45 protein-coding genes (2 of these 45 only partly in view) are annotated in these 57,671 nt (G+C 49.0%); 25 read left to right on the top strand and 20 right to left on the bottom strand.

The genetic code is table 11. The features are described from left to right. The 7 genes from LG219_RS10865 to sstT all read left to right on the top strand — a co-directional run. Positions 1-3,675, top strand: the 3' portion of a protein-coding gene (locus LG219_RS10865; protein WP_226764513.1) for an AAA family ATPase. The gene continues 60 nt to the left of window position 1, outside the view; the window shows 3,675 of its 3,735 coding nt (coding positions 61-3,735); its start codon lies beyond the left edge, outside the window; it ends in the stop codon at positions 3,673-3,675. 434 nt (positions 3,676-4,109) lie between these two features. Continuing rightward, on the top strand, positions 4,110-5,906 hold the full coding sequence (locus LG219_RS10860; RefSeq protein WP_226764512.1) for a DUF7380 domain-containing protein: 1,797 nt from the start codon (positions 4,110-4,112) through the stop codon (positions 5,904-5,906). Positions 5,907-6,395: 489 nt separating this feature from the next. Next, positions 6,396-6,533 carry a DUF2695 domain-containing protein gene (locus LG219_RS15595; protein WP_226764511.1) on the top strand — a complete coding sequence of 46 codons (138 nt, stop codon included), beginning with the start codon at positions 6,396-6,398 and terminating at the stop codon, positions 6,531-6,533. Positions 6,534-6,666: 133 nt separating this feature from the next. Then, a complete protein-coding gene (locus tag LG219_RS10850) occupies positions 6,667-7,074 on the top strand; it encodes a PH domain-containing protein (protein ID WP_226764510.1) in 408 nt (135 codons plus the stop codon). 94 nt (positions 7,075-7,168) lie between these two features. After that, a complete protein-coding gene (locus tag LG219_RS10845) occupies positions 7,169-7,546 on the top strand; it encodes a DUF2513 domain-containing protein (protein ID WP_226764509.1) in 378 nt (125 codons plus the stop codon). 455 nt (positions 7,547-8,001) lie between these two features. Beyond that, positions 8,002-8,733: a DNA-3-methyladenine glycosylase I gene (locus LG219_RS10840; protein WP_226764508.1), complete on the top strand. Its 732-nt coding sequence runs from the start codon at positions 8,002-8,004 to the stop codon at positions 8,731-8,733. A 221-nt stretch (positions 8,734-8,954) separates the two neighbouring features. Further along, positions 8,955-10,163 (top strand): serine/threonine transporter SstT, encoded by a 1,209-nt coding sequence (gene sstT / locus LG219_RS10835; protein WP_226764507.1) that lies wholly within the window; start codon positions 8,955-8,957, stop codon positions 10,161-10,163. A 127-nt stretch (positions 10,164-10,290) separates the two neighbouring features. Here the strand turns inward: sstT and LG219_RS10830 are convergent, their stop codons facing one another. From LG219_RS10830 to LG219_RS10820, 3 genes are all read right to left on the bottom strand, one after another. Next, positions 10,291-11,037, bottom strand: a complete 747-nt coding sequence (locus LG219_RS10830) for an alpha/beta fold hydrolase (protein WP_226764506.1) — start codon at positions 11,035-11,037, stop codon at positions 10,291-10,293. Continuing rightward, positions 11,034-12,080: a DUF2817 domain-containing protein gene (locus LG219_RS10825; RefSeq protein ID WP_226764505.1), complete on the bottom strand. Its 1,047-nt coding sequence runs from the start codon at positions 12,078-12,080 to the stop codon at positions 11,034-11,036. Before LG219_RS10825 ends, LG219_RS10830 begins: the two co-directional genes overlap by 4 nt. 237 nt (positions 12,081-12,317) lie before the next feature. Next, a complete protein-coding gene (locus LG219_RS10820; protein ID WP_226764504.1) occupies positions 12,318-12,965 on the bottom strand; it encodes a DsbA family protein in 648 nt (215 codons plus the stop codon). A gap of 477 nt (positions 12,966-13,442) precedes the next feature. Here LG219_RS10820 and LG219_RS10815 point away from each other — a divergent pair, with 477 nt between their 5' ends. The 7 genes from LG219_RS10815 (at position 13,443) to LG219_RS10785 (ending at position 23,698) form a co-directional block, all read left to right on the top strand. Continuing rightward, entirely contained in the window at positions 13,443-14,846 is a 1,404-nt protein-coding gene (locus LG219_RS10815) for an MFS transporter (protein WP_226764503.1), read from the top strand. A 107-nt stretch (positions 14,847-14,953) separates the two neighbouring features. Next, entirely contained in the window at positions 14,954-18,643 is a 3,690-nt protein-coding gene (locus tag LG219_RS10810; RefSeq protein WP_226764502.1) for a nitrate reductase subunit alpha, read from the top strand. 10 nt (positions 18,644-18,653) lie between these two features. Then, entirely contained in the window at positions 18,654-20,207 is a 1,554-nt protein-coding gene (gene narH, locus LG219_RS10805) for a nitrate reductase subunit beta (RefSeq protein ID WP_226764501.1), read from the top strand. Positions 20,208-20,216: 9 nt separating this feature from the next. Continuing rightward, complete coding sequence (narJ, locus tag LG219_RS10800; protein ID WP_226764500.1) at positions 20,217-20,894, top strand: nitrate reductase molybdenum cofactor assembly chaperone; 678 nt, start codon at positions 20,217-20,219, stop codon at positions 20,892-20,894. Positions 20,895-20,896: 2 nt separating this feature from the next. Continuing rightward, on the top strand, positions 20,897-21,583 hold the full coding sequence (gene narI, locus LG219_RS10795) for a respiratory nitrate reductase subunit gamma (RefSeq protein WP_226764499.1): 687 nt from the start codon (positions 20,897-20,899) through the stop codon (positions 21,581-21,583). A gap of 70 nt (positions 21,584-21,653) precedes the next feature. Next, positions 21,654-22,394, top strand: a complete 741-nt coding sequence (locus LG219_RS10790) for a peptidylprolyl isomerase (protein WP_226764498.1) — start codon at positions 21,654-21,656, stop codon at positions 22,392-22,394. Between the two features lie 695 nt (positions 22,395-23,089). Beyond that, positions 23,090-23,698, top strand: coding sequence for a histidine phosphatase family protein (locus LG219_RS10785; protein WP_226764497.1), 609 nt, complete (start codon positions 23,090-23,092; stop codon positions 23,696-23,698). Positions 23,699-23,775: 77 nt separating this feature from the next. Here LG219_RS10785 and LG219_RS10780 read toward each other — a convergent pair whose 3' ends face one another. Further along, complete coding sequence (locus LG219_RS10780) at positions 23,776-25,194, bottom strand: DUF2252 domain-containing protein (RefSeq protein ID WP_226764496.1); 1,419 nt, start codon at positions 25,192-25,194, stop codon at positions 23,776-23,778. 41 nt (positions 25,195-25,235) lie between these two features. Next, positions 25,236-25,610, bottom strand: coding sequence for an ArsR/SmtB family transcription factor (locus LG219_RS10775; RefSeq protein ID WP_226764495.1), 375 nt, complete (start codon positions 25,608-25,610; stop codon positions 25,236-25,238). 215 nt (positions 25,611-25,825) lie between these two features. Between LG219_RS10775 and LG219_RS10770 the strand changes: the two genes are divergently transcribed. The 3 genes from LG219_RS10770 to arsJ all read left to right on the top strand — a co-directional run bounded on the left by LG219_RS10770 (position 25,826) and on the right by arsJ (position 29,329). Further along, entirely contained in the window at positions 25,826-26,848 is a 1,023-nt protein-coding gene (locus LG219_RS10770; protein ID WP_226764494.1) for an ArsJ-associated glyceraldehyde-3-phosphate dehydrogenase, read from the top strand. Between the two features lie 70 nt (positions 26,849-26,918). Further along, on the top strand, positions 26,919-27,941 hold the full coding sequence (locus LG219_RS10765; RefSeq protein WP_226764493.1) for a hypothetical protein: 1,023 nt from the start codon (positions 26,919-26,921) through the stop codon (positions 27,939-27,941). Between the two features lie 74 nt (positions 27,942-28,015). Then, positions 28,016-29,329, top strand: coding sequence for an organoarsenical effux MFS transporter ArsJ (arsJ, locus tag LG219_RS10760; RefSeq protein ID WP_226764492.1), 1,314 nt, complete (start codon positions 28,016-28,018; stop codon positions 29,327-29,329). 285 nt (positions 29,330-29,614) lie between these two features. Here arsJ and glmS read toward each other — a convergent pair whose 3' ends face one another. Then, on the bottom strand, positions 29,615-31,438 hold the full coding sequence (gene glmS, locus LG219_RS10755; RefSeq protein WP_226764491.1) for a glutamine--fructose-6-phosphate transaminase (isomerizing): 1,824 nt from the start codon (positions 31,436-31,438) through the stop codon (positions 29,615-29,617). Positions 31,439-31,897: 459 nt separating this feature from the next. Between glmS and LG219_RS10750 the strand changes: the two genes are divergently transcribed. Together LG219_RS10750 and LG219_RS10745 are read left to right on the top strand one after the other, a co-directional pair. Next, positions 31,898-32,197: a hypothetical protein gene (locus LG219_RS10750; RefSeq protein WP_226764490.1), complete on the top strand. Its 300-nt coding sequence runs from the start codon at positions 31,898-31,900 to the stop codon at positions 32,195-32,197. 126 nt (positions 32,198-32,323) lie between these two features. After that, positions 32,324-33,421 (top strand): AI-2E family transporter, encoded by a 1,098-nt coding sequence (locus LG219_RS10745; protein WP_226764489.1) that lies wholly within the window; start codon positions 32,324-32,326, stop codon positions 33,419-33,421. A gap of 71 nt (positions 33,422-33,492) precedes the next feature. Here LG219_RS10745 and LG219_RS10740 read toward each other — a convergent pair whose 3' ends face one another. The 3 genes from LG219_RS10740 to LG219_RS10730 form a co-directional block, all read right to left on the bottom strand. After that, on the bottom strand, positions 33,493-34,170 hold the full coding sequence (locus LG219_RS10740; RefSeq protein ID WP_226764488.1) for an outer membrane lipoprotein: 678 nt from the start codon (positions 34,168-34,170) through the stop codon (positions 33,493-33,495). 119 nt (positions 34,171-34,289) lie between these two features. After that, positions 34,290-35,909, bottom strand: coding sequence for a methyl-accepting chemotaxis protein (locus LG219_RS10735; RefSeq protein WP_226764487.1), 1,620 nt, complete (start codon positions 35,907-35,909; stop codon positions 34,290-34,292). A gap of 60 nt (positions 35,910-35,969) precedes the next feature. After that, positions 35,970-36,812, bottom strand: a complete 843-nt coding sequence (locus tag LG219_RS10730) for a PhzF family phenazine biosynthesis protein (RefSeq protein WP_226764486.1) — start codon at positions 36,810-36,812, stop codon at positions 35,970-35,972. A 111-nt stretch (positions 36,813-36,923) separates the two neighbouring features. Between LG219_RS10730 and ppc the strand changes: the two genes are divergently transcribed. From ppc to murB, 3 genes are all read left to right on the top strand, one after another. Further along, entirely contained in the window at positions 36,924-39,686 is a 2,763-nt protein-coding gene (ppc, locus tag LG219_RS10725; RefSeq protein ID WP_226764485.1) for a phosphoenolpyruvate carboxylase, read from the top strand. A 28-nt stretch (positions 39,687-39,714) separates the two neighbouring features. Then, positions 39,715-40,191, top strand: coding sequence for a hypothetical protein (locus tag LG219_RS10720; RefSeq protein WP_226764484.1), 477 nt, complete (start codon positions 39,715-39,717; stop codon positions 40,189-40,191). Between the two features lie 750 nt (positions 40,192-40,941). After that, entirely contained in the window at positions 40,942-41,958 is a 1,017-nt protein-coding gene (murB, locus tag LG219_RS10715) for a UDP-N-acetylmuramate dehydrogenase (RefSeq protein ID WP_250647297.1), read from the top strand. A gap of 95 nt (positions 41,959-42,053) precedes the next feature. Here the strand turns inward: murB and mpl are convergent, their stop codons facing one another. Beyond that, positions 42,054-43,427 (bottom strand): UDP-N-acetylmuramate:L-alanyl-gamma-D-glutamyl-meso-diaminopimelate ligase, encoded by a 1,374-nt coding sequence (gene mpl / locus LG219_RS10710; RefSeq protein WP_226764528.1) that lies wholly within the window; start codon positions 43,425-43,427, stop codon positions 42,054-42,056. Positions 43,428-43,555: 128 nt separating this feature from the next. Between mpl and LG219_RS10705 the strand changes: the two genes are divergently transcribed. Beyond that, complete coding sequence (locus tag LG219_RS10705) at positions 43,556-44,527, top strand: GGDEF domain-containing protein (RefSeq protein ID WP_226764483.1); 972 nt, start codon at positions 43,556-43,558, stop codon at positions 44,525-44,527. Between the two features lie 157 nt (positions 44,528-44,684). Here the strand turns inward: LG219_RS10705 and LG219_RS10700 are convergent, their stop codons facing one another. From LG219_RS10700 to def, 10 genes are all read right to left on the bottom strand, one after another. After that, positions 44,685-45,320, bottom strand: coding sequence for a LysE family translocator (locus LG219_RS10700; RefSeq protein WP_226764482.1), 636 nt, complete (start codon positions 45,318-45,320; stop codon positions 44,685-44,687). Between the two features lie 59 nt (positions 45,321-45,379). Continuing rightward, positions 45,380-46,849 (bottom strand): TrkH family potassium uptake protein, encoded by a 1,470-nt coding sequence (locus tag LG219_RS10695; protein ID WP_226764481.1) that lies wholly within the window; start codon positions 46,847-46,849, stop codon positions 45,380-45,382. After that, the gene (gene trkA / locus LG219_RS10690; RefSeq protein ID WP_226764480.1) at positions 46,850-48,226 is read right to left on the bottom strand and encodes a Trk system potassium transporter TrkA; all 1,377 of its coding nucleotides are present in this window, start codon (positions 48,224-48,226) and stop codon (positions 46,850-46,852) included. An 82-nt stretch (positions 48,227-48,308) separates the two neighbouring features. Continuing rightward, on the bottom strand, positions 48,309-49,610 hold the full coding sequence (locus tag LG219_RS15435) for a sigma-54-dependent transcriptional regulator (RefSeq protein ID WP_226764479.1): 1,302 nt from the start codon (positions 49,608-49,610) through the stop codon (positions 48,309-48,311). Continuing rightward, the gene (locus LG219_RS10680; RefSeq protein ID WP_226764478.1) at positions 49,603-51,729 is read right to left on the bottom strand and encodes a sensor histidine kinase; all 2,127 of its coding nucleotides are present in this window, start codon (positions 51,727-51,729) and stop codon (positions 49,603-49,605) included. The genes LG219_RS15435 and LG219_RS10680 overlap by 8 nt, the downstream gene beginning before the upstream one ends. Then, positions 51,726-52,280: a DUF4390 domain-containing protein gene (locus tag LG219_RS10675; protein WP_226764477.1), complete on the bottom strand. Its 555-nt coding sequence runs from the start codon at positions 52,278-52,280 to the stop codon at positions 51,726-51,728. The genes LG219_RS10680 and LG219_RS10675 overlap by 4 nt, the downstream gene beginning before the upstream one ends. A gap of 22 nt (positions 52,281-52,302) precedes the next feature. Then, complete coding sequence (gene rsmB / locus LG219_RS10670) at positions 52,303-53,589, bottom strand: 16S rRNA (cytosine(967)-C(5))-methyltransferase RsmB (protein WP_226764476.1); 1,287 nt, start codon at positions 53,587-53,589, stop codon at positions 52,303-52,305. 90 nt (positions 53,590-53,679) lie between these two features. After that, positions 53,680-54,543, bottom strand: coding sequence for a zinc metalloprotease HtpX (gene htpX, locus LG219_RS10665; RefSeq protein WP_226764475.1), 864 nt, complete (start codon positions 54,541-54,543; stop codon positions 53,680-53,682). Between the two features lie 29 nt (positions 54,544-54,572). Next, positions 54,573-55,493: a methionyl-tRNA formyltransferase gene (fmt, locus tag LG219_RS10660; protein WP_226764474.1), complete on the bottom strand. Its 921-nt coding sequence runs from the start codon at positions 55,491-55,493 to the stop codon at positions 54,573-54,575. 86 nt (positions 55,494-55,579) lie between these two features. Then, positions 55,580-56,083, bottom strand: a complete 504-nt coding sequence (def, locus tag LG219_RS10655) for a peptide deformylase (RefSeq protein WP_226764473.1) — start codon at positions 56,081-56,083, stop codon at positions 55,580-55,582. A 170-nt stretch (positions 56,084-56,253) separates the two neighbouring features. On the opposite strand from def, the gene LG219_RS10650 reads away from it, so the two are divergent. Together LG219_RS10650 and dprA are read left to right on the top strand one after the other, a co-directional pair. Next, on the top strand, positions 56,254-57,321 hold the full coding sequence (locus LG219_RS10650) for a LysM peptidoglycan-binding domain-containing protein (RefSeq protein WP_226764472.1): 1,068 nt from the start codon (positions 56,254-56,256) through the stop codon (positions 57,319-57,321). Between the two features lie 2 nt (positions 57,322-57,323). Continuing rightward, on the top strand, positions 57,324-57,671 hold the 5' portion of the coding sequence (gene dprA / locus LG219_RS10645; protein WP_226764471.1) for a DNA-processing protein DprA. 762 nt of this gene lie beyond the right edge of the window; only the first 348 of its 1,110 coding nucleotides appear in the window; its start codon is at positions 57,324-57,326; the stop codon falls past the right edge of the window.

Genomic DNA, 57,671 nt, shown 5'->3' with positions numbered 1-57,671 from the left:
GATTTTGAGCAAGAGCCACTTAAATCTGCCGGTTTATTTGCCATTAGCGGCCCAACGGGCGCTGGCAAAAGCACATTGCTCGACGCGCTGTGCATGGCGCTGTATGAGAGCACGCCGCGCTTACTTAAAGCCGGTAGCGGTAAAACCTTGCCTGACGGCACGGATTTAATCACCCATCAAGACGCCGCCAATTTGCTGCGCCGTGGCTGTGCTGATGGCTATGCCGAAGTGGATTTTGTCGGCAACGATGGCGCGAGCTATCGCGCGCGCTGGAGCGTGCGCCGGGCGCGCGGCAGCGTTAAAGGCAGCTTGCAAGCCAGTACGATGTCGCTGCTGCAATTGCCGCACATGCAGCCGATTGGCGGCAAAAAAAATGAAGTCAAAGCCGAGATCATCCAGCGCATTGGTTTGAATTTTGAGCAATTCACTCGGGCGGTATTGCTGGCGCAAAATGAGTTTTCCAGCTTTTTAAAAGCCGATGATAACGAGCGCGGCGAGCTATTAGAAACGCTCACCGGCAGCACCATTTATAGCCAGCTCTCGCAAGGCGCTTTTGTTCGCGCCAAAGCTGAATTACAAGCGCTGCAGCGGATTAACGATCGACTCGCTGATCAAAAACCACTCAGTGCAGAGGCGCGTAGCGAGCTGGATGTGGCTGCCACTACTGCCGCGCAAGCTTTAAGCACCCTCGATACCACGGCGCAGTCATTGAATAACGCACTACGCTGGTACACCGAGGCCGACAAACTCGCCCTTGGCGTGAACGCCGCGCAAGTTGCCGTGGATGAACAACAGACTGCCCACGCGGCGGCGGCCTCACGCCGCGAAATGCTGCAACAGCTCGATTTGGTGCAAGCCGCCCGCCCTTTATTGCTTGACGTGGATCGCCTTGCCACGAGTTTGGCGCAAACCAGCGCGGCCATCACCGTGGGGCAGCAGCAATTGAGCGCGGCCAATCAGGCCAGTGACACAGCCAATGCCGCATTGAACCAAGCGCAAAGCCAGCAACTGGCGGCCGAACAAGCGCAAAGCGCTGCGGCACCACAACTGGATGCCGCCAAAAAGCTCGACACCAGCATCGACATTCGCCAATCCGCACAAGCGGCATTGCACAGTACGGTGGCGCAAGCCAATCACGCCGCGCAGCAAGCATGGGCGCAGCACGAGCAGCAACAAAAAGAGCTTGAGCATGGGTATATACAGCTAGCCAATGCTGAAAAATGGCTGCATGCACATACCCAGTATCAAGATTTGGCGCAGAATTGGGCTGTGTATGCGGTGCAGCTACAACAAGCGGCAGCGGCGCGTACCGCCGCCCAAGGCGCGGCCAGCCAATGCGCCCAATTGACGCAAGCGCACGCTACGCAAACGGCGCAGCTCAGTGCCGCGAATGAACAATTAGCAACAGCACAAATCGCGCTGCAGCAGGCCGAGCAGCAGCGGCAAGTCGCCATAGCCCAGCAGGCGCAAATTGACATTGGCAGCTTGCCGGCGCAAAAACTGCAATGGACGCAGCGGCGCGATGATTTAGCCAGCGCCCAGCAACTGGTGCAGCGCATTAGCGAATACACGGCACAGCTGGATAAATTGCTGCATCAGCAAGCCATGCAGCAAGCGGCGCAGGCGCAAACCGAGCACGCCTTGGTCGCGCTAACGCAGCAGCAACCGCTGATTGCCGCCAGCTTGGCGCAAGCTGAGCGCTCGCTCAAATTGGCCGAAGCGGCGTGTAACAGCAACGTTGAGTCGCTACGCGATGCGCTGCAAGAGGATGCGCCTTGCCCAGTCTGTGGTGCGCTCGATCATCCTTACGTCAGTGCAAATCCGCAGTTGCAAGCGATGTTGGCCAGCTTACAAGCCGAAGTCGCCACGCAGCGGCAGCAGCAGCAACAGCAATTAAGCTTACACAGCCAATTGAATGCCGAGCTTGCCAATATCCAGCGCGCTTTGGCCGAGATTCACCCCGAAATCATCCGCATCACCGCTGAGCGCGATGCCTTAAATTCACAATGGCAAAACCATGCTTTACTGGCCGAAATCAGCACAATGAGTCCGGCTGAGCAGCCTGCATGGCTTGCCAAGCAACACACCGCATTACAAACACATGCCAGCGTCATGGCCACGCAAGAAGCCGCATGGCAACACGCGCAGCAGGCCAAAGACAGCGCACAAGCAGCATTTGAGCAAGCCAACCAAGCGCAGCAAAGTCAGAAAGACGCGGTGCAACAATGCCAAAGCGTATTGCAGCAGATCGCCACGCAACGGGCTGCCGCGCAACTTGCCGAGCAAGAGCACGCCGCGCGCTGCGCCGCCAGCTTGGCGCAATTGGCACCGGCTTTACAGTTTGACGCTGCTTGGCAAACGCGCTGGCAGGCCGATCCGGCGGCGGAGCAAGCGCATTGGCAACAGCAAGCTCAGCTTTGGTTGGCGCAGCACAGCGCACACGCGAGCGGTCTACAAAGCACCGCCTTACTGGCGCAAGCGGTGGCTGGATTACTCGCCGCCGCGCAACAAGCCAGCGCTGAGCAGCAGCGCTTGCAAGCGCAATGGAATGCCGAGCAAGCCGCGCTAAGCGCATTGCAATCGGAACGACAGGCGCTGTTTGCCGGACACAGCGTAGCGAGTGTTGAGGCGCAGTTGGCGCAAGCCTTGGCCAGCGCCAAAGCGCTGCAAAACCAAGCCCTGCTCGCCGCACAATCGGCCGCGCAGCAAGTGGTTCGCGAGCAAGCGGCGTTGGTGCAAGCCCAAGCGCAGCAAAGCCAGTGGCAACAGCAAGCGCACCGCGCGCAGCAGCAACTTGATCAATGGTTGGCCGAGCAGGGCATTGAACTGGCGGTGTTACGACAACATTTGGCATTAGATGCAGCAGGGTTAGCCAGCGAGCGCGCCGCGCTATTGGCGCTGGATACGGCGCTATTGCACGCGCAGACGGTATTGCAAGAACGCTGTTTGCAACAGCAACAACACCAAGCGCAACAGCCCGAGCTCGTCAACGCTGAGGACGGCGCCGCGCTGGCGCAATTGCAAGCGCAGGCTGCAGACATCAGCCGCGAACAAGCCGCCGCGCAGGCGAAAGTTGCCACCTTGCAATTACAACTCGCCCAAGACGAAGCGCGCCGCAATGCCGCCGCCGATCTGCTGCTAGAAATCGCCGCGCAAGAAACCATCCAGCGCCGCTGGGCGCAACTGGGCGATTTAATTGGCTCAAGCGACGGTAAAAAATTCCGCAATTACGCCCAGCAATACACGCTCGATGTGTTGCTCGGCTATAGCAATCGGCACTTGCAGCAACTCTCCCGTCGCTACCGCTTGCAAAGGATTAACGACACGCTGGCGCTGATGGTGATCGACCAAGACATGGGCTTTGAGGCGCGCTCGGTGCATTCGCTCTCGGGCGGCGAATCATTCTTGGTGTCGCTGGCGCTGGCGCTCGGTTTGGCATCACTCTCATCGCAGCGCGTGCGCGTTGAATCGCTATTTATCGACGAAGGCTTTGGCAGCCTCGACGCCGACACCCTCAGCATCGCCATGGACGCGCTCGACGGCCTGCAAGCGCTAGGCCGAAAAGTCGGCGTCATCTCGCACGTACAAGAAATGACCGAACGCATCGCCAGCAAAATCAGCGTACAAAAAACCGCCGGCGGCCGAAGCGTGATTAGCGTGATGGAAGGGCGGTGATGGGGGGGTATTGGTTGCGGGGCTTTGATTATCATGGCCTGCAATCAAATACCAAAACGTAAATCCCAAGCGTAGGGCGGGTTAGCCTTCAGGCGTAACCCGCCAATCTGCCGCCGAGATCACCGGCATCCAATCAGTATCGTAGGTTGGGCTAAGCTTGCGCAGCCCAACGTTTACCGAGTGTCAATCTGTAATCGCGATTCATTTCATTACGAGATTGCTTTGAAGCGATGTCGGAATCATGAAAATGTTTTATCGAAGTACAAGCGTGCATGATTTTTCTTGTTATTTTAGCCAAGCTTTAGCATGATTTATTGGTGCTGCAGGTTGATGTTTTCGATTGAAATTATGGCCTAGGTGCGCGGTAAACGTTGGGCTGCGCAGGCTTAGCCCAACCTACAGTACTGCCCAAGCAATCTACACACGGAGGTTATATGTCAATTCAAGAAGTTGAAGTGACTTTAGAAGAGTTACAATCATTAGATCAAGAGCAAATAGCCAGTTCATGTAAAAGCCCCGTGTATTCTGAATTAGAATCGGTTTTTGGGAGTATTAAAAACTGTAATGCCTCAAAGTTACTATCAGCCACTTGCTCGATGCACCTAAAGCCTGAAAATCCGAAAGCTCCATTTTCACCTAAATTTATAATGCAAGACCATAGAGGCCTTATTGCTAATGATTTTTCTAAAGAGTCTTTGAGCGCGCTTTCTCAATTTTGCTCGTTTGTGACAATTCCTGAGTTAAAAGCACGATTAGCAGATATTTCTTGGGTTACAAAAGTTGGAAGTGTTGATCATGCATATATGGCAATAGAGTCATATCTTGAATCTGCAAAAAAATTATTAACAATAGCTGATTCATGGGTTTACCCAGCAGAGCGAATCGAACGTGCATTAAGGTTGAGCTGTATGTTCAGAAGAGACACTCAGCGGCCTGATTTGTTCGAAAAATTAGCTAATTTCATTACATCTGAGATAAATAGTAAAAAGCTAGATGATAATCCCTTTTATGCTTTACGTTTATTGAAGTTATCACATGAATGTAGCGTTGGGAGTAATGACTGGATTCTCAATACAGCAGAGGAAATTGCTCAAATTCGTTTCGAATTAGGTGATACTAGGACAGCGATAAATGCGTGGGAGTGTGCATTGAACTCTGCACTCTCGACTCGAAATAAAGGTAAACAGCAAGAAATCTGGAAAAAAATAGCTGCTTGCCATGTCAAAGATTCCGAATCTCAAGAGGGTGGGCTGATAGCTGCCGGGTGCATACTTAAAGCAATCGATGCATTGTCTAAAGTTCCCAATACAAGGCAAGAAAGACTTGAGTTATATGAAACAATGAGAGACCGCCAGATTGAATCTCTCCATCAACTCCATGAGTTTTCAACGCCAGCACAAGACGTTAGCGAAATTGTTCATCAAGCAAAAATTCAAGTTCAAGGTAAAGATTTTTTCGATATGCTTTTTAGGCTTGGTGTTTTGGTTTCAAGACCTACAGATATTAACAGACTGAAAAAGCAAGCAATCGAGCAGATGCAAAAGAGTTTTGCATGGATGTTTGGTGGAATGCATATAGATCACGAAGGTATCACAGTTGCTACGGTTCCGGCTGGTATGGGACTCAGTGAGAGTCAAGATGGCCCAGCTACTTGGGCTACGATGATGAAAAATATTGGAATTGATCATCAGTTAGCAGTCCAAGGGCAGATACGACCGGCCCTCAATGAGCTAATGATTCAGCATCATGTTTCTGAATACGCACTAGAGTCGATTTTAAAAAACAGTCCGTTTATACCCTATGGTCACGAATACTTTTATATTAAAGGACTTACTTTCGGCCTTGAAGGGGATTTCCTAAGTGCGTGTCATATTCTTATTCCACAAATTGAAAATTCACTTAGATACTTGGCTCGAAGTCAGGGTGAGGAACCAACAACATTGCACGGTGATGGCTCCCAAGAAAGAAGTGGCCTTAAGTTTCTATTAGAACACCCAGTTATTATTGAAGTTTTGGGGCAAGATATTGTCGGAAATCTTCAAGCAATTTTAATAGATAAAATATATGGAGATTTAAGAAATCAAATGTCCCATGGTTATATGCCAGCAAGTCACTTTTATGGTGTTGCACCTGTTTTTCTTTGGTGGCTAGTTTTACATATTGTAATGTTGCCTTTAGGTAGCTACTGGAAACAGAATTACAAACCAGAAAGTGCAGCAAGTAGGGCGTAATCAAGCACGCATCGCTCACCATCCTCTGAATCCCTAAGCCAATTAGCGTATTGCCGCTGCGCGTGGCATACACCCTATGTATATGGCTACAGTCCCTTATTTATTTGGATTTCTGGCTTATACATCATTAAATAACTGGTTATTGGTCGCATATAATGCCTTGATCTGCCGCGAAAATTGCGTCAGCAGCGACCGAAAACCAAACGTCAACAATCCCTAGATTTTTGCTGTTATTTTTTATCGCGATTGAATGCTCTGCGTTGATTGCGTATTGAGCCGATGGTGTGCAGCAATCTGGGGCGATAGGGGCTTTGCGGGGAATGCGGCAAGAATATGACAATGCTTTGTTTTTATGAAAGGTTTGTAAGGATGTGGTGTAGTATGCCTTTGTAATTTTTATGGGCTGTACTGGCTGCTTGGGCATGATTTGCTAAGGATTTGATTTCAGTCTTTTGGCACAAGAAGGGCTATTGGTTCAATTTTTGATTCTTGGAAATAAATAATGAAAACAACAAACGGGATACGCAACTTCAAGAACACGGTGGGTTTTGCGATTGTGAGGTTATTTACAACGTGTATGACGCAGTAACTGATTTGGTTGGGTGGTACCTTGAAACAGAAACCTAACCCTACGCTCAATCTCCCTTCCTTTGGTCGCTGGTCGCTGGACGCTGCGCGATTAAGCCTCTCGACGCCGGTTATCTTCACGTTAGGCTTTTGGTGATGCCTTTGAATCGCCTCAATAAAAAAGGAAAGTAATATGGCAAGTTATATGGAAGACGCACTAATTAAAGACGAAAAAGTAATTTACAAAGGCAATGTTAGTCTTTGGTCACTTGCTCCGCTGATAGTTCTTGGACTTCTCACAATCTCTATTGGTATTGGTCTTATTTTTTGGCTTGTTGCTTTTATTCGATATAAAACGACAGAACTTGCCTTTACAAATAAAAGAGTTATTGCAAAGTTTGGCTTCATCAGCCGTCAGACAGTTGAACTCAACATCAGTAAAGTAGAAAGTATTCAAGTAAATCAGGGCATTCTTGGTCGTATTTTTAATTTTGGTACGCTAGTTATTTCAGGCTCTGGCAACCCGCAAGCTCCGATTCCTGGTATTTCCGAACCTATGGCATTTCGCCGTGCGTTTATGGAGTCTCAAGACAAAGATTAAAAGCCTAACCCATCCATCAAGCGGGACGCGCTAAAGCACGTCCTTTATGTCAAACGTTAGCCACCAATTCCATTGACTCACGAGGCTCAGCAAAATGAAACGTAATTGGGAAACAATTCGAGAGCTTCTTACAAAGGTTGAGGAGTGCACTCTTCCTGCTGATATGGTTCGCTTAGGTAGTTTTCCACCGGATCGGGCTGCAGAAATCTCATATCACATGACCCTGCTTATCGAAGCAGGACTTGTTAATGGCCAAGTAAGCAAAACTATTGGCCCAGAGGTTAAGGACTTTTTCGCACAGCGCCTTACTTGGGAAGGGCATGAATTTCTTGATGCAATTCGCAGTGAAACCGTATGGCAGAAAACAAAGAAGACTTTCGTCGATCAAGGGGTATCCATGACATTCGATCTAGTCAAAGCAGTCGCCAAAGATGCAGCAGTCAGCCTCATGAAGGCGGCACTTGCTGGCTAACTACATTCGAGTGGGACTGATACGGCCATTCAATTTGGTAGCAGCCCTTGTGCATTTGCGAATCAAACATTCAAAGGGGTGAGCTAATTGCAGCGCAGTACGGTATGGGGCGTGATCGCTATAAATATTACGCGCCATACCGCGGTCATATAATCAACCATCGCACATCACCACGCTGAATCTCTATGTCAATAGGCGTATTGCCGCTGCGCGTCGAATACACCCTACCTAGGTATTTAATTGCCGCTCTTTATTTTTCAAGCCTTGTTATTCATACCCCCGTATTAACCTCAGCTTGTTATTCCCTCACTGGATGAATCGCTCTTGGCGATGTTGCGTTGATCGTGTTGTTTGGTCATCAGTTCGCGCTGCGCTGCGTTGGACTTGGGTATGATGTTGGGTAGCGACTCGGCGAGGTTTGGCTTGCTGCGGTGGTAGGTGATTTGGAGACGATGATGGAAAAATTTGCTGAGATTCAAGCCCGCGCGATGGCGCGTAAAGGTGGGGCGCGGGCTTTACAGGCTTTATTGCCCAAGGTGGCGAGCGAGGCGCAGTTTTTGGCGTTGCCCGATGATCGGGTGTTGGCGATGATGTGCCGCACGATTAATCAAGCGGGTTTTAATTGGACGGTGATCAATAACAAATGGCCGCAGTTTGAGGCGGCTTTTTTGGGTTTTGATGTCGATCGGTTGGCGATGCTGTCTGCCGAGCAGTGGGAGGCGTATTGCAATGATCCTCGCGTGGTACGGCATTGGCCGCGGATTAAAGCGCTGATGGAGAATGTCAGCTTTGTGCGGGCGTATAGCCATGAGTACGGTAGTTTTGCGCGGTTTTTAAATACGTTTCCTGCGTCGCGGCAGATCGATTTGATGGCGGTGCTAAAAAAACGCGGCAGCCGCTTGGGGGGCAATACCGGGCAGTGGTTTTTGCGCTATGTCGGCAAAGATGGTTTTGTATTAAGCCAAGATGTGGTGTTGGCGCTGCAGCAAGCCGGTTTGGATATTCCCGCTCAACCGAGCGCCAAACGCGATTTAGAACGCATTCAGCAGGCGTTTAATACTTGGGCGGATGAAACCGGTTTGAGTTACACCCATCTGGGCAAAATTGCGGCTTATTCGGTAGGCAATAATTACGCGCCGGAACAGATCGATCACAGCGTGAGTAAATTTAACGCGATGATGGATTGAGCTGTTTGGTGCTTGAAGAAGGGCGGGCGCTTTTTTATCGGCTGTTTTTCTTACTGAATTTAGGGGCTTTCTTTTTTTTGCCGTTTGATTTGCTTTCGTAGATTTAAATCTGATGATTTATCGCTAAATAGTTCAAAAAAATGTCATTTTTACCGCTAGACTGTTCACCCCCACTGATTTTGAGGTATTTGAGGGTGGGGATACTTTGAGAGAGGAATAGAATGAATCATTTGCTGCGCTATATAAAGCATGGAAGTTTAGTGGGCCAGATTATGCTGGGTTTGGTGGCGGGTATTCTGCTGAGTTTGATTGCGCCTGATGCGGCAAAATCGGTGGGTTTGCTGGGTAATTTATTTATTAGTGCGCTTAAAGCAGTGGCGCCGATTTTGGTGTTTGTGTTGGTGGCGGCGTCGATTGCCAATCATAAACAAGGCCAGCCAACGCATATTCGGCCGATTTTAGTGCTGTATTTATTGGGTACGTTTTCGGCGGCTTTGGTTGCGGTGATGATGAGTTTTGCTTTTCCGACGGCGCTGACTTTGGTGGCGCAAAGCGGTAAATTAGCCCCGCCCGGCGGCATTGGCGAAGTCATTAAAAGCTTGTTGTTTAATGTGGTGGACAATCCAATTAATGCTTTATTGCAAGCCAATTTTATTGGCATTTTGGCGTGGGCGATTGCGCTGGGGATTGCACTCAGACATGCTGCTGAAAGCACTAAATTAGTGGTGCACGATTTAAGCTACGGCATTACGTTTATTGTGCGTTTGATTATTCGTTTTGCGCCCTTGGGTATTTTTGGCTTGGTTGCGACGACGCTGGCCGAAACGGGCTTGAGTGTTTTATTGAGCTATGCCCAGCTGTTGGGGGTGTTATTGGGCAGTATGTTGCTGGTGGCTTTGGTACTCAATCCTTTGATTGTGTTTTGGAAAATCCGCAAAAATCCATTCCCTTTGGTGTTTACTTGCTTGCGCGAGAGCGGGATTACGGCGTTTTTTACCCGCAGTTCAGCGGCGAATATTCCAGTGAATATGGCTTTGTGTGAAAAGCTGGGCTTGCATGAAGATACGTATTCAGTGTCGATTCCTTTGGGCGCGACCATCAATATGGCCGGTGCGGCGATTACGATTACGGTGCTGACTTTGGCGGCGGTGCATACGCTGGGTATTGCGGTGGATGTGCCAACGGCCTTGCTATTGAGTTTGGTGGCCGCGATTTGTGCGTGTGGCGCTTCGGGTGTGGCTGGCGGCTCTTTGTTATTGATTCCATTGGCGTGTAGCTTGTTTGGGATTTCGAATGACGTGGCAATGCAGGTAGTGGCCGTCGGCTTTATCATTGGCGTGTTGCAAGATTCGGCGGAAACCGCGTTGAATTCATCAACCGACGTCTTGTTTACTGCTGCGGCGTGTCAGGCAGAAGAAAATAATAAATAATTTGATTTGAAGACCTGCTGTAGCAGTGATGCGGCTGGTGATTTAAGGGTATATCGATGCGGCGCTTTATCCATAAGCGCTGTGTAGATATACCCTTTTTTTGCCTAAGATCGATTGCCCATCAAAATCATGTTGGCTGGCCAAGCTGCAAATGCGCGAGCACCCAGGCGGCATCGTCCAGTGGTAAATCATGCCCTGCGCTGGGGTGGCGATACAACGGGATTTGCCAGCGCTGTGCCAGTGTTTGGCTGCATTGTGCGCTCACCAGCTGATCGCATTGGCTGGCTAGCAATTGCAGCGGAACAGCGGGGCAATTAAGGCGGCTGCGGTAGCGCAGAGCAGCAAATAATTGCCGCAAAATATTACTGCGGCGAATCGGATATTGCTGTTGGTACGCGATCCATTGCGGTAATAGCTGAGCTTGCGATCGAATGCTGGTGTTGCTGGTGAGTTGCAAAATGATTTGTTCTTGTTGCGCGGCAGTGCTGAACAGTAGGCGCAGTAGTTGCGGATAATTGCGCGGCCTTAGGCGTTGGTAAAACCGATTAAACGGGCGCAAGCTGGTGTTGATCAGCGTGGCACTGGCCAATTCATTGGGCGCTTGCTGCGCCCAGGCAATGGCCACCATCGCGCCAAGCGAGAGCGCTATTACATGGTAGGGCGCTTGATGCCCTTGCTCGATCAGCGTTTGCCTGAGGTATTGCACCATCTGTTCGATGCGGTTTGGGCTGATTTGCGCATTGAGCTGACCATTGCCCGGCCAGTCGAGCATGATGATGCGATCTTGTGGATATTGCTGCTGCAATTGCTGTGCAAAATCGCCCCAGTGCCGTGTTTCACGCATTAAGCCACGGAGTAAAACCCAGTTTTTCATGGTCGATCTTGCCGATACCATTGCTCGATGGCCGCGTGTTGGCAGTCCATGCGTTTGAGCGATTGCGGTAGCCAACTGCGGTAATCGTGGGTGGCGCGAATCAGAAATTCAAGTAACGGTAAATGGCGACGCAGTACGCGGCGCTGGCGATGCGCGACCAAGGGATTAAAGAACCCGGCGATAGAAAAAAACTGCCGTGGATTTTTTTTAATCCAAAGCCAAGAGCCTAATTCAAGGGTGAAGGGTAAAAAAATACGTGTGTGAGGAGATTGGCTGGCGCTTGGTGTGGCGGGCTTGGGAACGATGCTGTGTAATAAATAATCCCATACATCGCCATGCGTACAGTACTGCCGCGCTTGCGGCTCAATCACATAGGGGTGGTGCGGATAGCACTGGTTTAACAGCTGTTGCAGTGCGTAGACTTCGGCCAGCTGCGGCATGGGCTGGCGCGTAGCGGCGTAGGGAAACCAGATTCGATCGCGCAAGCCAAAGCCCGAATGGCAATCGAGTGCAATGCTCAGCGGGCTCGTGAGTAATTGCGCTTGGACTACCGCGCAAAGCGCTTGGTTTTCGCTTTCCATCGCCGCATCCTGTGGCCCACGAAACCAAGGTAAATGGCGGCTGATACGATGGCCGCCGACTAAAAACGCCGCTGGACCATCAGCATCCATCGGGGCGTTACGCATTAAATCGACGCCATTGCCATTGGCGCGGCGGCCCAGCGCCATGCCGATGGGATTGATAATGGGCATAAACACCATGCGTAGCGATTCAAGCTGATACTGCAGGCTGCGATCCCAGCTGAGCCGCTGCAAAAGGCTCTGCAAAAAGGCAATTAAAATCTGGCTACCAATGCGCTCTAAGCCATGCACTCCAGCAAAAAAACCAATCACCGGCGCGGCCGGATCTTGTGATCCCAATTGCAAGCTATACAGCGGAAATGAATGCTGCTGATACGTCACGCTGCCGTGCTGCTGAGTGCGGAGTTGAGCGCCGGCGCTGGCAATGATTTTTTCGAGTGCGGCAAGTTCAGCAAGGTACAAAATAAAGACTCAGTGGGCAAGAGAATAATCTGAGTGTAGTGCCTGATTAAAAAAACACACGGTATATCGCGCTAGCACTGATCTGATATGGGCTAGATTAATATACTTGTCATTTAATTTTCATATTCCAGCCGCAAGGCTAGGGTCTGTTGACGTTGGGTTTGCCGCCGCTGCTGAAGCGCTTTTCGCGGCAGATCAAGGCGTAGTCAGCGATGCATGGTGCAATAAATGGCGCACTTACGGCTTGAGTGGCCATTGCAAAATCGTGGCTTTGAGCGTGTTGGCATCCGTCATGCCGCCCATCATTTTGCTGCCGATCAATAAGCTCGGCGTGGCAAATACCCGCAATTGCTGTCCGAGCTGCACGCTCGCTTTGAGCGCTGCGGGCTCGGCCAAATTCAGTAAATGCTGAGTTTGGGTGCGCTGCGCGATGTCGTTGATGGCTTGTTGCGTGATGGGAATGGGCGATTGCATTAAGGCTTGATGAACTGGCCCATATTGCGCGCGCGCCGATTGCCAAACCTGCAGCGCGTAGTTGGCGGCACTGGCGCTGCTCTCGGCCATCATGGTTTGCCATTTTAAAACAAACCGTGCGTTGGGCCATGCTTGGGCTACTTGCTGCAGCAGTGCATCCATTTTGCGGCAGTAGGGGCAATTAAAATCAGTAAAAACCAAAACTGTTCGTGGCGCAGTGGCGCTGCCAAATACTGGATCGGCGGCGCTGAAGTAGATCGCAGGGGCTTGTTCGATGGCCATTTGGCGGACTTGCGCCAAAAAAATACCGCGACGTCGATTGGCTTCAGCTTGCAGCTCAGGCAGTGAAGATTGGGCAAAAGCGGTGCTGGGTAAACTGGCGAGTAAGGATAAAAAAGTACGGCGTTGCATAAAACCTTTGAGTGATCAAATGAGCGCTAGCGAAGTCAAGGTGATGTTTATTTTAACGCCTTGCGTGTGGCTCAATACCATTGGATCGACCCAGTTGCAGGTGTAGATGTCGTCAGCGTCTGTTGGCGAGCGGCTGTTCGTGTGTTCGGACCGCTTTCGCGGATTAGAAGATCCAGAGTCATCAGACTTTAGCAACAAAGAGGTACCCTGCATTATTTACAATACTTTTAGACAGTTTGAATTTAGTATTTGTTTTTGTGGTGTAAGTTTACGGGCGTTTTGTTTTTATTTTTTTTCATTGTTCTTACTTGTTGCTTTTGTTTTTGATGTTTTTTGGGCTTCAAGCCTTGCGCAGCGATCACCATTGGTCAAGCTAAATTACGTCGTGCGCTTGAAATGAAAGGAAATTCGAGCTACTGATGAGTCTAGGCATCATTCGCTGACGAGCTAAAATCAAATCGAAAAAAGGGGATAAAAATGGCAAAAGCAGGGCTGTTGCAACGATGGGAACCTGAAAACCCAGTTTTTTGGCAATCAGAGGGGCAATCCATCGCTAAGCGCAATCTTTGGATTTCTATTCCATGCCTGACCTTGGGTTTTATTATCTCGGTGTTATGGAGCATGGTCACACTCGATCTGCCTAACGCTGGGTTTACCTTTACCAAAGAACAACTTTTTTTATTAACGGCCTTGCCGCAATTATCTGGTGCCACACTCCGTATTTTTTATTCTTTTATGCCGTCTTTAGTGGGCGGGCGTAAATGGACCACGATTTCAACTGGACTATTGCTGATCCCCGCTTTGTGGCTCGGTTTTGCCGTTCAAGATCCCAGCACTTCCTATCCGGTCATGCTCACCATCGCCTTGCTGTGTGGTTTAGGTAGCGGCAATTTTGCCAGCTCGATGGCCAATATTGCGTATTTTTTTCCAACCGCACAAAAGGGCTCAGCCAATGGCCTGAATGCCGGCTTTGGCAATCTGGGGGTGTCTCTCGCGCAATTATTAATTCCTTTGGCGGTGACTTTGCCTTTGATGGGCGTGTTTGGCGGTGAAGCACAAACCTACTTAAAAGACGGTGTATCGCATTCCTTATGGTTACAAAATGCTGGGTTTATGTGGGTGCCGTTGATTGCGATTGCGACGATTGCCGCATGGTTTGGCATGAATGATATTGCCGATGCGCGGGCTTCATTTGCTGAGCAGGCGGTGATTTTCAAACGGCAACACAATTGGATTATGTGTGTTTTGTATCTAGGTACATTTGGTAGTTTTATTGGTTTTGCGGGTGCTTTTGCCTTGTTGACTAAGACGATGTTTCCTGAAATTAGTGTCAAAACCTATGCATTTTTGGGGCCTTTAATTGGCGCTTTGATTCGTCCTGTTGGCGGCGCTATTTCCGATAAATTAGGTGGTGCTAAAGTCACAGCGGCGGTGTTTTTTGGCATGGTCATCGCGGTTTTAGGTGTGCTGTACTTTTTACCCACACACGATGCTTCAGGCCAATTAGTCGGCGGTAATTGGACTGGATTTTTTGCGATGTTTTTGTGCTTGTTTACCTTGACCGGCATCGGCAATGGCTCAACTTACAAAATGATTCCAACTATTTTTGCCACGGTATGCCGACGTGAAGCGCAAGGCAAAGGCGATGCAGCCATTGAGCAGTCTAGATTAGATGGCTTAAAAGAGTCGGCAGCAGCGGCTGGTTTTATTAGTGCAATTGGCGCATATGGTGGCTTTTTTATTCCACAAAGCTTTGGTCTTTCGATGAAAAACACCGGGGGTCCCGAAGTCGCCATGTATTGCTTTATCGTGTTTTATGCGCTGTGTTTGTGCATTACTTGGTTTTTTTATGCCCGTAAAAATGCACCGCTACCTTGCTAAATCACGGTATTGAATTATCCGGCAAGCATTTTATGCTGACTAAGAATTAAGGTGTTCAGCTCAAGTTGCAATGCCTATCACACTGACTGCTGTATGTTGGAGGGTCCATGAGTAATTTTTTAGATCGTTTGAAATTCTTAAGTCGTACTCGAGAAACTTTTGCTGATGGCTATGGCGCAGTTGTTGTTGAAGATCGCCAGTGGGAAGATGCTTATCGTGCTCGTTGGCAGCAAGATAAAGTCGTGCGCTCGACCCATGGTGTGAATTGCACGGGTTCCTGTAGCTGGCGAGTTTATGTAAAAAATGGTTTGATTACTTGGGAGTTGCAGCAAACCGATTATCCGCGTACTCGCCCAGATCTCCCCAATCATGAACCACGTGGTTGTCCACGGGGCGCTTCGTATTCTTGGTATGTGTATTCAGCGCAGCGCCTTAAATACCCCATGATTCGGGGGCGATTAGTCAAAATGTGGCGCGAAGCGCGCAAAACCATGTCGCCAATCGCCGCTTGGGAGTACATCAGTCAAAATCCTGAACGAGCAAAAGCCTATAAATCTATTCGTGGTTTAGGTGGTTTTGTTCGTGCAACTTGGGATGAAGCCACTGAAATCATCGCGGCATCGCAAACCTATACCATCAAAGAATTTGGTCCTGACCGAGTGGTCGGTTTTTCACCGATTCCGGCGATGTCGATGGTGTCGTATGCCGCAGGTAGCCGCTATTTGAGTTTGATTGGTGGTGTTTGCCTTTCGTTTTATGATTGGTATTGCGATTTGCCGCCAGCCAGTCCGCAGGTCTGGGGCGAGCAAACCGATGTACCAGAGTCAGCCGATTGGTATAACTCAACTTACTTGATGGTATGGGGTTCTAACGTGCCAATGACGCGTACGCCCGACGCGCATTTTTATACCGAGGTTCGCTACAAGGGCACTAAAACGGTTGCTGTTTCAAGTGATTTCGGTGAAATGGCCAAATTTGGTGATATATGGTTGGCGCCGAAACAAGGCACTGATGCCGCCCTCGCAATGGCGATGGGGCATGTGATTTTGAATGAATTTCACAAAACAGGTAAAAGCGCTTACTTTAAATCTTACGGTAAGCAATACACCGATTTCCCGATGTTGGTCATGCTTAAAGATCATGGTCAAGGCTGGGTGGGTGATCATTACTTACGTGCTTCGCATTTATCTGCGCATGAAAGCACCAATAATCCAGATTGGAAAACGCTACTGATTGATGAAAACACGGGTGAGATTGTTATCCCGAATGGCTCAATTGGTTTGCGCTGGGGTGAGACAGGGGATCAAATTGGCAAATGGAATCTCGAATTAAAATCAACATCAGGCCAAGAGATTGATCCTTTACTTTCGCTTAAGGATAAGGCCGATGAAATCGTGAGTGTTGGATTTCCATATTTTGGCAGTGAGCACGGCGAAGTTTTGCAAAGGAATGTACCCGTTAAGCGTGTCACTCTAAAAGACGGCAGTAATGTCTTGGTGGCAACGGTTTATGATTTGATGCTGGCCAATTACGGGGTTGATAATGGTCATGGCGGCGAAAATGTCGCTATTTCTTACAATATGGATATTCCATATACGCCAAAATGGCAGGAAAAACACACCGGTGTTAAAGCCATTGATGTAGAGATTGTTGCGCGTGAATTTGCTGATAATGCCGATAAAACGCAAGGCAAGAGCATGGTGATTGTCGGTGCCGCGCTCAATCACTGGTATCACATGGATATGACGTATCGCGGCATTATTAATTTATTGATGATGTGTGGTTGTGTCGGTCAAAGCGGTGGCGGTTGGGCGCATTATGTTGGGCAAGAAAAGCTCCGTCCACAACAAGGCTGGGCGCCTCTGGCCTTTGCTGGCGATTGGACTCGGCCACCTCGGCAAATGAATGGCACGAGTTTCTTTTATGCTCACACCAGCCAATGGCGGCATGAAAAGCTGGCCGTCGATGAAATCGTCAGTCCTACAACGGCAAAATCTGAGTTTGAGGGGATGTCGTTAATCGATTTTAATGCCAAATCGGAACGTATGGGTTGGCTGCCTTCTGCCCCGCAATTAGAAACAAATCCTTTTGAAGTGACCCGTGCAGCCAAAGAGGCCGGTCAAGATCCTGTCGCTTATGCTGTTGAAAATATGAAGTCTGGCGCATTAAAAATGTCATGCGATGATCCAGATAATCCGCGTAATTTCCCCCGCAATATGATGGTTTGGCGCTCTAATATCTTGGGCTCATCGGGTAAGGGTCATGAGTATTTTCTCAAGTACTTACTTGGCACACAAAATGCCTTGTTTGATGATGAAGCGACCGGCATTAAACCGTCAGAAGTTAAAATTCGTCCAGCAGTTGAGGGCAAACTCGATTTATTGACAGTGCTTGATTTTAGAATGAGTACCACCTGTTTGTACGCCGATATCGTACTGCCAACGGCAACGTGGTATGAAAAAGACGATATGAATACGTCAGATATGCATCCATTTATTCATCCACTTTCAGAAGCCGTGCAGCCACTTTGGCAGGCGAAAAGCGATTGGGAAATTTACAAATTACTCGCCAAACGCTTTACCGAAATGGCAGGGCCTGAGCTGGGAATACAAAAAGATTTGGTGCTGACTCCGCTTATGCACGATACCCCGAGTGAGTTGGGGCAGGCATTTGCACCTAAAGATTGGAAGCATGGTGAATGCGATTTAATTCCGGGTAAAACTGCGCCACAAATGACCGTGGTTGAGCGCGATTACTCTCGAATTTATGAGAAATTCACCACGATTGGCCCCTTGTTGAGTCAATTAGGCAATGGTGGCAAGGGCATTGCTTGGCAAACCGGAAAAGAAGTTGAGCAACTATTGCAGCTTAATGGCAAAGCGGCCAATGGACAGCCTAAATTAGAAACGGCGATCGATGCTGCCGAGATGATTTTGAGCCTCGCACCCGAAACTAACGGCCATGTTGCAGTCAAAGCGTGGGCGGCTTTAGGTAAAATTACTGGACGAGAGCATACCCATTTGGCGTTGCCACGTGAGCACGACACCATTCGTTTCCGTGATATTCAGGCGCAACCGAGAAAAATCATTTCCAGTCCAACATGGTCAGGGATTGAATCAGAAGAGGTGAGCTACAACGCAGGCTACACCAATGTGCATGAGCTAATCCCATGGCGCACGCTGACGGGTCGTCAGCAATTTTATCAAGATCATCGCTGGATGATTGATTTTGGTGAGGGCTTTGCCGTGTATAAGCCCGCGATTGATTTAAAAACCACCGCCAGCATGTTGGGTAAAAAACCTAATGGTGAAACAGAAATCACGCTTAATTTCATCACGCCACACCAAAAATGGGGGATTCATTCATCGTATTCCGATAATTTGCGGATGCTCACTTTAAGTCGTGGTGGTCCGCATATTTGGTTGTCCGAAGGCGATGCCAAGCGAGCGGGGATTGTCGATAACGATTGGCTTGAGGTCTTTAACGTGAACGGTACATTAACCGCAAGGGCTGTCGTTAGCCAGCGGGTACCTGATGGGATGACGATGATGTATCACGCTCAGGAAAAAATCATCAATGTGCCTGGCGCTGAAATGTCGGGTAAGCGGGGCGGTATTCATAATTCGGTGACGCGAGTGGTGATGAAGCCGACGCACATGATCGGTGGCTATGCCCAATTGGCTTATGGCTTTAATTATTACGGCACAGTGGGGAGTAATCGTGACGAGTTCGTGATTATTCGTAAAATGAAAAATGTTGATTGGTTAGAACAGCCGCTCAATAAAGTTCAGGCGTGAGGAGATCGTTATGAAAATTCGTGCTCAAGTAGCGATGGTCCTTAACCTCGATAAATGCATCGGTTGCCACACCTGTTCGATCACTTGTAAGAACGTGTGGACTAGTCGCGATGGTGTTGAATATGCATGGTTTAATAATGTAGAAACCAAGCCTGGGATTGGTTATCCCAAAGAATGGGAAAACCAAAGCAAGTGGAAAGGGGGTTGGCAGCGCAATGCCAAAGGTCAGCTCGAGCCGCGTCAAGGTGGCAAACTACGGATTTTAGCCAATATTTTTGCCAATCCGAACTTGCCCGAGATTGATGATTATTACGAACCATTCACTTACGATTACGAGCATTTGCAAAATGCCCCCGAAATGCAAACACCGCCAACAGCACGCCCGATTTCGGTGTTGACGGGCAAGAAAATGGACAAAATCGAATGGGGTCCCAATTGGGAGGACGATCTAGGCGGCGAGTTTTCAAAACGCAGTAAAGATCAGCTGTTTAAAGACATCGAAAAAGAAATGTATTCGACATTTGAAAACACTTTCATTATGTATTTACCGCGTTTGTGTGAGCATTGTTTAAACCCTGCTTGTGTTGCGTCTTGTCCATCGGGATCTATTTATAAGCGCGAAGACGATGGCATTGTATTGGTTGATCAAGATAAATGCCGTGGTTGGCGGATGTGTATATCGGGCTGTCCGTATAAAAAAATCTATTACAACTGGGATTCAGGTAAAGCGGAGAAATGTACGTTTTGTTATCCCCGCATTGAAAGCGGCCAGCCAACCGTCTGCTCTGAGTCTTGTGTTGGCCGGATTCGTTATTTAGGCGTTTTACTCTACGATGCCGATCAAATCGAAGCGGCAGCCAGCGTGGCCAATGAACAAGATTTATACGAAGCACAGCTCAAAATCTTCCTCGACCCTAATTTGCCTTCGGTGATTGAAGAAGCGCGCAAGCAAGGCATTTCTGATTCGTGGCTTGACGCGGCTAAACGCTCACCCGTGTATAAAATGGCGGTGGAGTGGAAAGTGGCATTTCCATTACATCCTGAATATCGCACTTTGCCGATGGTATGGTATATCCCGCCTTTATCGCCGATTCAAGCTGCGGCTGAGCGTGGTGTTTTGGGGCGCAATGGTATTTTGCCCGATGTGAAAGAATTGCGAATTCCAGTGAAATATTTGGCCAATTTACTCACTGCGGGGGACGAGAAACCGGTGTTGTCGGCGCTGGATAAAATGCTCGCGATGCGCGCTTATATGCGTAGCAAAACGGTTGATAAAGTCGACAATTTGGAGGTGCTAAAACAAGTTGGGCTAACGCAAGCACAAGTTGATGATATGTACCAAATCATGGCGATTGCCAATTATGAAGATCGCTTTGTGATTCCATCGAGCCATAAAGAAGTGGTTGAAGATAGTTTTAATGAAAAAGGCAGTTGCGGCTTTACGTTTGGTAATGGCTGCTCGACGGGCGTTTCTTCTGGGACTTTGTTTGGCAAGAAAAAAGAAGGGTCGATTATTTTTGTCGAGATGCCAAAATCACGCAAAAAATCAACTCAAGAAGAATAGGGGGTATCTATGCGAAGCTATCAAATACTATCGGCTTTACTGCAATACCCCGAAAGCGCCTTGCTAGAGGCTTTGCCTGAGATTCATGCAGAGCTAGAGCATTGCTCGACCGAAGTGCAGACTTCGATTACGCCGCTTTTGGCTTATTTGGCGCAGCATGATTTGATTGAACTGCAAGAAAATTATGTTGCGACTTTTGATCGTAATCGAACGTGTAGTTTGCATTTATTTGAGCATGTGTATGGTGAAAGCCGAGAGCGGGGTCCGGCAATGGTGAGCTTGATGCAGGAATATACCAATCACAATTTTTTGGTGGTTGCCGATGAATTGCCGGATTTTTTGCCCATGTTTCTCGAATTTTTGGGGCAAACCGATGAAGCGACTGCCGCTGAATTTTTGGGTGAATCGATTCATGTGATCGCACGGATTGGTGACAAACTCGGTGAAGGAAATAGTCCCTATCACGGTGTATTTACGGCTTTACGTAGCTTAACAGACGTTGAGCCTTTGCCATTGGCAGAGCCACCAGTTCGAGATATGGATGAGGTGATGGAGCAATTTGGTAGTGGGGTGGACGGCATTGAACCACTGCTTAGCCCGAGTTTGAGTCATCAGGCCACAACAACGCAAACGATTCAGTTTTATCCACGTACGGCTGCCCCCGCTGGCGCCTCACAAGGAGCTTGAAGATGGACTACCTTCAATATTTTATTTTTGGTATTTATCCTTATATCGCGCTGACTATTTTTCTTTTGGGTTCTTTAGTTCGTTTTGAGCGCGAGCAATACACTTGGCGATCCGAATCAACGCAAATGATTCATCGTGGGCAATTGCGCTTAGGTTCAAACCTCTTTCATATCGGGATTATTGGCGTGTTTTTGGGGCATTTGGGCGGCCTACTCACGCCGATGGTGGTATGGCAAGCCTTGGGCGTGACCCACGAAGCAAAGCAAATCTTGGCAATGACGGCAGGGGGGATTTTAGGTGGCTTAGGGATTATTGGTTTGCTGATTTTGCTCTATCGCCGCTTTAGCAATGAGCGTTTGGCTGCGATGACACCAATGCGAGATAAAGTAGTATTGCTGTGGTTGTTGGTGACTTTAGGCTTAGGTTTATTGACAATTCCATTGTCGATGGCGCATTTAAATGGCGATATGATGGTGATGTTTATGGAATGGGCACAGCGCATTGTGACCTTTCGTGGTGATGCTGCGCCTTTTGTGATTGGCTCTCCTTTGGTGTTTCAGCTGCATATATTCTTTGGAATGACCTTTTTTATTATCTTCCCATTTACTCGTATGGTGCATGTCTGGAGTGGTTTTGCTAGTGTGACTTATCTAGGACGAGCTTGGCAGTTGGTGCGTCCTCGCGCTTAAATTGCACGACAATATGATCACGGCGAACTGAGTTCGCCGTTTTTATTGGCTAATGAATAAGGAAATAGCGATGGGAATCTCGGTCAATGGGGTGGATATTACGGATGCTTCGATTCAATTAGAGCATCAAGCTCAGCCGGAAAAAACACTCGATGAGGTGGTCAAAGAGGTGATTTTGCGGGCAGTTTTACTGCAAGAAGCTCAAAAACTCGGCATTGAAGGTCAAGATGACGATGAAGTCATTGGTAATTTATTAGAGCGCCAAGTCAAAGTGCCACAGGCGGATGCCGCCAGTTGTTTGCAATGGTATGAACAGCACCCAACGACATTTGTGCAGGGTGAATTAATGACGGCCAGTCATATTTTATTTCAAGTGAGTGAAACGGTTCCTTTGGAATTACTCCGGGACAAGGCTGAGTCTGTTCTGGCCGATATTTTGCAAAATCCGGCATTATTTGAGCAATGCGCTAGGCAGTATTCAAATTGCCCATCGGGGCAGGTGGGGGGCAGCTTAGGGCAGTTTTCCCGCGGCGAGATGGTGCCTGAATTTGATAAAGTGGTGTTTGCGCTGCAAGCGGGAGAAATCTCACCGCGCTTATTAGAAACGCGATTTGGTTTACATATCTTACGTTGTGAGCACAAGCTGCTCGGTAAAAGACTAGACTTTGCGATGGTGCAAAATAAAATCGCGCAGTATTTACACGAAGCGGCGACCCGGCAGGGAATGAATCACTATTTGCAGCAAAAAGTAAGGGCGGCAAAGATAGAAGGGTTTGATCTGATCGGCGCTGATTCGGTGCTCATGCAATAAAGGTTTGCTTGATTATGTCTGTGCTTCAGAAAAGCGGCGTAGCAGCGGGCTTGCCCACGACGGTTTTTTTATTTAGCTCGCCTTCGCGGGCGAGCCCGTGCCGACAAATATGCGGTTTTTATTGGTTTTTGCAGTAAACGCATCATCAGCTCGGTTTAAAAATTATGCCATATTGGCTGGCATGTTGAATTTCTCGGTCATTTTCGGGGTGTCGAATTTTGCGAAAAATATCAGGCTAAATAATGGGCAATGTTCAGATTACGTGTTGATGGTTTTAAGTGCCTGCGGCACGGCTGTTTACAGTCGCAGTCCGCGACGGGGACCCCATTTTCTTTGACTCGCCAAAGAAAACGAAGTTTCTGCGTAGCTAAAATGGGGGAAAAGAAAGGCGACCCGAGCGCGCCCAGCTCCGCTGTGCCCTCGATTGTCGTGAGCCAAACGATAAAACTGTTTGTCTCTCTTCGCACTCGGTGCGCTTAAACGGGATTTTAAGCCCCAGCTCGACGAGCGCGGCACAGCATCAACACCAAATCTGAACATTGCCAAATAATGATTGGTATTACGATGCAAGGCTTTAAAATTATGCTTGGCAGGTCAATACCTAATGGGCGTATTGTCAAGCACTGGTGTTATTTCCTTGGGCTTTCGAGTTAAAAGGTTTTACACTTTGTCCCTTTTGATCTGAGGGGCTTTTGATGTCACGTACCATCTATTTGCTGCGGCATGGACAAACGAAATTGAATCTCGAACGTCGCATGCAAGGGCATTGTGATTCCGCGCTGACTGACCTAGGTGTGGCGCAAGCGCGGGCGATGGGCGCGACTTTACGGGCAGAGCTTGGCTCGCTGGACAACTGGCCAGTGTTCGCCAGTCCACTGGGCAGAGCTATGCAGACTGCAGAACTGGTTTGCGCCGAGCTTGGCTTAGCCAGTCGCAGTATCCAACCAGAACCTCGTTTGATTGAAGTCGGTTTTGGTGAGTGGGAGCAGCAACAAGTTCAAACCTTGCATACGCAATACCCTCACTTGTCAGCACTACCAGATTGGTATTTTCAAGCACCCGGTTGTGAGCCCTATGCCGATGTGGTGCAACGACTGGAAAACTGGTTGGCCGATGACACCTTGCCGGACCAGTTCATTGTGGTGGCGCATGGCTTGTTAGGGCGTATTTTACGGGGGATCTATGCTCAATTGTCGCCCGCAGCACTTTGGGGGCAAGATATGCCGCAAGATGCATTTTTCCGCTTGCAAAATGGCAGTCTGACTCGCATTGAATGCCTGCCCTTGCCTGTCGCTACCGTCTAAGGTGCTTGATCGCCGCTGTAAATTAAGCCCAAGCGAGGCGCTTTCGCTTGGGTTGTTATTGGCGCTGTAATTTTGCGCTAAGTGGCTTGGCTGCTAATGCTACTGACAAAATCGGCTTCTGATTGTGCTTGTAGTCGACCACTTTTGCAGGCAGCTTGAAATAGCGCGTAATCCCGTTCGCTTTGATCGGCATAGTTGCGCGCATAGCGCATCATGGTCATGGCAAATTCATCATCTTCACCCAGATAGCCCGCAATTTCACCCGCAAAGCCACCGCTGCGCGCATGCGCTCGAGCCAGCACCCAGCCACATAACTCACCGTACAGCGTCATCATTGATGGGGTGTAGCTGTCGATAGCGGGGGAGATTTTCATATCGCGCAATTGGCGGAAGTAAAAATGATGGTTGCCGGCGCTAGACCAGCCCAAAAAAATATCGCTAAACGCTTGCATCAAGCGCTTACCAACCACCACACGCTGCCCTTCATTGCGATACGCTGAGACGCCGCTGGGTACATACGGCGCGAGCACTGAAGGACGCGCTTCTTTGATTTGTAAAAACAGGGGCTTATCTTGCTCATCGGTCATCAGTAAGGCCAAGCAACGCGTGCCGACACTGCCCACGCCGACGACTTTGCAAGCCAGATCTTGCATCGTAAAACGGGATAATAATTGGCGGTGGCTGATGCTGATGGTTTCTTGATATTCACTGAAAAGCTGCTGAGCTAATGCTTGGCGATTACCCAGTAAAATTTCCCGCTCTTGCGCACCAAAAATGCAGTTTTCCCCAAAAATATGAAATAAAGCCGGCAATTCATCGTTAATTTGCCAGCGGCCATCCACCTTGCTACTGATTTTGGGCAGTAAACGTTCGTGGGTGCGCTTTTGGGCACGCTTCATTTCTTTGCTTAGTTGCTTACGTGCGTCTTTGTCGGTTGTGTGGGCCAATAATCGTTCATAACTAATTTGGTCGTACCAAATTTGCATCGCACCTTGTTCGGCGTATTGCCCGATCCAATGTTGATAACTACGTACCAAACGGTAGATGGTTTCATCGGCCGCTGCGGCAGAAAACCCAGAACTGCGTGAAGCCAAAACAAAGCTGGCCGTCAAGCGTTTGAGATCCCATTCCCAAGGCCCCGGGTGGGTTTCATCAAAATCATTCAGATCAAATAATAGCGTGCGCTCGGGTGAAGCAAAGCCACCAAAGTTAGCTAAATGCGCATCACCACAAATTTGTTGAATGATGCCGCTGTATGGCGTCGTTGCTAAATCATGCGCTTGCAGCATGGCTGCGCCACGGAAAAAGGTAAATGGCGACACCAGCATTCGGCCATAGCGCAGTGGAACTAAGCGCTCAATTCGGCCTTGGCTACTGGCCACTAAAAGTTCGAGTGGATCGCGATCAATATTGCCTAAAGTCGCATGCGCGGCCATCGGCGCTGTTTGACGTCGTTCCTGTCCTTTGCTGAGTTGCTGTTGCAGTGCATTGAGCATAATGACAACTCCCAAATGAATTGCCGCTTAGTTTATCAGCTTCACGGCAGGGACTCTGTAGGCTTATCGCCTGCTAACGATTTATCGTCGTTGACGCAAGGCAGTGTTGACGCGGGAAAGCATTGCTTTGGCTGGCCGTCGCAACATGCTTCGGTCAGGTAAGCAATCAGATCTTGCATAATCGCCAAATCGGCCCGATAGCGCATATAACGGCCTTCTTGCTCGACAGTCAAAATTTTAGCTTGTGTCATCGCTTTAAGATGAAACGACATATTGCTCGCTGGCAAACCGAGCTCGGTCGCAATCTCTCCAGCCACCATGCCGGTATGGCCTTGGCGCACCAATAAACGGTAGGTGTCCAAGCGAATACCTGACGAAAGTGACTCAAAAATAGTCGTTGCAATTAATTTTTCCATAATTCAACTATACAATAATGTTTGAAATATTGTATTGTTATTCTTCACTGTCGCCATCCAGTTGCTGACGGTTGGCGGATGCAAAACAAAATAGTCCGTACAGCAAGCATCAAATCAATGGCGATCAAAGACTTAATCCAGTCATTAAAGTTCGATTTTTTGGAACGTCTTTTGATCGACGCGACGTTATTAAAATTATTTATATCGAGAACACGATGTCAATCAAAGTAGGCATTAACGGCTTTGGCCGTATGGGACGTTTAACATTACGTGCAGCATGGGGCTGGCCAGAAATTGAATTTGTGCAGATCAACGACCCCGCTGGCGATGCGGCAACGTTGGCGCATTTACTCAACTTCGACTCAGTACATGGACGCTGGGTATATGAAGCGGGTACCGACGGCGACGACATTGTGATTGCTGATGCGTCTAATAAAATCGCACGCATCAAAACCACACGCAACAAAGCCATCGGGGAAACTGACTGGTCGGGCTGCGATGTGGTCATCGAAGCATCGGGCAAAATGCGCACCACCGCACTACTGCAAGCTTACTTAGACCAAGGCGTGAAACGCGTGGTTGTTACCGCGCCGGTCAAAGAAGCGGGCGTACTCAATGTCGTTGTTGGCGTGAATGACCATTTGTTTGATCCCGCGATTCACCGCATCGTCACGGCGGCCAGCTGCACCACCAATTGCCTTGCGCCGGTAGTGAAAGTGATTCACCAGCAAATCGGTATTCGCCACGGCAGCATGACGACGATTCACGATCTGACCAACACCCAAACCATCATCGATGCACCGCATAAAGACCTGCGCCGTGCGCGCGCCTGCGGCACCAGTTTGATCCCCACGTCGACCGGTTCGGCCACTGCGATCACCGAAATCTTCCCCGAACTGAAAGGCCGCCTCAACGGCCACGCCGTACGCGTGCCGCTCACCAATGCCTCGTTGACTGATTGCGTATTCGAGCTAGAACGCGCCACCACGGTGGACGAAGTGAACGGTCTACTGAAAGCTGCATCAGAAACGTATCTGAAAAACATTTTAGGCTTTGAGACACGCCCACTGGTGTCGATCGATTATCGCGGCGACGCTAGATCATCCATCATCGACGCGCTATCCACCATGGTCATCAACGGCACGCAACTCAAACTCTACGCGTGGTACGACAATGAATGGGGCTATGTAAACCGCACGGCTGAGTTGGTGCGGCAGGTAGGGTTGGCTGATCAGTAAATACCTTTGTAGGTATTGTTGCGACGTAATTATTAATTAAAAAAATAAATATATTAATTGGAATAAAAAAATGAAAGGCCCAGTAAAAAGAAACTTATCCGAACATGTTGTTAGTTTATTTTCAAAGAGTTGGCTAATGACGTCTGCAAATCAGTTAACTTCGGGAGGTTCAATGAATGCCAAAGAGAAAGAAATTTCTGACAATTGCCACATTTATGTAATTACAAAAATACCAAGTTTGAGCTTTCTAGAGTCTACATTTGAATACAGTGATGGAAAAATTTCCGGACACATTTGCTATCGAATAAATGGCATTCAGCATAAGCTGTCTTTCAGTAGTGAATTCGAGCTAGTAGATGGTGCCGTTGGTTTAAGACTCTCCAATTATCCTCATCGACAAATTGAAACCATCGACAGTAACGATAATATAGTCAGGACGTTACCTGCAAACATGCTATTCGTTATAAACGGAATGCACATAGAGAATGAACAGTTAGGGCATCTTGAAGTACTATATATTGGCCAATCATACGGAAATGGAAATAGAATCGCACACCAAAGATTACAAAGTCATTCAACACTTCAAAAAATACTAGCAGATGAACAATATAACAATCCAGAAAGCGAGATTTTTGTCCTAACTTTTGAGTACTGCGATTATAGAATAATAAGTAAAATGGATGGTATTGGATTAAGTGAAGTCGACTTTGAAGAGGCAAGTAAAGTCGATGAGAATCGTTATTTTAATATACTTAACAACCCACTTACTAAAGAGCAGCAAATTAACCTTATTGAAGCCGGATTAATTCGATATTTTCAACCAAAATATAATGAAATTTATAAAAAATCGTTTCCATCTTCATCGCATAAGATTTTGCAAAGCTGCTATAAGCTGGATTTCTCAGGGTTAGTAGTAGAAATTAATACTGATGAATTACGTTTTAAGCTTTACTCTGATGTCATCAAGCCAAGTGATCATCATATTTGTCAAGTTGACTTATGTAGTCATGAAAATAGATGGGGATTTTTTCATAGTGCCGATGGCAAAGGTGGAAGCATAAAAATGAAAGGGGTAATTACTAGCACAGCCTAGTAAGCACGATCAGTACAGCGTAATCGCACATAACGCCTTCCAATTACACAGCCTTAATTGGACTACTGTATGGCATGTATTACTCTGTAGATATTTATAAACAAGGCATAAAAGCCAATACCCTAAAGACTCAAATGTTCTCCACACTCCCCCCACAAATCCGCCAATACCTCATCATCACCGGTAACTACTGGGCGTTTACGCTGACTGATGGGGCGCTGCGGATGTTGGTGGTGCTGCATTTTCATCAACTGGGTTTTTCTCCGCTCAATATCGCGCTGCTGTTTTTGTTTTATGAGATTTTTGGCGTGATCACCAATTTGGTCGGTGGCTGGTTGGGGGCGCGGATTGGACTGAATAAAACGATGAATATCGGTCTTGGCCTGCAAGTGATTGCGCTGCTGGCGCTAACGGTGCCAACGGCGATGCTGACGGTGCCGTGGGTGATGGCGGCGCAGGCACTGTCGGGGATTGCCAAAGATTTGAATAAAATGAGCGCCAAGAGCGGCATCAAGGCACTGCTGCCTGCGGGCGCGGCTAGTGCTAAAACTCAGCGGCCAGCCGGCGAAGCGGCTTATGAAAGCCGGCTGTATCACTGGGTGGCGCTGCTGACGGGTTCAAAAAATGCGCTCAAAGGCGTGGGGTTTTTCTTGGGCGGGGTGTTACTTGCCACTTTGGGCTTTGCCGGTGCAATGTGGGCGATGGCCGGCGTGTTATTGCTGGTGTGGATTGCCAGTCTGCTGAGTCTGAAATCCGATTTGGGCAAGGCGAAAAATAAGCCCAAATTTGGCGAGATTTTTTCCAGTAGCCGTGCGGTGAATATTTTGTCAGCAGCGCGGTTGTTCTTGTTTGGCGCGCGCGATGTGTGGTTTGTCGTGGCATTGCCCGTATTCATGGCCACGACTTTAGGCTGGGCCGATTGGGCTGTCGGTACATTCTTTGCCTGCTGGGTGATTGGCTACGGCATGGTGCAATCGATTGCGCCGTATTTCACCGGCAAAAAATCTGGCAAAGTCCCCGATGGCCGCGCCGCGATGCGGTGGGCGATTCCGCTCGCTATATTAACTGCGGGTATTGCCTTGGGCGTGATTCTGGGTAATGGCTTGGCGGTCATACTCATTGGTGGTTTGCTGTTGTTTGGCGTACTGTTTGCGATCAATTCATCATTACACAGCTATTTGATCGTCAGCTACGCCAAAGAGGACGGCGCATCGCTCGACGTTGGTTTTTACTATATGGCCAATGCGATGGGGCGACTCATCGGCACCGTGTTGTCGGGCTGGGTCTACCAAAGCGCGGGTTTGGCGGCGTGCCTGTGGATCTCGGCGGCCTTTATTGCCTTAGCCGCGCTGATTTCATTGGGTTTACCTCGGCATGTCACCGTTTAAATGATGCGGTGTGCTGCTAAATATGGACACTAACGGTAGCGAAAAAACTTAAGGAAAATAATTTTTTAGATGTCCGCTATCGCCGAGGTGTCGATAACAAAGCTTGAAAACATGAAAGGCCGCTAACCATCAGGTAGCGGCCTTTCATGTTTTCAAGCCCGTGAATCGATACTTTGATTCAGACTCAATTGGATGTACTTCAATTGTTTCTAAAGTGCAACTTATCCGAACTTCATTTTTAAATTACATTAAAATTACATTTTAAGTAAAATTATCCGTTGAAAATTACTCAACAGTGACGCTTTTGGCTAAATTTCTCGGCTTATCGACGTCGGTGCCTTTGCGGCAGGCGGTGTGATAGGCCAAAAATTGTAGGGGTAGGGTGAAGACAATCGGGGCGAGTGGGCCGGTTTGGCTCGGTAGCGTAATGGTGCGATGGCAGTAGTCAAAGGCGGCTTCGCAGCCGGGCTCGGCGATTAAAAAAATCTTGCCGCCACGCGCTTGGACTTCGCGTAGGTTAGACAGTAATTTATCAAATAGCGCATCATTGGCGGCGCAAACAATGACCGGCATCTCTTCGTCCACCAAGGCCAGTGGCCCGTGTTTGAGTTCGCCTGCAGCGTAGCCTTCGGCGTGGATATAGGCGATTTCTTTGAGCTTGAGTGCACCTTCTAGCGCGATAGGAAATAGCGTATGCCGGCCTAAAAAGAGCGCGTGGTTATAGTGGCTGAGTTCGTGGGCCCATTCTTCTAGCTCGGTTTCTAGTGGGAAAATATCGGTGAACATGGCGGGCAAACGGGGTAGGCAATTGGCCAATTCTGCTAATGCTGCTGGGTTGAGGGTTTGTCGGCAGTGGGCCAGTGTGCCGGCCAAGGTAAAGAGTGCGGCCAGTTGGGTGGTGAATGCTTTGGTGGATGCAACGCCAATTTCAATGCCGGCATGGGTGAGCGCAACAAGGTCAGCTTCGCGTGTGAGTGTGGAGTGGGCGACATTGCATAGCGCCAAAATATGCACTTGGCCGCGCTCTTTGGCGGAGCGAAGTGCGGCGAGTAAATCGGCGGTTTCCCCGGATTGGGAGATGGCCACAATCAAGGTGCCATCTTGTTCTTTGCCGCTGCGATAGCGGTATTCACTGGCGATATCGACGCTGACGGGTAGACCGGTGTATTCCTCAATCCAGTAACGCGCCACAAGTCCGGCATGGTAGCTTGAGCCGCAAGCGACAATACGAATTGCGCTGGTTTTGTTGAATATTTCATGCGCATTGCTGCCAAATAGCTCGGGGGAAAAGCCGTGTTTGAGCGCGGCAGCAAGCGTGTCGGCAAGGGCGATCGGCTGAGCAAAAATTTCTTTTTGCATGTAATGGCGGTATGGGCCTAAATCGGCAGAATCGGTGACCACGTCGAGGGTACGTGCAGGGCGATCGGCGGCTTGGCCTTGTCGATCAAAGATCTGAATGCCGGCGGTGTTCAGTATTGCTAAATCGCCTTCTTCTAGATAAATCATGCGCTGAGTGAGTGGCAGTAAGGCGGCGATGTCGGATGCAAAAAACTGCTCTTCAAAACCAAGCCCTAAAACTAAGGGGCTGCCTTGTCGGGCACAAATCAAGGTATTGGGCTCAATGGCGCTGGCAACGCCGATGGCGAATGCGCCGCGCAGTCGAGCGATACTGGTTTGGACTGCGGCTAAAAGATGCGGGCTGTGTTGTAAATTAAAATGAATCAGATGGGCGATGGCTTCGGTATCGGTTTCCGAAGTAAATACATAGCCAGCAGCTTGGAGCTCGAGTTTGAGTTCGGCGTGGTTTTCAATAATGCCGTTATGCACCACCATAATCGAGTCACCACCCAGGTGAGGGTGGGCGTTGGCTTCCGATGGAATGCCGTGGGTGGCCCAGCGAGTATGGGCAATGCCGCTTTGCCCGCTGGCGCTTTGGCAGCGCTCGACTAAATCGGCGACTCGGCCTGCAACACGAATGCGCTCTAACTGCTGATCGCCATTGAGTGCGATACCGCTGGAGTCATAACCACGATATTCGAGTCGAGCAAGACCGGCCAATAGCATTGGAACGACATTTCGATTTGATACTGCGCCAACAATTCCGCACATAAATAATTTCTCCGAATGGTGCATTGCATCATCTAAATGTAAAGTAAATTATTTGGCTTGTCGCTATTGGAATACCCTTAGGGTCTGTTGACGTTGGTTTTACGCCGCGTTTGCGCGGATTTGGGCCTAAGGCAAAGCGCGCAGCGCGCAGCGTAGTCAATCTACGTTAGCGCTTGGTAACGCAGTATCAGGCTGACTTTATTTAAAAAAGCCGCAGCCAAACCGAGTTGTTAAATCTGGCTGGGCGCTTTTCTCGGCGCATCGTACGTTGTAGCCCGCTGACTTAGAATGATGATGCATCGCTGACTCCGCCTTGATTCGCCGCGAAAAGTGCGTAAGCAGCGGCGGGAAGCCAAAGGTCAACAGGCCCTAGGCGCTCGTACCGTTTGACGGATTGGCCGACATTACAAAGGCTTGCTCACTAAAGTGAAGCAAATGCTGTGATCAAAGAGGTTTGCAATGACAATTCAATTGCTTTCGCTGGGTGTGATTGGTGTGCGCTTACTCGATTGTATTTTAAATTCGAGAGCAATTTATCCTGATGAATTAGCCGATCAAATCGTCAATGAAATTAATCATTATTTGGTGAGTGCGCCAATGCGCGAAAAACCACTGTTATTTCATTTGGCCTGCGAAGTGCATGAGGCATTAAGTGATCGTTTTGGGCGAGTGGATTCTTTGCAAGTAAAGCGAGATATTAGCAATATGATGGGCTTGTTAATTTACCGCGCTCGGGTGACCGCCAATCAAGGTCGATAATTTAAATTGAGGGGTAACCCACACCAACGATCCATCTTGCGATGGGTCGTTTTTTATTGCCGATCACGACAATTGACTGATTTTTAGATTATGCTTAGCCCACTTTACTTGTTGAGCTTACGCGTTATGAAAAACAAAACGGCTGATTTTGTTGAGCCTTTGATTGCATTGGCGGTGATTTGTTTGTTGTCATTGACCATTTTTTCAATTGTTCGTCCTTTTTTGGCGGCCACTTTGTGGGCCGGTATTTTAGTGATTAGTACTTGGCGGCCTTATCTTTTTTTGGTGAAGTGCTTGCGCGGTCGACGGGCGCTGGCTGCCGTGGCGATGATTTCGGCATTATGTTGTTTTATTTTGCTGCCGATTGTATTGGCGGCGAGTGATTTTTCTAGTGCTGCATCATCTTGGGGTATTCAACTGCATGCGGCATTTGGCCAGGGCTGGCCAGCATTACCCCAGTGGTTAGTTTCTTTACCGCTGGCGGGTAATTATATTGATCAGTTTTGGACCAAGTTAGGTGCCAAAGATGCCGAGACATTAACTTCATTTCGCAGCTATATCGCCCCTGCATCGCAGTTATTGTTGTTGCTGGCTAAAGAGATCGGCAGTGGCATGATGTTGCTGGTGATGAGTTTGTTTATTTCATTTTTTATTTATATGGGTGGCGAAGATTTATTGGCGTGGATTCGCGGTTTTGTTGAGCGACTTGCCGGAGAGCGCAGTATCGAATTATTGGGCATTTCTTTGGCGTCGACCAAGGGTGTGGTCTACGGCTTTATGGGAACTGCCGTGGTGCAGGCGGTGTTGGCATGGTTTGCGTTTTTGATTTCTGGCGTGCCGAATGCGGCATCACTGGGTTTTGCGAGTTTTATCCTAGCGTTAATGCCGTTTGGTCCTTCTTTGATCGGTTTGCCGGCTGCGGCATGGCTGTATTATCACGGTGAAGTGGGCTGGTCTATTTTCATGGTGCTGTGGATGTTGTTCGTGGTGGGGTCGGCCGATAATGTGATTAAACCTTTGTTGATTGGCAAAGGCAGTTCGCTACCGTTTATTTTGATTTTCTTTGGTGTGCTCGGCGGTGCTTTAGCGTTTGGCATGTTGGGCGTCTTTATTGGCCCAGTGTTGCTGACGGTTTTTTATGAATTAGCGCGGAGCTGGATTTTTTATCCGCAACGTTTGCCGCCGGCAACGGTCACGGCCTTGCCCGATGAGGCGAAAGAATAAAGCGATAACACAAAAAAACCGCAAAATAGTTTGCGGTTTTTTTTACTTTAATCCTCTGGCGTAGCGATATTTTAGTATTCAACTAATTCTCCGTTGATTAATTTAACCCGTTGCCCAACGCGTAATGCTGGCATGTGTGGGTATTGAATGGTGCGGGTGCTACCGTCGGCAAATTGCGCGGTGACTTCATAATGGGTTTGGGTGTTGACGCGTTTTTCAACTTGATTGCCAATCAGTGCGCCACCGATAGCACCTAAAATTCGGGCGGCGGTTTTGCCGTTGCCTTTGCCGATTTGATTGCCGATCACGCCGCCGGCTGCGCCGCCGAGCAATACGCCAGCGGCAGAGCCCTCGCCATCGGCTTGAATGGTTTCAATGTGGGTAATTTGTCCGCAATTGGGGCAGCTTACCGCGCTATTGCTGGTGGGTACTTTGCTCCAAACGAGGTCAGCAGCGACAGGAACTGGCGTTGGTTTTGGGTGGTATTTGGGTTTTTTGCTGGGTGTGGGCGTGGGCGTCGCGGTTGGTGAAGGTGTTGGGCTTGCGGTCGGTGTTGGCGATGGTGTTGCGGTCAGGGTTGGCGTTGGGCTTGCGGTTGCAGTACTGCTGGCTATCAGCGCGGGGGCACTGGCGCTAGGCTGAGGTGTATTACCGACGTAGCCCAGCCAATGGGCGATGCCGACGCCCGAGGCCAAAATGACAGACGCCGCTGCCGCTAAAATCAGAGGGTGGGTGCTGGTGGTGCTCATTATGCGTGCTCCTTGCTTGGAATAGATTGATTTTGCGCTGTTTTTATCAAGCAAGCTATGACGCGGTGCACAGTCAAAAAAAAGCCCGACGGCTGAGCGACGGACTTGGGCTAGGGCATTTATAGCCGAAATTTATGCACTAAAGTTGCGAGTTGCTCGGAAACGACTTTAATTGATTGCGCTGCGCCGACCGTGCCTTGGGCAGCCGACATGGTGCCGCTGGAAGATTGCGCCACTTCATCGACATCGTTGCGAATCGCCATGCTGGCATGTACTTGCTCAGCCAGTGCATTGCCAATCGCCCCTACCACCAACGCGGTGGCTTCGGTTTCTTGGCGAATGGCCTTGACCGCTTCGCCGCCTTCTTTGGCTTGGCGTATGCCTTCTTTGAGTTGGATGAACATATCATCCATCCGCGTTTTGGCATTCTGGCCACTGCCCTGAACTGCGGTAATGGTGAGGCCAATTTCTTGCGTTGCTGAGCTAGTTCGCTCGGCGAGTTTACGCACTTCGTCGGCGACGACTGCAAAGCCACGCCCCATATCGCCAGCGCGCGCCGCTTCAATCGCTGCATTGAGTGCCAGTAGATTAGTTTGGTCGGCGACGTCGCGAATGACGGCAATAACGGCGGAAATGCTGCCAACGCGCTGCGCTAAGTCATCAATACTGCTTTGGGTGTCGCCAACCGCTTGTTCAATATCGGCAAAACGGGTGACGGCCGATGAAATCACCGTGAGGCCTTGTGCAGAAATCGCGGTGGCCGATTCGCTTTGTTGGCGAGCGGTATTGGCTTGTTTTTCAGCTGAGCGAGTTTGTGCCGCAAATTGCTCTGCGGTATGCGCAATGCGGCTGGCGGCATGGCCTTGCGCTTCAATTAATCGATTGCTGTCTTGGGCGCGTGCCACGATGTCTTCACTGGTGTGGTGTAGGGTGGATACCGCTTGTGATAGCTGCGACATCACGGTGCGTAATGATTCGCGCATGCGGATGACCGAGGCAAAAATACTATGCGGTGCGGCGTTGTCGGCTTCGTGGTGGTTTTGTAAATTGCCATCGGCCACGCTTTGTACCAGTTTTAATACTTCAGCCGGTTCGCCACCTAAGTCATTTAAAATGCGGCGCACGGTGGTGAGCATCAGAAAACCAACAATGCCAGCAACCACCAGACAGATCCAAACTTGCCAACGCGCGTTACTCCAAAAGCGCGCTTGCGCTTCGGCGGAGCTAACGCCGTTGCCGACAATCCAGCCCCAGCGCGGTGTTTTTTGTGCCACCGACAGTAGCTCGACGACTGTTCCGTCGCGCTCTGAGGTCCATGGATAGGCGGTGAGTGCGCCGCCCGATTGATTGAGTGCCGCTAGCGCGATGGCGCCAACGCTGCCGCCTTTGGCATCTTTAAATTCATTAAAGCTGGTGCCGTGCAATTGTGGATCGAGTGGCGTTGCGATGAAGTTGAGTTTTTCGTCGGTAACGTAAACGTATTCAGATTTGTGATATTTGTTCTCGCGTAAAATTTGCGTTGCAATGGCTTTGGCTTGTGTTTCGGTCAGTTGACCGCTGGCGGCTAAGTTTTCTAGCTGAGTAATCGTCAGGTAGGTGCTTTTAAGGAGTTGTTCAATACGTGCTTGATTGTCGCTTGCACTCATATCACGCATGGTGATTAAGCCAACTAACATGACGCCGATTAAGGCGACGAGAACGGCAATGGATAAGGCCCATGCTTTAAATTTAAGTGTCATCGTGAAATCCCATACCATTTGTAACAAAGACGGTGTATGGGCGCTATTATGCCTTGGATATTAGAGATTAATAATACCGTTTCCTAAATAGTTCACTTTACCTGAGCAGCAAATCTGTAGTAATGGGTTGATCTTGATGTTGATCACACACAGCCGGCTAATCAATTTTTGAATGGTATGGCCTTGTTCAATTCTCAGTTGCAACGGTGCTTTGACCCCAGTAGCCAGTAAGTAACTCGCCAGATTGGCAGCGGCAGTGCCTGAGGCAAAATCTTCGGTCACGCCAAAAGGATCTGAGCTAAAGCAACGTGCGGTGAGCAACTCACCATCACGATGCCAAATTGTGGCTTGCACCATGGCTTTGGGGCTGTCTAACGCTTGGGCTAATAAGGCAGGGTGAGGTTGGGCTTGTAAGACGCTTTGCCGAGTCCGAGTTTGAATCATCAGTTGCTCAGCGCCGTTATCGACCCATAAAATCGGATGCACTAGATCATGAACGCTGATGTTAAGTGCTTGGGCGAGTGCCAGCTGGCTTTGGTCGTATGGGCGGGTACTGCCCGCTGAGCTAATAAAATTGTACTCTTCATGGCTATACCCAATCTTTATTTGCCGCGCATTGTCGGTGAGAAGTAAAGACTTGAATTCAGCATCTAAATGTCGAGCAATGGCTGCGGCCCCAATTAAAGCTCGGCCCGAAAATGGCAGTGCGTATTGCTGCGTAAAGCATTGAAGTTGTTTTTTATTTGGACTAAAAAAAGCCACCTCAGTACTGCCCATTTGATAGGCGAGAGCTTGGCAGGTTGCTGTGCTTGGGATGTCATTGACTTCAAAAACCACCAATGGATCGCCAGCTAAAGGCTTCTCTGCGAAAACATTCAGCATGTGAAAGGTATATTGTGGCATGCGACGATGACCTTGAAAGAATGACTTGCTGACACATAGTGACGCAAAAATTGGTATTTTTTGGTAAGATGGAAAAAATATTGTCTTGAATTTCCATAAAGTTGGACTGCCATGCCTGTGAACTTACCTATTGCTGAGAAAGACCAACCCTTAAAGCGAGATCTTGATCTACTTGCTGCCTTGTTGTCTGACACGATTCGTGAACAGGCTGGTGCTGCAACCGCTGAACAAATTGAAGCGATCCGTCAACTTGCATTCCGTTACGTGCAAGGCCATGAGCCTGATGCGGGTAAAGCATTGGCGCGGTCCTTGTCGGTGCTGGATATGCCAACCACCATGGCCTTGGTGCGTGCATTTAGTTATTTCTCGCATTTATCAAATATAGCAGAGGATTTACATCACAATCGTCGCCGCCGCGCGCATAAAATTGCCGGTTCAAAACCCCAACGTGGCAGTATTGCCGCGGTGATTGATGATCTATTAGAACGTAACGTTAAGCCATCTGAAATGTTAGCGTTATTGGCGGATACACTGATAGCACCGGTGATGACAGCGCATCCGACAGAAGTGAAGCGTAAAACCATACTCAATTGTCATAATGCACTCGCTGCCTTACTGACAGAGCGCGATCGTAGCCAGATGACGCCAGAAGAAGTTCGCGACAACCAAGAGGCGATGGAACGGGTCATGCTGACTTTGTGGCAAACCCGCGAAGTGCGCACGGTAAAACTGACCGTGCAAGACGAAATTGAAAATGGCTCAACCTTTTTCCGCAATACCTTCTTGCATGAAATTCCGCGCTTGTATCAAGATTTGGAAGACAAGTTTTCTGATATGACGGGTGAGGCGATTCAATTGCCGAACTTTATTCAAGTGGGTAGCTGGATTGGTGGTGATCGCGATGGCAACCCCAATGTGACGGCCGATGTGATGCGCTATGCCGTTTCACGTCAAGCCGGCGTGGCTTTAGACCATTACTACCAACAATGCTTGAAGCTGGAAGGCGAATTGTCGATGTCGACGCGCTTGGTGGCCGTTGATCAAGACTTATCGATTCTTGCCGAATCCGCCGTGGATGATAAAGCGCGTAAATTGGGAGAGCCTTACCGCCAAGCCGTTTCGGCGATTGCATCGCGTATTTTTGCTACCGCGCTTGAAATTGGTACGTTTCATCATGAATTACACGATGTGGCACGGGCTGCGGCATATCAAAATGTTGGAGAATTGTCAGCTGATTTGGCGACGATTGAACGCTCATTAAAAGCCCATGGTGCGGTGAAGTTAGCCAATGGCCGTTTGCGCCGTTTGCAGCGTGCTGTATCGGTATTTGGCTTTTTCTTAGCGCCAGTCGATATGCGTCAGAATTCGGCGATTCATGAAAAAATGATTGCTGAGCTGTTTCAGCAAGCCGGTTTAGAAGAATACAGCAAGCTCAATGAGCAATCTCGGCGTACGGTACTGCTGCGTGAGCTTTCAAGCCCACGGCCATTAATCTGCCCATACGATGTGACCTATAGCCCAGAAGTGCAGCAAGAATTAGATATCTTGGTCGCTGCCGCTGAATTACAAGCGCGCTATGGTGAGGCCGTATTACCGAATTATATTATTTCTAACTGTGAATCCGTTTCGGATATGTTGGAAGTGGCGGTATTACTCAATGACGTGGGCTTGGTGTCATTGGCACCGCAAGTGCGCAGCAAAGTCAATATCATTCCATTGTTTGAAACCACGCCAGATTTGCGCGATAGCGGCAAAATCATGGGCGAGTTATTTGCCTTGCCACAATGGCGTTTGCTGCTCAATTGCCGCAGTCAAGTGCAAGAAGTGATGTTGGGTTATTCTGACTCGAATAAAGAAGGCGGCTACCTCACTTCCAATTGGGAGCTGTATAAAGCCGAGCTTAACTTGGTCGAAGTGTTTACTGCTGCCGGTGTTACGCTGCGTTTATTCCATGGCCGTGGTGGTACGGTGGGCCGTGGTGGTGGACCGGCTTACGATGCAATTTTGGCGCAGCCAGCCGGTTCAGTGAATGGACAAATTCGAATTACTGAGCAAGGTGAAGTGATTACCGCTAAATATGCCGACCGTGAAGTGGGTCGACGTAATTTGGAGATTTTAGTTGCCGCGACTTTGGATGCCAGCTTTCAGCCTTTGATCGAGCAAACCGATGATGTCTTAGCACGCCGTGTGTTGATGGAGCGTTTGTCGAGCCGTGCGTATCAGTTCTATCGTGATTTAGTCTATGCAACACCTGACTTCATTACTTATTTCTTAGAAGCTACGCCGATTACCGAGATTCCGAATTTGAATATTGGTTCGCGTCCAGCAGCGCGTCGCAATACCACCAGCATTGGTGATTTGCGTGCGATTCCTTGGGTATTCTCTTGGTCACAATGCCGCTTAATGCTGCCAGGTTGGTATGGTTTTGGTACCGCAGTGGCGGAGTATCTCGATGAAACTGGGGAAGAAGGCTTAGCGTTACTGCGTGAGCTGTATAAAACTTGGCCGTTCTTGCAAGTAACGATTTCGAATATGGAAATGGTCTTGGCTAAATCGGATATTGCCATTGCCGAACGCTATTCTGAATTAGTGCAGGATCAAGCGATTGCCAAGCGTATTTTTGGTCGGATTAAAGCCGAATGGCAACGCTCGGTCGATGCCGTGTTGGTGATTACTGAGCATGACCAATTATTGGGAGACAATCCAATGTTGGCGCGTAGTCTGGATAATCGCTTGCCGTATTTGGATCCACTCAATCACTTGCAAGTTGAATTACTCAAGCGAATCCGTAGCGGTGATGATTCGGAAGAATTACGCCATGCGGTGCATTTGACCATCAATGGGGTTTCAGCCGGTTTACGCAATAGCGGTTAATTACTCGCAATAACAAGGAAACGCCATCATGCGCCCAGTAAAACGATTGTTTGCTTGTGGCTGTATGGTGGCGTTTTTGCATTCTGCGCCCACTTGGGCCTTACCCAGTCACTTTAGCGATAAAGTCGAGGCGGCTTTGGCGTGTCGCAGTGAATGGTCAACACAGTGGTGGCAAAGTTATTTTCGATTGCATTTGGACACGCCGATCCGAGTCTGGGGTGGGGCGCAATGGTATGCCGGTAAAAATGCACAATTAGCGGGTAATTTAGCTCAAGAAGTGTTTGTAAATACCCCGGAATCTGGCGCATTAATGGTTGGCGTATTGATTAATTCACCGGTGGCTGCGGTTAGAAAAAATATCGAGGAACGACTTGGGGTGCGTTTTGTCGAGCTGGCCGGGCCCTATCCGCGGTTTTTATCGCAATCTGGCAGTGTTTTAGTGCCGACGTCGGCAGAGCAAACCAAATGGTATTGCGCGCGTTGGCATTTGGGTAACCGGCCATAGTAATACCACTTTCCGGTGGTTAATATTTTAATTCAGCCCGTAAGATTATTACTTGGTTGTTATATTTGTGTAATAAATCGTTTGTTTTTTAGCCGCCGGATTCAGTAATGGTTTGGGTTACTTTTAAAAGTGTCGGAAATACGCCCTTTTTTTTTGATATTAACCAATTTATTTGTTTCGTTTTAAACTACATCATTATTCGATGATGTTGCAGTGCAATATTTTATTTAAGCCCGATGAGCTATAAATCAATGCACTTTATTGGCGTTTTGGTGCACTGCACCAGTGGCGAGTTTGAGCTGTTTGGCAGTGCTGCACGCGGATGGTTGAGCGCATTTTCCGATTATTATTTTTGATGAACGAGGCGCTTGACAGAAAAAATACTTTGTTACTAAATAGACTTTGTCGTGATCAAAAATATAATTTTGGCGCGATACAATCATTAAAAATGAATAATTATTACATTAATCTTTCATTTTTAAGGTTGCGGCAAGACCAGTTCGATTGCGCGGGTAATGCCAAAAATAAAGAGGATGGAGACTAGTCATCGTTAGGAATAAAAGCGTGAGCGGCGTTGATGACTCAAGCTACAGAGATCAAGTCATGCCTTAGGGCGGCACTGAACCCATCAGGGTTTGCGTTGCTGACTGAGTGCATGATGCCTATCAACCCTTCCACCTGTGGAGGGGTTTTTTATTTATCCCACACGTAAAGTGGTGGATAATCGCCTTTTGCTTTGTTGTGATGATTATGTCTGCTTCATTAAGCCCGCGTGCCAATTTAAGCGCAATGAATACCTTGGGTTTGACTGCCTATGCATCCCGAATTTTACCTCTACAGTCGATTGAGCAACTCGAATCATGGCGACTTGATCCTGAGTTAAATACGCTGCCATGGCTGATTTTAGGTGGCGGTAGTAATTTGGTGTTGTCCGAGTCGCTAGATCGAGTGGTGCTCCATGTTGAGCTCAAAGGCAAGCGTTTACTGCGCGAGGATGACGAAGCGTGGTACGTCGCAGCAGCGGCGGGTGAGCTGTGGCATCCATTTGTGCAATGGACCTTGGCGCAAGGCTGGGGCGGGTTGGAAAACCTGTCTTTAATTCCGGGGACGGTTGGTGCGGCGCCAGTGCAAAATATTGGCGCTTACGGCGTTGAGCTTAAAGACACGCTGGATCATTTAACCGCTATTGATTTAAGTAGTGGCCAGATGCAACAATTTAGCGCCGCTGATTGCCAGTTTGCCTACCGCGATAGCTTTTTTAAGCAATCAACAACGCCTTGGCTGATTTGTGAAGTGGTGTTTCGCTTACCCAAAAATCATCAAACCAAAACCAATTATGGTGACATTGCGAATGCTTTACAGGCGATGCAATTGCCAGCAACGCCAAGCACCGTTTCGCAAGCTATTTGCCAAGTTCGACAAGCCAAATTGCCCGACCCAGCGGTGATTGGCAATGCCGGCAGTTATTTTAAAAATCCCATCGTCAGTGCCGCGCATTATCAAAAATTACAGGCGCGTTATCCGCAAATGGTGGCGTATGCCTTGGCCGATGGGCAGTATAAATTGGCTGCAGGCTGGCTGATTGAACAAGCCGGTTGGAAAGGGCGGCGCTTGGGGCCGGTTGGCATGTATGAAAAACAAGCTTTAGTCTTGGTCAATCACGGTGGCGCAACCGCCGCCGATGTGCTGGCTTTGGAGCTAGCAGTGCAGGCCGATGTCGCAGCGCTATTTGAATTGGTTTTAGAGTCTGAACCGGTTAAGTGCTAGGTATATACCGCTAGGCTATATAGATTATTGCTTAGAGAGCGATACATAGGTATCGCTCTCTTTTTATATCGAGTAGGACTTGTCGTACTTTACTGTTAAGCCAAAGCCTTGAGTAAAGCGTCATGGATGCCAGCAAAGCCACCATTACTCATCACTAAAATATGGTCTCCTGCTTGCGCATTGGCCGTGATCGCTTGGATTAATGCCGGTATGTCATTAAAGCTTTGCGCTTTATCACCGAGTTCAGTCAGTGCTTCGCTGGGCTCCCAGCCCAAATTGGCACCATAACAAAAGACTTGATCAGCAGCCGCTAAACTGGCGGGCAAGGCCGCTTTCATCGTGCCGAGCTTCATGGTATTTGAGCGCGGTTCAAGCACGGCCAAAATCCGCGCTTGGCCGACTTTAGCGCGTAGCCCAGCAATGGTGGTGGCAATGGCTGTTGGGTGGTGGGCAAAATCATCGTAAACGGTGATTTGATTCACGCAGCCTTTGACCTCCATGCGTCGTTTGACATTGGCAAATTGCCCCAACGCTTCAATGGCAACACTGGGTGTAACGCCCACATGGCGTGCCGCCGCAATCGCCGCTAAGGCGTTGTGCGCGTTGTGCTCGCCCATCAGCGCCCAGGTTAAACGGCCTTGCGCTTGACCATCAAGTAAGACTTCAAAGCCATCTGAGTACACTGTACCCACTTGCCAGCCGTGCTCGCTGCCAGCAAAAAATTCAGTCTCACTCCAGCAACCGCGATCGAGTACGCGTTGCAAGCTGGCCTCTTTGCCATTCACAATCACGCGCCCTTGGCTAGGAACAGTGCGAACGAGGTGATGAAATTGGGTTTCAATTGCCGTTAAATCAGCAAAAATATCGGCGTGATCAAATTCTAAATTATTTAAAACGGCGGTGCGTGGGCGGTAATGCACGAATTTACTGCGTTTATCAAAAAATGCCGTATCGTATTCATCGGCCTCAATGACAAAAAATGGCGAGGTGCTATGCGGATCTTGGCGCGGCGTTTGCGGCAAGCGCGCCGAAATGCCGAAGTTCTCAGGGATGCCACCGATCAAAAATCCGGGGGCCAAGCCAGCGTATTCTAAAATCCACGCCAGCATGCCGGTGGTGGTGGTTTTTCCGTGCGTACCGGCAATGGCCAATACCCATTTGTCTTGTAAAATTTGTTCGCCCAGCCATTGCGGGCCAGAGGTATAGGGCAGTCCTGCGTTTAAAATCGCCTCCATCAGCGGCATACCCCGTTTAACGACATTACCCACGACGTATAAATCAGGTTGTAGCGCCAATTGCTCAACGCCAAAGCCTTCGATGAGCTCAATGCCGAGTGCTTCAAGCTGGGTTGACATCGGCGGATACACATTGCTATCGCAACCGGTCACGGTATGACCTGCCGCACGTGCGAGTGCGGCAATGCCGCCCATAAAAGTGCCGCAAATACCAAGAATATGAATATGCATAATGGAGATAACCGTAGTGCCCGTGGCGAAATGAAATGAAAATGACTGTTTTTGAATAATGGACTTGGCGAAGTATGCGCATGTCCTTACAATCGAGACCATAGTATAAACCAACGCTAGGCTTTAACTCCATGACTCTGTCCACCCCAGTTAATCCGGTGGAAATTGCCCGCATTGCACTTAAGCGGCTTTCTGAGCGCGCTTTGCCGCCAACGCCTGAAAATTACACCCAATTTTATAACGCCATTTTGACCATCAAGGCACCAGAAAGCAAAACCGCCAGCGAGATGCAGGTGGCTTGGCAAGTTTTGTATAAGCTCGATGATGCCACAGAAGGGGCGAGCTTACTGACCGAAAGCTTATTGGAAAATTTGGCCGATTCTAGCCAAGTTTTTGAGCAAAAACTCGGCGACTTAAAGCAAGTACGCCAAGCGCATGTGGCGCAGCAAGTGAGTATTGAAGAAACGCAAGCGTCTTTAGAAGACATGCTCAATGTGGTGATCAGCACCACGCATAATGTGCATTCCACCGTAAGAACATCGCATAGCGATTTACAGACGATTCGTGATTCGATTCGGCATATTGAAGAAGATTTAGCATTTAATCGCAAAGTCCTCGAGCAAGACGCCTTAACCGGGGCTTTAAATCGGCAAGGACTCGATCATTTATTGCTGCGTGAAGTCAAAAGGGCGCAGCGCATTGATGGCCGCTTAACCGCCGCGATTATTGATTTGGACGACTTTAAATTAATTAACGATCGATTCACGCATTTAGTCGGTGATCAGGTGTTAATTCACGTGACCAACCTCACCAAAGCGGTGCTGCGCGAATCGGATGTGTTAGTGCGCTATGGTGGCGAAGAGTTTTTACTGCTCCTTGTCGATACCGATGTTCGCGGTGCCAGTTATGTGATTGACCGATTGAAATTGGTGGCCGGCCGAACACCGTATATTCACCATAATCAAAGAATTGAAGTGCGTTTTTCTGCGGGGATTGCGCAGTTAAAAGACGATGAGAATGGCCGCGCCTTATTGCTGCGTGCGGATGAAGCTTTATACCGCGCCAAGCAATCGGGACGGGGCAAGACCGAAATCGCCGATTAAGCGCAATCTTGCCCGAGGCGCTGCTGGGGGTTGGCGGCTCTGGGGCGGATGCTGCGTTACCAAGAAGCGCTGCGTAGAAATCTACGCTGCGCGCACATACCTTGCCTTGGGCCAAAATACCTACCAGCGCAGTTGGCAAACCCAATGTCAACAGACCCTAGTTTAGCCAGAGGGCGAGATAGCCATTACGCAGCACGAGCACGGCAAAATACACATACAGCAGTGCCGAAACTGCATGGCAAGCTTGTTTGAAGCGATTGCCCATTACTTGGCCGCCGTGGTGGCTGGCGATCACAAGCCCTAAGCTCCAAGCGACGCCGCCAATAAAAAAGCCGAGTAAAAATGCCGCGCTACTGAACCAAGTGCCATCGGTGGCTTGCGCGATCAGCGCACCGCCGACCGCAGCAAACCATAAAATTGACGTTGGTGAGGCCAAGGCCAGCATCAGTCCACGGCCAAATAAATGATGCTTGGCCGGCAAAGGCGGATGGGCGGTTTCGGCTCGCTGGGCGTCTTGTAATGCTTCTTTGGCCATTTTCCACGCCAAATAAATCAAAATACTGCCACCCCCCAGCCAAGTAACCCATTGCACAGCCGGAAACTGTAATAAATAGCGCATACCGAGCAAGGCCAAAATGGCGTAGAACAAATCGGCAAAACAAGAACCGAGTCCCAAAATAAAGCCAGCACGGCGGCCGTGCTTCATGGCGACATCAATCATGGCGACATTCACCATGCCAATATCTAAGCACAGTGATAAAGACAGCAAAATACCGGTAAAGAGTGTTTCCATGGTTTTTCTTTCGTAGCGAGTTAAAGCGTATTGCAGGCATTAATGCGGTGAGTGGGGGATTAACTCCGCCAAAAAGCTCGGGTAAATAAGATTAAAACCGAGAATATTTCGAGTCGCCCCAAGAGCATTGCAAAGCTACATACCCAAGTTTGAAAATCAGTTAAGCCCGAATAATTACTGGCAGGCCCCACTTCACCAAGGCCAGGGCCGGCATTATTAATGCAGGCAATGATGGCGCTAAAGCTGGAAATAAAATCCAAGCCAGAAAGTAGTAAAGCAAAAGTGAGCACCACAATGCTGGTGAAATATAAAAAGATAAACCCCATCACCGAGGCCAAAATCGAATTGGGGATGATTTGACCGTTAACGCGTAAAGGATGAATCCCTTGTGGATGCAGCAGCAATGACATTTGCCGGCCGACTTCACGTGTTTGGATAATGGTGCGGATCATTTTAATGCCGCCACCGGTGGATCCAGCACACGCCGTAATCGATGACAATAGCAACATCACTAAGGGGGCAAAAATCGGCCATTGGCCAAAATCGACACTGGCAAAACCGCAATCGGTGGCAATTGAAATCAAATTAAAGGCAACGTGACGCAATGCCGTAAGCAAATCCGGATAGGTCTGCTGCCAAACTAAAAAGAAACTTAAACCGGCAATGCTCGATGCGATCAGCAGCAGCATGGCTTTGAACTCAGAGTCGTGCCAATACACCGAGAGTTTGCGACCAGATAAAGCAAAATAATGCGTGGCAAAATTAGTCGCTGCCAATAGCATAAACAGCATCAAAATGCCTTCAATCAGCGGCGAATTAAAAAAACCGACGCTGGCATCATGGGTAGAAAACCCGCCAAGGCTCAGCGCGGCAAAAGCGTGGCACACCGCGTCAAACCAGCTCATACCACCCACCCAACGCAGTAGCAGCGCGCACAACACCGTGAGGCCCGTATAAATCAGCCACAGATTGCGGGCGGTTTCGTGAATGCGTGGCGTGAGCTTACTGTCTTTGATTGGGCCCGGGGTTTCGGCTTTAAATAATTGCATACCCCCCACCCCTAATAGTGGGAAGATCGCTACAGCTAAGACGATGATACCCATACCCCCTAGCCAATTGAGTAAGTGCCGCCATAGATTAATTGATTCAGGCAGATGGTCCAAGCCCACCATTACCGTGGCACCCGTCGTCGATAATGCCGACATCGTCTCAAAATACGCATTGGTAAAAGACAGTTGCGGGTCATACAGCATCAATGGCACTGCCGCGACGGCAGGCAGCGCGGTCCACAAACTCACGACAAGAATAAAGCCATCTCTGGGCAATAATTCTCGTCGGTAATGCCGAGTGAGTAAAAATAAGCCCACGCTAAATAGTTGTAAGCCAATTAAAGCTTGGATAAAAGGCAGTAAAGCCGCGTCTTGATGCCACCACGCCATTGCAATGGGCACCAGTAGACTCAGTGAAAATAGCATCGACACCCGGGCGACGATATTGACGGTGGGTAATAATTTTTGCGCTAATTGCATTTAGAAAAACCCTAATGAAACCGCAAACAACTTCTCAACGTCACGAATATGGCTTTTATTATCAATAAATAAAATCACATGATCGTTGTTAAGAATCACCGTGTCGTGATGCGCCATCAAAACGGTGTTGTCGCGAATCACCGCCGCCAAATCAGCGCCTTGCGGCAATTTGATGTCCTCGATTTTACGGCCAATGACTTTGGAGGTATCCGGCGTGCCATGGGCGATCAGTTCAATGGCCTCGGCTTCGCCGCGACGTAGGCTATGCACTGCGACAATATCGCCTTGGCGGACATGCGCCAGTAATGCGCCAATGGTGATTTGCGCTGGCGAGAGCGCAACATCAATTTTGCCGCCTTGCAATAAATCAACGTAGCGCGAGCGGTTGATAATCGACACCACACGGTGTGCGCCCATTTGTTTGGCGAGTAAGGACGACATGATATTGTCTTCGTCGTCAGATGTGAGCGCCAAAAATAAATCGCAGCGATCGACTTGCTCGTTTTCAAGTAAGTCTTCGTCGGTGGCTTGGCCGTGCAAAATCAAGCAATCAGTGAGATGTTCAGCCAGCCATTGCGCCCGCTCGCGATTATTTTCAATCAATTTAATGGCGTAACGTTTTTCGATTTGTTTGGCCAGTCGGTAGCCAACATTGCCGCCGCCACAAATGGTAATGCGGCGTATGGGTTTGATTTGAGTACAAAATGCACTCATCACGCGGCTGACATCACGACTTGCCGCCAGAAAAAAAACTTCGTCGCCGGATTTTAAACTCACCTTGCCGTCCGGTTTAAGGCGGTGATTACTGCGATAAATCGATACCACGCGGCACTCGATCGGGTTGAGTTGCCGAGCGAGATAGGCTAAATCTTGCCCATCCATTTGCGAGCCAGCTTCAACCCGAACGGCGATCATTTTGGCTAAACCATCGGCAAATTCTAAGACTTGCAATGCTTCAGTGGTTTCAATCAGGCTGACTAAATAGTCGGTGACAATTTGCGCGGGGGTAATGACGTGATTAACGGCAAAGCCACTGTCGTTAAACAGACTTGGGTAGCTCAGTAGATCTTGCTCGCGGATTCGCGCTAAGCGAATCGGCACATTGAATAAATCGTGGGCGATTTTACACGCGACGATATTCACTTCGTCATAGGGCGTGACCGCAAGTAGTAAATCAGTATCTTCGATGCCAGCGGCGATGAGGGTTTTTGGGCTATTGGCTGAACCCAATAAGGTGCGTAAATCCAGGCGATCAGCCAGTGGTTTCAGTAAGCTGGCATCGTTGTCCACAATGGTGACATTGTAGCGTTCATGAACGAGTTGTTCGGCGACCGAAGAGCCGACTCGTCCGGCACCTAAGATTAAAATATTGGGCAAAATAACCCTCACTGGATGAATTAGCGGCTTAAAAACAAAAATCGGCCACAATATGGCCGATTTTTTGCGTCAGTATCGTGATTTATTGCTCTTCAACGACGCGTTGTTTACGCGGCATCTGGATACCTAATTGTTTTAACTTACGGTAAAGATGGGTGCGCTCTAAGCCGATTCGCTCGGCGACACGACTCATATTACCGTTGGATAACTCAATTTGGCGCTCTAAATAAAACCGCTCAAATTGATCGCGTGCTTCACGCAGCGGTAAATCAAGATCAATTTGCGGTAGCGGCATAGCTTGCTGCGTTACGCCTAAAGTCGCCTCTTGCGAATTAGGTGAAAGTTGCGTGAGCAGACGGCTGACCGGCAAGATATCAATATCACCATCGCGACCGGTGAGGGCGAGACTTTTCACCACATTGGCCAGCTGATCAATATTGCCCGGCCAATCTTGTTGGCTGAGTAATTGCAAGGCTGATTTAGAAAAGCGCCGTGGTCCGAGTTTATTGCTGGTGACTGTTTGTGCTAACAACACTTCGGCCATCGCAGGGACGTCTTCAGCATGCGCACGCAAAGGCGGAACCGCCAAGATGATTTGCGTGAGTTGACGCAGCAATTCAGGTTCGCACTGGCCAATGAGCTGATCGAGTGGCCGACTGGAGGCAGTGACTAAGCGGATTTTGTATTTTTCCAGCTTAGGCAGCAAATTGAGCAAGCCGGTTTGCGCTTTACGATCTAGCCAAGCGATATCACGAACAAAAATCGTCCCGCCAGTCGCACGATTGAGCAAGTCTTGCGGCGGCAAGGCGAGTTCTTCATTGGAACTTGGCGAGATAAACGGCGTGTTAGGGCGGGTTAAATGCCGCGCGCACGTTTCAAAACCGGATCCTGGTTCGCCGGTTAATGTGATAGGCAGGGTTTGGCTTGCAACCTGGTCAAGCGCCTCACGCAGCGAAGTAATCGCTGGGCTATTACCGAGGCTCTGCAAACCCTGATTGGGCTTTACCTGATTCACTGGCTGTGAAAAAGCGCGTTTGACGGTGGCCAGTAGTTTTTGCAAACCGATGGGTTTTTCAAGAAAATCAAGCGCTCCAATCCGGGTTGCTTCCACTGCGGTATCCACAGTGGCATGGCCTGACATCATCACGACGGGCATGGTGAGTTGACCATTGCGCGCCCACTCTTTGAGTAGTGTCACACCGTCAGTGTCGGGCATCCAGATGTCCAGAAGCACCAAACGTGGTTCACCTTGGTTACGGTATTTGCGTGCAGCCTCTGCATTTTCTGCGAGTGCAACGCTATACCCCTCATCCAGCAAGATTTCAGATAGAAGTTCGCGGATGCCGATTTCGTCGTCGACGATTAAAATATCTTGATTAGCCACTAGTTGTTTCCTCCCAGAGCGGCAGCTCGATCCTAACAAATGCACCGGTGGAATTACCCACCTGAACGCGCCCGTGATGTTCTTCGATAATTTTCTTCACGATTGCTAAACCTAGACCTGTACCTTTGGCCTTTGATGTAACGTAGGGCTCAAAAACACGTGGCAAGAGTTCAGCTGGAAAGCCTTTGCCGCTGTCTTCAATATAAAGACGTGCCCATTTTTCGTCTTTTTCCACCAGAAGGCAAATCCTTTGCTCTGCAGCATCGGTAATTGCATCCTGGGCGTTTTGTAGCAAGTTATGAATGACTTGCCGCAAATGCGTTGGGTCGCCATTAATCATCAGGGGCCCGTGTACTTTAAAATCGAGCATGATGGGCGACGCTTCGTACAATACCAGTACTTCGTTAAGTAATTGCATCAAATCTAGTGGGCGTTTTTTGCCCGATGGCTTGCGGGCATAGTCCCGGAAGGCATCGACCATTTGCTTGAGCGCAGCCACTTGTTTGACGATGGTCTGCGTATTTCTGCGTAAAAATTCAGCGCCAGCTGGGTCGAGTTTTTCAACTAGCTTCATTTCCATACGCTCGGCGGAGAGCTGAATCGGCGTGAGTGGGTTTTTGATTTCATGGGCTAAGCGGCGGGCGACTTCGCCCCATGCCGCATCGCGCTGCGCTGATAGCAGTTCAGTAATGTCATCAAACACCATCACGTAGCCGTGTAAATCATCACTGCCATCGATTTTTTGCGTTAACCGCGTACCACGCACCAACAGCACGCGTTTTTCGGCGTCGAGCTCAATTTGCCGCTGCCACACTTCATCGTCAGATAAAAAGCCATGAATGGTATGGGCAAAAAACGCGGTGAGGTTGGGGTAGGCTTGATTCCATTTCGAGAGTGGTAAATCGCCAATTCGACTTGGATCTAGCCCTAAAATTCGTAAAGCACTGTGATTGGCCGATTGGAGGTGCCAGTCTTCATCCAGCGATAATACTCCTGCTGATAGTGAAGCTAAAATCGCTTCAACATAGGCTTTGGCTTCGGCTTGTTCGGCTTGATTGTGCTCTAGTGTGTCGCGCGCATCAGAGAGCTGCCGAGTCATTCGGTTAAACGAGTGGGTTAAAATCCCCAGTTCATCGCGGCTAATCACGGGATGTTGTTGGGTAAAATCGCCTTGTGCGACGGCTCGAGTGCCTGCTGCCAGCACCGATAACGGGGCGGCGAGTTTGTCTGAGAGGTAAATCGCTAAGGCCAAAGCACCCAAAAGCGCCATGGTGAGTGCCATGGTGAGTGTGAGGCTAAAAATTAACTTGAGTCCCTCTCTGGATTGCGAGAGTTGCTTGTATTCCCCTCGAACTTGCTCAACTAATTCGGCGTCTTGTGCCAATTGCTTGGGAACGGGCTGGAGTAATTGCAAAAGTTTGACGCGATTGGAGAATTCACTGCCGGGCAATTGCACGATAACGCGCATCATCAAGCCATTAACTGGGTCTGACTCAATGGCTTTGTAACTGCCTCGTTCGGCCTCGGTAATGATTTTTCTATCCGGTAAACTGGGTACTAAACTGGCGTATTCATTGCCAATATGGGCGTGCACTTGGCCATTATTGTCAAACAGCGTGATCTCTTGAACGCCAGTTTGATCGCGTAATTTGGAGAGCCGCTCCAATAAAGCACTCAGGCTATTGTCGTGGATGTCCCAAGCGATCACGCTGGCTTTGCGTTGTAAGTCATTGAGCTGGTAATCAATCGCGTTGTGGCCCAAATTCAGGCCGCGATCAAGGGCATTATCCACCCGAACATCAAACCAGGTTTCGATGGAGCGATTTAAAAATTGTACCGAGAGTGTGTAGACCAAGGCGCCCGGTAGTACTGCGACCAAGGAAAACATCAAGACCATACGAATGGTGAGCCGAGAGCCAAAAACTTTGCTTCTCACTCGTTTAAGTAATTGAGTGAGTCGAGAGCCGACCAAAATGGCCAGTGCAATCAACAGCAGGGCATTGAGCGCTAAAATCAGCTTGTAGTATTGCGAAGATTCTGAGGTATTTCCCGAGGCCGATGCCAAGAGAAATAATAAAACCGTACCCAAAACGCCGAGAAAAATTAAGAGTTTTTTCATGGCACAGGCTCGGCAGAAGGGCTGCTAACCGGGCGCTGTAATTCATGCCAGCCCGAATCGAGCACCCAATCTTCATCACCTAATGCGGTGAGTTGATACGATTTGGGTAGCAGTGAATGATCTAAACGAAAGCGGATTTTGCCAGCAAAGTCTTCGTTATCAATATTGCTGCCCTCTAGTACCGTCCAGCCGCGAATAATACTCAGCGCCACCAGCGCCTCGTCAGCGCTATTGAAGTTGCGTGTAAGGCCACTGGTGTTGAGGCGGTATTGTCGGGTGAGTGGTTGGTAACTTAGGCGGTAGGTGATGCTGGCCGTGGAATTAAAGCTGTCGGCTAAATTGCGATACCAGGCATAAAATTTAGGTTTTGTAAGTTTAAATTCGTAAGTAAAAGGCAGTGACAGCCCATTTTTTAGCGCGGTTTCTATGTCTGGCGACAACGTGACCAAGTAACGTCCCGCCAGTTCGATATGATTACCGTTAAATTCAACTTCGGACTTGATGGTTTTGATGCTGCCTGCTTGCGCGTAATAAGCGCATAGCAGCAGCATGACACCCAATAGGTATCGCCAATTACGATTTAGAGAAAAGCGCGTAATAAAAACCATCATGTTCCGCGGTGGGTAATAACTGACCATCGATTGACTGGCCATTCGGTAATGCGCTGGCGGGTAATTCTAAGCGTTTTGCATCAGGATGACGCAGCGCAAAAGCCTCGGCTGAAGCGGCATTTTCTATAGGAAAAACTGAGCACGTAGCGTACAGCAGTTTGCCGTTTGGCGCTACGAGCGGCCAGAGTGCATCCAATATTTTTGCCTGCTGGCGAGCAAATTTTGCTAAGTCATCGTTGCGACGTAACCATTTAATGTCAGGGTGACGGCGAGCAACGCCTGTTGCCGAGCAAGGTACATCGGCCAATATTCTATCAAATTGCTTACCGTCATACCAAGTATCTGGGGTGGATGCATCGCCTTGCAGTAAGGTCGCGGTTTTATTGACGCGCTTAAGGTTGTCTTTAACGCGCTGTAGGCGGCTGGCATCGTTATCGAGTGCTGTTAATGTCACTTGCGCGGCTTCTAAAATATGGCAAGTTTTACCGCCGGGCGCGGCGCAAGCATCGAGTACGGTTTGCCCGTCGTGTAAATCGAGTAACTTGGCGGCAACTTGCGCGCCCCAGTCTTGTACGGAAACCCAGCCAGCAAAAAAGTGTGGTAAAAAATCAACACTCACTGGACGTTTTAAAATAATGGCCAACTCGTCGAGTGCGCTCGCTTCAATATTGGCCGCGCTTAGGAGCGCCAGATAGTCATTTACTGAGGTATGCGCCGGATTGACACGCAGCGTCATCGGCGGATGTTGATTATTGGCGATAAGGATCGCTTCCCATTCTGTTGGGTAAGCCGATTTCATGGTTTTAATCCACCAAGCAGGGTGTGAATACAAACCCACTTCATTGGCTTGCGCACGGCGGACTAATTCGTCTTTACCGCGTAAAAAGCTACGTAACACGCCATTGACAAGGCCTTTGCCAAAGCCGCTGCCGGTTTGCGCTGCGACTTTGACCGCATGGTCAACAATGGTGTGCGATGCCGCACGTGTGAATTGCAGTTGATAGACGGCAATGAGCAACAGCGCTTTGAGTTCAGGCTCATGCAATGGACTGCGCAGCAGCTGTTTTAAAACCCCCTCTATTAGACCCAATTGACGCAAAGTGCCATAACAAATGTCTTGGATCGCGCCGCGTTGGCCCGATTCAAGGTCGGGGTTGCTGCGCCAAACGGCATTGAGGGCTTCGGTTAGATTTTGACCGGCCAAAACATGGGCGACGGTTTGCCCGGCTAATTTTTGGGTAATAAACATAATAAGCTTCCAAATAATGAGCCCGACCAAGTGTCGGGCTGTAGGGTATTGAGTGGGAGATCTTTTTTTATAAGGTCTACAAAGATATACCTATCCGGTGTATCTGATATTTTGTTGCGCCATAGCGCGTAAACGTGCTACCCGTTCACTGGTGAGTGGGTGAGTACGAAATAAATTTTGTAAGCCACCACCATGCAGTGGATTCACAATCATCATCTGCGCGGTTTCTGGGTGCGCTTCTGCCGCGTGCATTGGAATGCCACGCGCAAAAGCTTCAATTTTGGTGAGTGCATCGGCCAGCGCCGCAGGGTCGCCAGAAATGCGCGCGCCACCGGCATCGGCTTCAAATTCACGCGCTCGGGATATCGCCATTTGAATCACACTGGCGGCCAATGGTGCCAGCATGGCAACCGCAATGCGGGCAATGGGATTGATGCTGTGTCCGTTGCTATCGCGGCCGCCAAAGAGCATGGCAAAATTAGCCAGCGCAGAAATAGCGCCAGCCATGGTTGCGGAAATGGTTGAAATTAAAATATCACGATGCTGTACGTGCGCTAATTCATGCGCCATCACACCGCGTAATTCTCGATAGCTGAGCGCCCGCATAATGCCGGTCGTGGCGGCTACTGCGGCGTTTTCAGGGTTGCGTCCAGTGGCAAATGCATTGGGCTGGTCTTCATCGATCACAAACACTTTGGGCATCGGCAAGCCCGCGTTGCGAGCCAGTTCTTCGACCATGGTGTAAAGCTCTGGGGCACTTCGCGCATCGACTTGATGCGCGTTATACATTTTGAGCACCATTTTATCGGAGTTCCAGTAGGCAAAAACATTCATGCCGCCACCAAAAATCAGCGCCATTAGCATCCCGCTTTTGCCGCCGATTAAGCCGCCAATCAGCATAAACAAGGCCAAAATTGCGGCCATAAGAACCGTGGTTTTAAACCAGTTATCCATGTTTTTGGCTCCGGTTGATGTGAACGAAATTAAGCACCCAATTGTTGACCGATTGCTAGTGGCGAGCCGCTTAAAAAAGCCGCCGCGCTGAGGCGTTTGCCGCCGGCTTTTTGGAGTTCAGTGACACGCAGCGCGCCCTCACCGCAAGCAATAATCAGCGCTTCTTTCTCAATGGCAATCAATGTGCCCGCAGCGCCTTGGCCTGCAATGGCGCTCGCTTGCCAAAGTTTGATGGTTGCGCCATCTAGCGTGGTTTGCGCGCTAGGGAAGGGGTTGAAGGCGCGGATTTTTAACGCTAACTGACTGGCCGATTGCGTCCAATCGATTTGGGCTTCTTCTTTTTTGAGTTTTTCAGCATAGCAAACGCCAGCTGTCGGCTGAGGGATTGGCGTCAAATCCGGTAGCTGATCCAAAGCATTGACAATGGCGCTGGCGCCTTGTTGCGCTAATTTGTCATGCAAGGTTTGCGCGTTGTCATCGTGCGTTATGGGGGTGATATGGACCGTGAGCATATCGCCAGTGTCGAGCCCAGCGTCCATTTGCATAATGGTGATGCCGGTTTCGGTGTCACCTGCCATGATCGCCCGTTGAATTGGCGCGGCACCACGCCAGCGCGGCAGGAGTGAGGCGTGGATATTTAGGCAGCCTAAACGGGGCAAATCAAGGATGATTTGTGGCAGTATCAGACCGTATGCCGCAACCACCATGACGTCTGCCTCGATACCCAGCAAGGGCGCTTGCTGTTCCGCCGTACGAAGTTTTTCGGGTTGATACACGGGAATCTGATGCGCTTGAGCCACCATTTTGACTGCCGAGGGGGTGAGTTTCATGCCACGGCCACTGGGACGATCAGGTTGTGTCAGAACCAAAACAATCTCGTGTCCAGCGGTAATCAATGCTTTGAGTGCTTCAGCCGCAAAATCAGGGGTGCCAGCAAATATAATTTTCATGGGATTGTGCGTAAAAGTGAATGGATGTGAATGCCCTCGTCAGGTGCGAAGTTCAAGTTGCCGATTAGATCTAGATCTTCGATCAGTTACATCGTGCGCTTTTGGTTTTTTTTGATTTTTTGAAGAATGCGATTGAGTTTGAGGCGCGATAGTTTTTCAACAAAAATTTTACCGTCGAGGTGGTCCATTTCATGTTGAATGCAAATCGCCAGCAAGCCATCGGCTTCTAGCGTAAATGCTTTGCCGTGCCGATCGAGTGCTTGAACGGTGAGTGTTTGCGCACGCTCAACTTCTTCGTAAATGCCTGGTACCGAGAGGCAGCCTTCTTCGTACGCGGTGTGACCATCGGCAATGATGATTTCTGGGTTGATCAACACCAGTAAGTCGTTTTTTTCTTCAGAAATATCGATGACAACCAAGCGCTGATGAAAGTCAACTTGCGAGGCGGCAAGGCCAATACCCGGTGCGGCGTACATGGTTTCTGCCATGTCATCGATTTGGCGTTGCAGAACTGTATCAAAAACAGTCACGGGCTGAGCGATTGTGTGTAAGCGCTCGTCGGGATAGTGCAGAATGTTTAGAATTGCCATGTGTGCTTGCTAGACCAAAAGTTGATATGCAGAATTAAAAATAGAGATAATGTATAGCGTTGTATTATATTCGATATGGGTCGGGGTGGTTAGATATCAAGATCATATCGGTGAACTTCTTTGAATTTTTGCTTGCAAGGTCGACGACCGGTAAGCTTTGGGCTTAAATAATGATGCGTAAATCCATTGTATCGCTGCTATTAGCGGTTGGTTTTTTATCCGCGCCTGCCGTGGCAGATGAATTGAAATTAGCTAAAAATGCACCGGATCGGTATGTGGTGGTGAAAGGCGATACATTGTGGGGAATCTCCGGTAAATTTTTAAGCCAGCCTTGGCGCTGGCCAGAAATCTGGCAATTAAATAAAACCGACATTAAAAATCCGCACTGGATTTATCCTGGCGATGTGATTGTATTGGATACCTCAAGCGGCCAACCGCGGCTTAAATTATTAAAAAATCAAAAATTTGACGGGCGCAGCGGCAACGGTAAATTAAGCCCGAGAATTCGCGAAACCACCTTGAGTGGCAATGCGATTGCGAGTATTCCTTACGCCTCAATTGAGCCTTTTTTGAGTAAACCGTTGGTGATGAGTGTCGAGGACTTTACGGCTGCGCCACGGATTGCTGCAGGACCTGATAGCCGCTTATTGTTTGGCCCGAGTGATCAAATTTACTCGGTGGATTTGGTTGATGCCCAGCCCGGTGAGACATGGCAGGCATTTCGCAAAGGTAAACCTTTGATCGACCCCGAAAATCCTAAGGAAGTGATTGGCATTGAAGTGACTTACCTCGGGGATGTTCGGGTTAAGCGCGAGGGCGACGTGACTACGATGATCGTCGGCAATAGCCGAGAAGAGATTTCAGTCGGCGATCGTTTAATCCGCTCGCCAGAAAAGCAATTCATTAATTATGTACCGCACTTGCCAGCTCATGCCATCGAAGGCAAAGTGATTTCTACGTATGGTGGCTCGACCGAAGCGGGCTCTTTAACCACCGTAGTACTGAATCGCGGTGCGCTTGATGGTTTGGATATGGGCACGGTGCTGTTTAGTTATAAAGCGCCAAGATTGATTGCTAAAGAAACCAGCGCCGAACCAACACGATTCACGCCACCGATTAAAAGCGGCAATTTATTCGTGTATCGCGTTTTCCCCAAAGTCGCGTATGCGCTGGTGATGGACAGCACATTGCCGATTAATGCCGGCGATACTGCGAAGGCGAGTGCTGCGGTAGAATAAAATTGCTCACCGCTGAACTTCAAGCTTGGCTACGACTCTCCCTCATCCCTGGGTTAGGGGTTCGTAGCCAATTGCATTTATTGCGCGCTTTGGGCGAACCCGAGCAGATTTTTGCTGCGCCGCGCAGCGCATTTAAAAATCTAATTTCTCCCCAACTCATTGACGCCGTGTTGACCACTTGTGTGCCAAATCATGCAGGCATCGTTGAGTTAACCCAAGCGTGGTTGCTTGAACCTCAGCATCATTTCATCACTTTAAATGATGAATTGTATCCGGCTTCTTTGTTGTCTCTACCCGATCCCCCCATCGTGCTGTATGCCAAGGGGGACTTGAATTTACTTAAAAAGCCC

This window comes from Deefgea salmonis (assembly GCF_020531905.1).
GTDB classification, from domain to species: Bacteria; Pseudomonadota; Gammaproteobacteria; order Burkholderiales; family Chitinibacteraceae; genus Deefgea; species Deefgea salmonis.
The sequence above is the reverse complement of the archived record's forward strand: the minus strand, read 5'-3'. Positions and strand labels throughout refer to the sequence as shown.

Excerpts from the sequence above, each read along its gene's own strand:
- LG219_RS10860 (WP_226764512.1), top strand. The coding sequence starts at position 4,110 with ATGTCAATTCAAGAAGTTGAAGTGACTTTAGAAGAGTTACAATCATTA.
- LG219_RS10850 (WP_226764510.1), top strand. The coding sequence starts at position 6,667 with ATGGCAAGTTATATGGAAGACGCACTAATTAAAGACGAAAAAGTAATT.
- LG219_RS10845 (WP_226764509.1), top strand. The coding sequence starts at position 7,169 with ATGAAACGTAATTGGGAAACAATTCGAGAGCTTCTTACAAAGGTTGAG.
- LG219_RS10840 (WP_226764508.1), top strand. The coding sequence starts at position 8,002 with ATGGAAAAATTTGCTGAGATTCAAGCCCGCGCGATGGCGCGTAAAGGT.
- sstT (WP_226764507.1), top strand. The coding sequence starts at position 8,955 with ATGAATCATTTGCTGCGCTATATAAAGCATGGAAGTTTAGTGGGCCAG.
- LG219_RS10830 (WP_226764506.1), bottom strand. The coding sequence starts at position 11,037 with ATGAAAAACTGGGTTTTACTCCGTGGCTTAATGCGTGAAACACGGCAC.
- LG219_RS10820 (WP_226764504.1), bottom strand. The coding sequence starts at position 12,965 with ATGCAACGCCGTACTTTTTTATCCTTACTCGCCAGTTTACCCAGCACC.
- LG219_RS10815 (WP_226764503.1), top strand. The coding sequence starts at position 13,443 with ATGGCAAAAGCAGGGCTGTTGCAACGATGGGAACCTGAAAACCCAGTT.
- LG219_RS10810 (WP_226764502.1), top strand. The coding sequence starts at position 14,954 with ATGAGTAATTTTTTAGATCGTTTGAAATTCTTAAGTCGTACTCGAGAA.
- narH (WP_226764501.1), top strand. The coding sequence starts at position 18,654 with ATGAAAATTCGTGCTCAAGTAGCGATGGTCCTTAACCTCGATAAATGC.
- narJ (WP_226764500.1), top strand. The coding sequence starts at position 20,217 with ATGCGAAGCTATCAAATACTATCGGCTTTACTGCAATACCCCGAAAGC.
- narI (WP_226764499.1), top strand. The coding sequence starts at position 20,897 with ATGGACTACCTTCAATATTTTATTTTTGGTATTTATCCTTATATCGCG.
- LG219_RS10790 (WP_226764498.1), top strand. The coding sequence starts at position 21,654 with ATGGGAATCTCGGTCAATGGGGTGGATATTACGGATGCTTCGATTCAA.
- LG219_RS10785 (WP_226764497.1), top strand. The coding sequence starts at position 23,090 with ATGTCACGTACCATCTATTTGCTGCGGCATGGACAAACGAAATTGAAT.
- LG219_RS10780 (WP_226764496.1), bottom strand. The coding sequence starts at position 25,194 with ATGCTCAATGCACTGCAACAGCAACTCAGCAAAGGACAGGAACGACGT.
- LG219_RS10775 (WP_226764495.1), bottom strand. The coding sequence starts at position 25,610 with ATGGAAAAATTAATTGCAACGACTATTTTTGAGTCACTTTCGTCAGGT.
- LG219_RS10770 (WP_226764494.1), top strand. The coding sequence starts at position 25,826 with ATGTCAATCAAAGTAGGCATTAACGGCTTTGGCCGTATGGGACGTTTA.
- LG219_RS10765 (WP_226764493.1), top strand. The coding sequence starts at position 26,919 with ATGAAAGGCCCAGTAAAAAGAAACTTATCCGAACATGTTGTTAGTTTA.
- arsJ (WP_226764492.1), top strand. The coding sequence starts at position 28,016 with ATGTATTACTCTGTAGATATTTATAAACAAGGCATAAAAGCCAATACC.
- glmS (WP_226764491.1), bottom strand. The coding sequence starts at position 31,438 with ATGTGCGGAATTGTTGGCGCAGTATCAAATCGAAATGTCGTTCCAATG.
- LG219_RS10750 (WP_226764490.1), top strand. The coding sequence starts at position 31,898 with ATGACAATTCAATTGCTTTCGCTGGGTGTGATTGGTGTGCGCTTACTC.
- LG219_RS10745 (WP_226764489.1), top strand. The coding sequence starts at position 32,324 with ATGAAAAACAAAACGGCTGATTTTGTTGAGCCTTTGATTGCATTGGCG.
- LG219_RS10740 (WP_226764488.1), bottom strand. The coding sequence starts at position 34,170 with ATGAGCACCACCAGCACCCACCCTCTGATTTTAGCGGCAGCGGCGTCT.
- LG219_RS10735 (WP_226764487.1), bottom strand. The coding sequence starts at position 35,909 with ATGACACTTAAATTTAAAGCATGGGCCTTATCCATTGCCGTTCTCGTC.
- LG219_RS10730 (WP_226764486.1), bottom strand. The coding sequence starts at position 36,812 with ATGCCACAATATACCTTTCACATGCTGAATGTTTTCGCAGAGAAGCCT.
- ppc (WP_226764485.1), top strand. The coding sequence starts at position 36,924 with ATGCCTGTGAACTTACCTATTGCTGAGAAAGACCAACCCTTAAAGCGA.
- LG219_RS10720 (WP_226764484.1), top strand. The coding sequence starts at position 39,715 with ATGCGCCCAGTAAAACGATTGTTTGCTTGTGGCTGTATGGTGGCGTTT.
- murB (WP_250647297.1), top strand. The coding sequence starts at position 40,942 with ATGTCTGCTTCATTAAGCCCGCGTGCCAATTTAAGCGCAATGAATACC.
- LG219_RS10705 (WP_226764483.1), top strand. The coding sequence starts at position 43,556 with ATGACTCTGTCCACCCCAGTTAATCCGGTGGAAATTGCCCGCATTGCA.
- LG219_RS10700 (WP_226764482.1), bottom strand. The coding sequence starts at position 45,320 with ATGGAAACACTCTTTACCGGTATTTTGCTGTCTTTATCACTGTGCTTA.
- LG219_RS10695 (WP_226764481.1), bottom strand. The coding sequence starts at position 46,849 with ATGCAATTAGCGCAAAAATTATTACCCACCGTCAATATCGTCGCCCGG.
- LG219_RS10680 (WP_226764478.1), bottom strand. The coding sequence starts at position 51,729 with ATGAAAAAACTCTTAATTTTTCTCGGCGTTTTGGGTACGGTTTTATTA.
- LG219_RS10675 (WP_226764477.1), bottom strand. The coding sequence starts at position 52,280 with ATGCTGCTGCTATGCGCTTATTACGCGCAAGCAGGCAGCATCAAAACC.
- rsmB (WP_226764476.1), bottom strand. The coding sequence starts at position 53,589 with ATGTTTATTACCCAAAAATTAGCCGGGCAAACCGTCGCCCATGTTTTG.
- htpX (WP_226764475.1), bottom strand. The coding sequence starts at position 54,543 with ATGGATAACTGGTTTAAAACCACGGTTCTTATGGCCGCAATTTTGGCC.
- fmt (WP_226764474.1), bottom strand. The coding sequence starts at position 55,493 with ATGAAAATTATATTTGCTGGCACCCCTGATTTTGCGGCTGAAGCACTC.
- def (WP_226764473.1), bottom strand. The coding sequence starts at position 56,083 with ATGGCAATTCTAAACATTCTGCACTATCCCGACGAGCGCTTACACACA.
- LG219_RS10650 (WP_226764472.1), top strand. The coding sequence starts at position 56,254 with ATGATGCGTAAATCCATTGTATCGCTGCTATTAGCGGTTGGTTTTTTA.